This window comes from Enterococcus sp. AZ040 (assembly GCF_050499185.1).
Lineage (GTDB): Bacteria > Bacillota > Bacilli > Lactobacillales > Enterococcaceae > Enterococcus_D > Enterococcus_D entomosocium.
This window is the reverse complement of sequence record NZ_JBMHEW010000002.1, coordinates 1-57,671: the sequence shown is the minus strand read 5'-3', so window position 1 is coordinate 57,671 and position 57,671 is coordinate 1. Positions and strand designations below refer to the sequence as shown.

At 36.9% G+C, this 57,671-nt stretch carries 55 protein-coding genes and 1 pseudogene; 6 read left to right on the top strand and 50 right to left on the bottom strand.

What is annotated here, in order from left to right; all coding sequences use genetic code 11:
* Positions 1-156 precede the first annotated feature (156 nt).
* Positions 157-261: a type I toxin-antitoxin system Fst family toxin gene (locus IGK63_RS16475; protein WP_416336667.1), complete on the top strand. Its 105-nt coding sequence runs from the start codon at positions 157-159 to the stop codon at positions 259-261.
* A gap of 260 nt (positions 262-521) precedes the next feature.
* Here IGK63_RS16475 and IGK63_RS16470 read toward each other — a convergent pair whose 3' ends face one another.
* The 39 genes and pseudogenes from IGK63_RS16470 to IGK63_RS16280 all read right to left on the bottom strand — a co-directional run bounded on the left by IGK63_RS16470 (position 522) and on the right by IGK63_RS16280 (position 40,060).
* The gene (locus tag IGK63_RS16470; protein ID WP_429972579.1) at positions 522-737 is read right to left on the bottom strand and encodes a hypothetical protein; all 216 of its coding nucleotides are present in this window, start codon (positions 735-737) and stop codon (positions 522-524) included.
* Between the two features lie 144 nt (positions 738-881).
* Positions 882-2,339: a DNA (cytosine-5-)-methyltransferase gene (gene dcm, locus IGK63_RS16465; RefSeq protein ID WP_429972578.1), complete on the bottom strand. Its 1,458-nt coding sequence runs from the start codon at positions 2,337-2,339 to the stop codon at positions 882-884.
* Positions 2,340-2,691: 352 nt separating this feature from the next.
* Positions 2,692-2,895, bottom strand: coding sequence for a hypothetical protein (locus IGK63_RS16460; protein ID WP_002290540.1), 204 nt, complete (start codon positions 2,893-2,895; stop codon positions 2,692-2,694).
* Positions 2,896-3,128: 233 nt separating this feature from the next.
* On the bottom strand, positions 3,129-3,608 hold the full coding sequence (locus IGK63_RS16455; RefSeq protein ID WP_016612331.1) for a phage transcriptional regulator, ArpU family: 480 nt from the start codon (positions 3,606-3,608) through the stop codon (positions 3,129-3,131).
* Between the two features lie 105 nt (positions 3,609-3,713).
* Complete coding sequence (gene ssb / locus IGK63_RS16450) at positions 3,714-4,178, bottom strand: single-stranded DNA-binding protein (RefSeq protein ID WP_081117341.1); 465 nt, start codon at positions 4,176-4,178, stop codon at positions 3,714-3,716.
* Positions 4,175-6,355: a DNA topoisomerase 3 gene (locus tag IGK63_RS16445; protein ID WP_429972577.1), complete on the bottom strand. Its 2,181-nt coding sequence runs from the start codon at positions 6,353-6,355 to the stop codon at positions 4,175-4,177. Before IGK63_RS16445 ends, ssb begins: the two co-directional genes overlap by 4 nt.
* A 61-nt stretch (positions 6,356-6,416) precedes the next feature.
* Positions 6,417-6,830, bottom strand: a complete 414-nt coding sequence (locus IGK63_RS16440) for a CPBP family intramembrane glutamic endopeptidase (RefSeq protein WP_221678994.1) — start codon at positions 6,828-6,830, stop codon at positions 6,417-6,419.
* Positions 6,831-6,843: 13 nt separating this feature from the next.
* Positions 6,844-10,266: a DUF3991 domain-containing protein gene (locus IGK63_RS16435; protein ID WP_429972576.1), complete on the bottom strand. Its 3,423-nt coding sequence runs from the start codon at positions 10,264-10,266 to the stop codon at positions 6,844-6,846.
* A 518-nt stretch (positions 10,267-10,784) separates the two neighbouring features.
* Positions 10,785-10,976 (bottom strand): hypothetical protein, encoded by a 192-nt coding sequence (locus IGK63_RS16430; protein WP_016612336.1) that lies wholly within the window; start codon positions 10,974-10,976, stop codon positions 10,785-10,787.
* Positions 10,977-10,992: 16 nt separating this feature from the next.
* On the bottom strand, positions 10,993-12,504 hold the full coding sequence (mobP2, locus tag IGK63_RS16425) for a MobP2 family relaxase (RefSeq protein WP_429972575.1): 1,512 nt from the start codon (positions 12,502-12,504) through the stop codon (positions 10,993-10,995).
* A gap of 16 nt (positions 12,505-12,520) precedes the next feature.
* A complete protein-coding gene (locus IGK63_RS16420) occupies positions 12,521-12,793 on the bottom strand; it encodes a hypothetical protein (protein ID WP_311904561.1) in 273 nt (90 codons plus the stop codon).
* A 254-nt stretch (positions 12,794-13,047) separates the two neighbouring features.
* Positions 13,048-13,485, bottom strand: a complete 438-nt coding sequence (locus IGK63_RS16415) for a hypothetical protein (RefSeq protein WP_429972574.1) — start codon at positions 13,483-13,485, stop codon at positions 13,048-13,050.
* Positions 13,486-13,491: 6 nt separating this feature from the next.
* Positions 13,492-14,370, bottom strand: coding sequence for a hypothetical protein (locus IGK63_RS16410; protein WP_429972573.1), 879 nt, complete (start codon positions 14,368-14,370; stop codon positions 13,492-13,494).
* Complete coding sequence (locus tag IGK63_RS16405) at positions 14,370-14,606, bottom strand: hypothetical protein (protein WP_429972583.1); 237 nt, start codon at positions 14,604-14,606, stop codon at positions 14,370-14,372. Before IGK63_RS16405 ends, IGK63_RS16410 begins: the two co-directional genes overlap by 1 nt.
* Before the next feature lie 356 nt (positions 14,607-14,962).
* Positions 14,963-15,628: a hypothetical protein gene (locus IGK63_RS16400; RefSeq protein WP_429972572.1), complete on the bottom strand. Its 666-nt coding sequence runs from the start codon at positions 15,626-15,628 to the stop codon at positions 14,963-14,965.
* A 24-nt stretch (positions 15,629-15,652) separates the two neighbouring features.
* A complete protein-coding gene (locus IGK63_RS16395) occupies positions 15,653-16,768 on the bottom strand; it encodes a lysozyme family protein (protein ID WP_429972571.1) in 1,116 nt (371 codons plus the stop codon).
* Between the two features lie 4 nt (positions 16,769-16,772).
* Positions 16,773-18,698: a VirB4 family type IV secretion system protein gene (locus IGK63_RS16390; RefSeq protein WP_221679009.1), complete on the bottom strand. Its 1,926-nt coding sequence runs from the start codon at positions 18,696-18,698 to the stop codon at positions 16,773-16,775.
* 17 nt (positions 18,699-18,715) lie between these two features.
* Positions 18,716-19,285: a hypothetical protein gene (locus IGK63_RS16385; RefSeq protein ID WP_429972570.1), complete on the bottom strand. Its 570-nt coding sequence runs from the start codon at positions 19,283-19,285 to the stop codon at positions 18,716-18,718.
* Positions 19,286-19,288: 3 nt separating this feature from the next.
* Complete coding sequence (locus IGK63_RS16380) at positions 19,289-19,597, bottom strand: DUF5592 family protein (protein ID WP_005230821.1); 309 nt, start codon at positions 19,595-19,597, stop codon at positions 19,289-19,291.
* Between the two features lie 12 nt (positions 19,598-19,609).
* Positions 19,610-20,059: a single-stranded DNA-binding protein gene (locus IGK63_RS16375; protein ID WP_086373482.1), complete on the bottom strand. Its 450-nt coding sequence runs from the start codon at positions 20,057-20,059 to the stop codon at positions 19,610-19,612.
* A gap of 11 nt (positions 20,060-20,070) precedes the next feature.
* Positions 20,071-21,327 carry a hypothetical protein gene (locus IGK63_RS16370; RefSeq protein WP_429972584.1) on the bottom strand — a complete coding sequence of 419 codons (1,257 nt, stop codon included), beginning with the start codon at positions 21,325-21,327 and terminating at the stop codon, positions 20,071-20,073.
* 27 nt (positions 21,328-21,354) lie between these two features.
* Positions 21,355-22,449 (bottom strand): annotated as a pseudogene (locus IGK63_RS16365) (pLS20_p028 family conjugation system transmembrane protein); the annotation flags it as partial.
* Between the two features lie 50 nt (positions 22,450-22,499).
* The gene (locus IGK63_RS16360; protein ID WP_429972569.1) at positions 22,500-22,988 is read right to left on the bottom strand and encodes a hypothetical protein; all 489 of its coding nucleotides are present in this window, start codon (positions 22,986-22,988) and stop codon (positions 22,500-22,502) included.
* A gap of 44 nt (positions 22,989-23,032) precedes the next feature.
* Entirely contained in the window at positions 23,033-25,663 is a 2,631-nt protein-coding gene (locus tag IGK63_RS16355; RefSeq protein WP_429972568.1) for a VirD4-like conjugal transfer protein, CD1115 family, read from the bottom strand.
* Between the two features lie 11 nt (positions 25,664-25,674).
* On the bottom strand, positions 25,675-27,951 hold the full coding sequence (locus IGK63_RS16350) for a hypothetical protein (RefSeq protein WP_429972567.1): 2,277 nt from the start codon (positions 27,949-27,951) through the stop codon (positions 25,675-25,677).
* A gap of 63 nt (positions 27,952-28,014) precedes the next feature.
* Positions 28,015-28,293 (bottom strand): hypothetical protein, encoded by a 279-nt coding sequence (locus tag IGK63_RS16345; protein WP_230319195.1) that lies wholly within the window; start codon positions 28,291-28,293, stop codon positions 28,015-28,017.
* A complete protein-coding gene (locus tag IGK63_RS16340) occupies positions 28,247-28,540 on the bottom strand; it encodes a DUF5415 family protein (RefSeq protein WP_429972566.1) in 294 nt (97 codons plus the stop codon). Before IGK63_RS16340 ends, IGK63_RS16345 begins: the two co-directional genes overlap by 47 nt.
* 26 nt (positions 28,541-28,566) lie before the next feature.
* Positions 28,567-28,977 (bottom strand): hypothetical protein, encoded by a 411-nt coding sequence (locus tag IGK63_RS16335; protein ID WP_142960379.1) that lies wholly within the window; start codon positions 28,975-28,977, stop codon positions 28,567-28,569.
* A gap of 161 nt (positions 28,978-29,138) precedes the next feature.
* Complete coding sequence (locus tag IGK63_RS16330; protein ID WP_010749181.1) at positions 29,139-29,507, bottom strand: hypothetical protein; 369 nt, start codon at positions 29,505-29,507, stop codon at positions 29,139-29,141.
* 17 nt (positions 29,508-29,524) lie between these two features.
* Positions 29,525-30,289 (bottom strand): hypothetical protein, encoded by a 765-nt coding sequence (locus IGK63_RS16325; RefSeq protein WP_429972565.1) that lies wholly within the window; start codon positions 30,287-30,289, stop codon positions 29,525-29,527.
* Positions 30,286-31,143 carry a type II secretion system F family protein gene (locus IGK63_RS16320; protein WP_016612355.1) on the bottom strand — a complete coding sequence of 286 codons (858 nt, stop codon included), beginning with the start codon at positions 31,141-31,143 and terminating at the stop codon, positions 30,286-30,288. Before IGK63_RS16320 ends, IGK63_RS16325 begins: the two co-directional genes overlap by 4 nt.
* Positions 31,112-32,575, bottom strand: a complete 1,464-nt coding sequence (locus IGK63_RS16315; protein ID WP_429972564.1) for an ATPase, T2SS/T4P/T4SS family — start codon at positions 32,573-32,575, stop codon at positions 31,112-31,114. The genes IGK63_RS16320 and IGK63_RS16315 overlap by 32 nt, the downstream gene beginning before the upstream one ends.
* A 4-nt stretch (positions 32,576-32,579) precedes the next feature.
* Positions 32,580-32,966 carry a hypothetical protein gene (locus IGK63_RS16310; RefSeq protein ID WP_034696353.1) on the bottom strand — a complete coding sequence of 129 codons (387 nt, stop codon included), beginning with the start codon at positions 32,964-32,966 and terminating at the stop codon, positions 32,580-32,582.
* 67 nt (positions 32,967-33,033) lie between these two features.
* Positions 33,034-33,195 carry a hypothetical protein gene (locus tag IGK63_RS16305; protein ID WP_429972563.1) on the bottom strand — a complete coding sequence of 54 codons (162 nt, stop codon included), beginning with the start codon at positions 33,193-33,195 and terminating at the stop codon, positions 33,034-33,036.
* Positions 33,196-33,246: 51 nt separating this feature from the next.
* Entirely contained in the window at positions 33,247-33,567 is a 321-nt protein-coding gene (locus IGK63_RS16300; protein ID WP_010749175.1) for a hypothetical protein, read from the bottom strand.
* Positions 33,568-33,580: 13 nt separating this feature from the next.
* Positions 33,581-37,207 (bottom strand): MSCRAMM family protein, encoded by a 3,627-nt coding sequence (locus tag IGK63_RS16295; RefSeq protein WP_429972562.1) that lies wholly within the window; start codon positions 37,205-37,207, stop codon positions 33,581-33,583.
* A gap of 92 nt (positions 37,208-37,299) precedes the next feature.
* Positions 37,300-37,728: a hypothetical protein gene (locus IGK63_RS16290; RefSeq protein WP_010749173.1), complete on the bottom strand. Its 429-nt coding sequence runs from the start codon at positions 37,726-37,728 to the stop codon at positions 37,300-37,302.
* Between the two features lie 254 nt (positions 37,729-37,982).
* Positions 37,983-38,357: a hypothetical protein gene (locus IGK63_RS16285; RefSeq protein ID WP_429972561.1), complete on the bottom strand. Its 375-nt coding sequence runs from the start codon at positions 38,355-38,357 to the stop codon at positions 37,983-37,985.
* 1,301 nt (positions 38,358-39,658) lie between these two features.
* The gene (locus IGK63_RS16280; protein WP_142960386.1) at positions 39,659-40,060 is read right to left on the bottom strand and encodes a hypothetical protein; all 402 of its coding nucleotides are present in this window, start codon (positions 40,058-40,060) and stop codon (positions 39,659-39,661) included.
* A gap of 669 nt (positions 40,061-40,729) precedes the next feature.
* Between IGK63_RS16280 and IGK63_RS16275 the strand changes: the two genes are divergently transcribed.
* The gene (locus tag IGK63_RS16275) at positions 40,730-40,999 is read left to right on the top strand and encodes a helix-turn-helix domain-containing protein (RefSeq protein ID WP_311950844.1); all 270 of its coding nucleotides are present in this window, start codon (positions 40,730-40,732) and stop codon (positions 40,997-40,999) included.
* 355 nt (positions 41,000-41,354) lie between these two features.
* Positions 41,355-42,299 (top strand): helix-turn-helix domain-containing protein, encoded by a 945-nt coding sequence (locus IGK63_RS16270; protein WP_429972560.1) that lies wholly within the window; start codon positions 41,355-41,357, stop codon positions 42,297-42,299.
* 118 nt (positions 42,300-42,417) lie between these two features.
* On the opposite strand, the gene IGK63_RS16265 is transcribed toward IGK63_RS16270, so the two are convergent.
* The 6 genes from IGK63_RS16265 to IGK63_RS16240 all read right to left on the bottom strand — a co-directional run bounded on the left by IGK63_RS16265 (position 42,418) and on the right by IGK63_RS16240 (position 47,706).
* On the bottom strand, positions 42,418-43,170 hold the full coding sequence (locus IGK63_RS16265; protein ID WP_412273568.1) for a DUF6973 domain-containing protein: 753 nt from the start codon (positions 43,168-43,170) through the stop codon (positions 42,418-42,420).
* Between the two features lie 12 nt (positions 43,171-43,182).
* Positions 43,183-43,593, bottom strand: coding sequence for a hypothetical protein (locus tag IGK63_RS16260; RefSeq protein WP_094519151.1), 411 nt, complete (start codon positions 43,591-43,593; stop codon positions 43,183-43,185).
* 341 nt (positions 43,594-43,934) lie between these two features.
* Positions 43,935-44,222, bottom strand: a complete 288-nt coding sequence (locus IGK63_RS16255) for a type III secretion system protein PrgN (protein ID WP_086373500.1) — start codon at positions 44,220-44,222, stop codon at positions 43,935-43,937.
* 137 nt (positions 44,223-44,359) lie between these two features.
* Positions 44,360-45,859: a primase C-terminal domain-containing protein gene (locus tag IGK63_RS16250; RefSeq protein ID WP_429972559.1), complete on the bottom strand. Its 1,500-nt coding sequence runs from the start codon at positions 45,857-45,859 to the stop codon at positions 44,360-44,362.
* A gap of 592 nt (positions 45,860-46,451) precedes the next feature.
* Positions 46,452-46,877 carry a hypothetical protein gene (locus IGK63_RS16245; protein WP_002337540.1) on the bottom strand — a complete coding sequence of 142 codons (426 nt, stop codon included), beginning with the start codon at positions 46,875-46,877 and terminating at the stop codon, positions 46,452-46,454.
* 16 nt (positions 46,878-46,893) lie between these two features.
* Positions 46,894-47,706, bottom strand: coding sequence for a ParA family protein (locus tag IGK63_RS16240; RefSeq protein WP_029486053.1), 813 nt, complete (start codon positions 47,704-47,706; stop codon positions 46,894-46,896).
* Positions 47,707-48,295: 589 nt separating this feature from the next.
* On the opposite strand from IGK63_RS16240, the gene IGK63_RS16235 reads away from it, so the two are divergent.
* From IGK63_RS16235 to IGK63_RS16225, 3 genes are all read left to right on the top strand, one after another.
* A complete protein-coding gene (locus IGK63_RS16235; RefSeq protein ID WP_429972558.1) occupies positions 48,296-49,675 on the top strand; it encodes a Y-family DNA polymerase in 1,380 nt (459 codons plus the stop codon).
* On the top strand, positions 49,659-50,165 hold the full coding sequence (locus IGK63_RS16230; protein WP_429972557.1) for a hypothetical protein: 507 nt from the start codon (positions 49,659-49,661) through the stop codon (positions 50,163-50,165). Before IGK63_RS16235 ends, IGK63_RS16230 begins: the two co-directional genes overlap by 17 nt.
* Positions 50,166-50,259: 94 nt before the next feature.
* Positions 50,260-50,850 carry an SOS response-associated peptidase gene (locus tag IGK63_RS16225; RefSeq protein WP_429972556.1) on the top strand — a complete coding sequence of 197 codons (591 nt, stop codon included), beginning with the start codon at positions 50,260-50,262 and terminating at the stop codon, positions 50,848-50,850.
* Positions 50,851-51,156: 306 nt separating this feature from the next.
* Here IGK63_RS16225 and IGK63_RS16220 read toward each other — a convergent pair whose 3' ends face one another.
* From IGK63_RS16220 to IGK63_RS16200, 5 genes are all read right to left on the bottom strand, one after another.
* Entirely contained in the window at positions 51,157-52,470 is a 1,314-nt protein-coding gene (locus tag IGK63_RS16220) for an Abi family protein (RefSeq protein ID WP_429972555.1), read from the bottom strand.
* Positions 52,471-52,612: 142 nt separating this feature from the next.
* Positions 52,613-53,740 (bottom strand): putative phage abortive infection protein, encoded by a 1,128-nt coding sequence (locus tag IGK63_RS16215; RefSeq protein WP_429972554.1) that lies wholly within the window; start codon positions 53,738-53,740, stop codon positions 52,613-52,615.
* Positions 53,730-54,347 carry a recombinase family protein gene (locus tag IGK63_RS16210; protein WP_429972553.1) on the bottom strand — a complete coding sequence of 206 codons (618 nt, stop codon included), beginning with the start codon at positions 54,345-54,347 and terminating at the stop codon, positions 53,730-53,732. Before IGK63_RS16210 ends, IGK63_RS16215 begins: the two co-directional genes overlap by 11 nt.
* A 283-nt stretch (positions 54,348-54,630) precedes the next feature.
* The gene (locus tag IGK63_RS16205; RefSeq protein WP_429972552.1) at positions 54,631-56,478 is read right to left on the bottom strand and encodes an ATP-binding protein; all 1,848 of its coding nucleotides are present in this window, start codon (positions 56,476-56,478) and stop codon (positions 54,631-54,633) included.
* On the bottom strand, positions 56,471-57,671 hold a 1,201-nt coding region (locus tag IGK63_RS16200), incomplete at its 5' end, for an SIR2 family protein (protein ID WP_429972551.1). The genes IGK63_RS16200 and IGK63_RS16205, both read right to left, overlap by 8 nt.

Here is a 57,671-nt window from a genome sequence, read left to right as displayed (position 1 = left end):
ACTCAAAGAAAAATGAATATACACCATATATTGTGTATATAAATTTTTAAAACCCTTTGCTACCACTATATAGCTTTGACTTTCTCCAGAACTTAATTATACTTAAAGGTGTCACTAACTAATCTTACACGTAAGAAACGATTGGGGGTGTGGATCATGAAATACATCTTTCTCAAATTTTTTATTTCTTTTGCTTCTGGTATAGCTTTAGAGCTATTCAAGAGATGGCTAAACAAAAGAGATAAAAGTAATGTTGCGTGACATTTTTAGCCGTGAAGATCCAGTCTAGCAGCTGGATCTTTTTTATATCAAAAAACCCAACTTGCTAGCAGACAAGTTGGGCCTTTTGGGGTTGATCATGAAATATCTTTCTCAAAGTCATTATAACATTTTTCATATCATATTCAACATCATATGAAATATAAGAGGGACTAAAGTTCTTCTCAATTAAACTGAAGTCGAACATCGATCGTATTCTTGGCCAGCTGATAACCAGCTTCGTCAACACCAGAATATACTTCTTATTGCGAAACATTATACCTCTTACCATCTTCGAATTCATAAAAATCTTGGTTGGTAAACAAGTTATAGGCTAAAGCAACCAGTGGTTGCTCCCCACCGGATAACGTGCCATCAAACCATACTTCACTATTGATTTCTCTGGACAAAATTAACCATCGATCGGCGTTGGTTAAATAATCTTTCATCACCAGTAAAGATAAAAACCAACTAAACAATCTTCAAAATAAATCGTATCTTTTTGAATCATTTGGTTCATTCTAACGATTCAGGCATAAATCTTTTATTCAAGTCCTGATACGTTTATCCTACTGATTGATTTGTTGGGTCAATATCCGTGTATATTGTCAAAAAAGTTGATTTTAGCCAGTTTGAAAGTGTTTTGCTATGAAATAAATGACTGATACAGTAACCGAATTTCCAGCTTGTTTGTACAGCTGGCTGTCCGAAGTTTCTTGATCGTATCTGCAGTTATAGTGATCAAGCCCGTTACTGATTATTTCTTCAGCGATCTGCCTATTACCGAATTTCGCTGCCAAAAAGGCCCAATCAGGAAACGACTGCAGTCGCCAACATTCAAGTGGTGTTAGTTTCCGGATCTGAAAATCATCAGTTACTACGGCTTGCTGATCACCTGTAACGACGGTATTTGCGTGCTGATTTCCCACACGTCCCTGACGTTTTGTAGATTTAGGATAAGCGAAATTAATACTATCGGCTGGTAGTGCTGCAGTATAGCCTTTTTTCGTGGCTTCTTTCACCAGTATTTTGGGTTCGTGGCCGCCACCATTCATGGTGGTAAGTGTAGGGCATAACCCATCTACGGAATGGATCGCTGCAGCTGATCGATAGGAACCATCGATCGACCCTGCCACGATAATTCCGTGACGATCTTGTGTGGTTAAGGTAAACATCGGCGCTTCATTTTCCTTCATTCTACGGCCGTTTTGACGAATAGTAGCTTTATCTGGCGTTAGGATCGGGATCGCAATTTTATTTCCTTCTCCTTTGTTTGTGGTGATCGTAGGACTAAGTCCTGAAGCGTCATACACTTGGCCATTCATTCCTCCACCGCTTGGATTGACGTTGCCAACAACGATTTGTTTCGGTGTTTTGTAGTCCGTTGCGGTCAAAGTCCCCATCAGACCGTCCGTATAGTACGTTCTTTCTCGTGTAAATCGACTTAAATCATTCGCTGCATGTGTCGTTCCAGCTAAATGGATCCTTCCTGATTTTTGATCAGCTGATCCTTCTTCTCTTGTGAGAGGAAAAATCTTTTTGGTACCTGCTCCTCTAAGATGTCCGATAATAAATACACGCTCTCTGTTTTGGGCGACAAACTCTTTGCTGTTAAACAGTTGCCACTCCACGTCATACCCCAATTCATCCAGGGTTCGGAGGATCGTCTCAAACGTAGCCCCTCGTTCATGGTTGAGGAGTCCTTTGACGTTTTCAAGGTATAAAAGCTTAGGTCGCAAGATAGATGCGAAGCGTGCAATCTCAAAAAAGAGAGTTCCTCTAGTATCTGAAAAACCTTTTCTTTTTCCTGCAAGGCTGAAAGCTTGGCACGGAAATCCTCCCGTGATAATGTCCACACGTCCGATTCCTCGAATAAATTCATCTGAAAGTTTTGTGATATCATGCATTTCTACCTCCTGTTTTGTGTCAAAAATTGATTGATAACTTTTTCTGGCATGGCCATCGATCTCACAATACCCAACACATCGGTAGCCAGCTTGTTCCATCCCTAAACGAAATCCTCCGATTCCTGAAAAAAGATCTAAAAAGGTGCCTTTATTTTCTGTTGTACCATTTTCCATTGTTCACTCAGTTTCTTCATGCGCATGAAAGGTATTTCAAGTACCTGATGGATTAAGAATACCGAGGAAATGGTTTGTTAAATTTCGGAACAATGGTGGTACTTAGACCTTTTTTTAAGAAAGAAAAGCGATCTTTTTTGCCCTCCACGTTCCAGCCGCCTCCACCACTTAGGAGGGCAAAAAAAATAGACGTGCAAGGCACGTCTGTAGAGCAAAAGGTTGATATTTCGCTGAAATCTTGCTATACTTACTATGTAAAGAGGAGTTGCGCTAACAACTCCCCTACAGCACCGTTTAAGACGGTGGCAGTTTTATTAGTTAAGAAATAACCGCATCCTGCTAAAGTTGACGGTTATTTTTTTGCATTCTTTTTTCGTTTCTTCTTGCTTTTACGCTTAGAAGAACGAGTGTTTATAATCGTATCTGCTAGTTTCACACATGCTTCGATTAAACCAATGAAGGCTAACAAAACAGGCGCTATTGCTAACAAAATGCCGATTATATCCACATCTTGCAAAAGGCTACTCCTTTCTTCAGATTTCGATAGTACATTCATAATGCACCACCTCACTTTCCAAAAAAAGCGCCACCGTCACAAACTTTACTGTACTCATATTATACCATAACTCACGCTAAAAACCTATATTTATCAAGGCTTTTAGCGTTTTTTTTATGTCTAAATTCGAGTGAAATGCTTGTTCCTTCAGTCGCTCCAGCCACCACCACCGCTCCTTCAGAAACCGTGTTGCTGACACAACCCGAAGTGATCGGTAGAAAAAAATACCAGGATCAGGCAGAGATCTCTTGTTCTTTTAAAGCCAAAATAGACAAAGCATTTGCAAACTGCAGTAAGCCTGATTGAGAATCATCGACGATCACATTTTTCTGATAATGGATCCGATCGCTCACATGATTGATTGATAATCCGTAGACAAAACGCATCAAAAAAATCTTTCGTCTCCGATCGGTGATTTCTGGTTTATATGGATGGCTAATGGCCGTCAGACCCAAAGAAAACAAGTGGTGAAAATAAAGAAACTCTTGTTTGAACTGCTGATTTTCTTGAACAAAGCTAGAGTGTTTGATTTCTGGTATATCTTGGTCTAAGAGCGAATACGTTGAATGGATCGGCGGCATTCTCGTCAATCCCATCCTTTCTCTTGAAACAAGATAACTAGAGAGCATCGATCCGATCTCTCCTTTGGTTTTTTCCCAATCGATCACCTCTTTTTCAGGTAATTCAAATTGGTGAACATCAAATAATCGCACATTATTCCTCTTTTCATGATAGGTGATACAAACAGTTGTTGTTTGAACCTGAATTTTATATCAAAAAAGACCTGGGGTTTCCAGGTCTTTTTTCGTCTTTGTTTCTCAAAATGGCAAATCATCATCTGGTAAATCGATTGCCGAGCTGCTTTGTGCAAATGGATTTGTTTCTTGTTTAGGTAGCGGTGGCGGTGTCGGTTTGCTTTTTTCAGCTGTTTCGTTGGATTCATTCGCACGCTGCTCAGACACATCTTTTGATTCCATTAATTGAAACGTCTCTGCCACGACTTCTGTGACGTACACTCGCTGTCCTTGTGGGTTATCGTAAGATCTTGTCTGAATACGTCCAGTCACGCCAAGAAGCGTCCCTTTCTTGGCGTAATTGGCAAGGGTTTCGGCTGGTTTACGCCAAATGACACAATTGATGAAGTCAGCTTCTCTTTGACCGCTTTGATTGGTAAAATTTCGATTCACGGCCAAAGTGAACGTGGCCACTGCAGCACCGTTCGGTGTAAATTTTAATTCTGGATCTCTCGTTAATCTTCCTACTAATACGACGTTATTGATCATGCTTTATTCCCTACTTTCTTTGCTTTTTTTGGCGCATTGACAAATGATACAAAAGTGATCTGTCCCGTATCGCTCAACTTGATTTTTGCATTATAGGTCGTCTTGTCTGCCTTTTTAATTCCTGAAACCACGGTTTCTTTCCCGACTAACAAATCCTTCAGATTGGTTTTCGTCAATTTTTTCTTCCGGAACTGATCAGATAACGTAAACGTACAGTTGGGATAATTCGAACAACCGTAGAAAGACTTTTTCAACACTACATTTCCGCCACATTTCGGACATTTACCGATCGTCTGCTTATCTGCTTCTTTTTTGACTTCCGCTTGGTAGGTGTGGAAATTCAACTTCTGAACATCATCTGGCACGTGTTCGATCAAATGCACGATAAACTTCTTGATATTGGCAATAAAAGTCTCTTGATTCCCTTCTTTTTTACCGATTTTCTTTAAGTATGTTTCCCATTTTGCCGTCATTTCAGCACTGGTCAATAAGTGCTGGCTTTCGACTGCCTGGCACAATAATTTTCCTTTTTCGGTAACGATCAATTTATTTTTTTCTACTTTGATATATTCTTTTTGCTTCAGTGTTTCAATAATGCTCGCACGTGTCGCTTCTGTACCGATTCCTTCGACTTCCTGAAGGATCTTGATCGCTTGTTCATCATCTACGGTCTTATTAGCCGTTTTCATTGCTGTAAGTAACGTGCCTTCAGTAAATGGTTTCGGTGGCTGCGTCTCTTTCTCCACACTTTTTACATCCGCTTGAATCGCTTCACCGATCATCACAGTTGGTAATGTTTGGCTCTCTTCGTTCTCCTTGTTGGTATCGGCTTTGAATAAGATCTTCCATCCCTCGACTTTTGGCACTTTTCCCGTCGCTTTAAAACAGAGAGTTGACACTATGGTTTCTATTACGGTTTCTTCATAAGTATAATCTGGTAAAAACATGGCGATCGTTGTTTTCATGACGAGCAGATAGATTTTCTTTTGTAGATCATCTAATTTATTAAAGGCTGACTCACTTGCGACTTGCTTCGTTGGAATAATGGCGTAATGCTCTTGCACCTTACTTCCATCGACATATCGCTTTCTTGGCTGATCTTGTGCCATGGGTTCATCTATGGATAAAAAACGGGCATAACTGTCGTAATTCGCTTTTAAGTATTGAAATTCACTGTCTGTAATAAATGGTGTATCTGTTCTTGGATAGCTCAACAATTTTGCTTCATACAGTCCTTGCATGGCTTTCAACGTCTGACTGGCTGTTGCTTTGTACAGCTGATTGATTTTTGACTGCAGGCTGCTCAATGAGAACAAATTGGGACTATTCGTTTTCTTCATTTTTGTTTGAAGATCTTTGATCGTTCCTGGTTGTGTGCCGATTGCAGCGCCCTTAGAAGAAACAAAGGAAAGTAGTTCCTCTTTAGTAGAAAAACGTTGTGACGGGCTTAATAGGGCTTTGAACGAGCCGTTCGTTGCCTTAATCAATGATTCGATTTCATAAAATGGTTCTTTTTTAAAATGCTCGATCATTTGTTGGCGTTGATAGATCATGTAAAGCGTTGGTGTTTGTACCCGTCCAAGAGAAAACGTTCCATTTGCCCCTTTTGAACGAAGATTCAACGTGTAAAGCATACTCCCGTTCATGCCAATGAGCCAGTCGGCAATTTGCCGTGTCTGTGCTTCTTGATAAAAAGGATAATAGTCCATTCCTGGCTTTAAATTTTTAAACCCACTACGAATTACATCTTTTTCAAGACTATTGATCCATAAACGCTTGTATGTTTTTTTATTAGAAAAAGCGCCTGATTCATGAATGATCGACCAGGCGATATTTTCCCCCTCTCGATCACTATCTGTTGCAATAATGATCGTATCGGCTTTCTTTAACAGTCCGGAAACGATCTTAAATTGTTTTTTCTTATCAGCTGCGACCTGAAAATCGTATTGTTGCGGAAAGATAGGCAATGCATCCAATGCCCAATTCTTCCATTTTTCATCATAATGTCCTGGTTCTGCTAATTCGACCAAATGGCCGAAGCCAAAGGTGATAAAAGTCTCATCTGAAAAAATTGGATCTTGGATCTCAAAAAAGCCATCCTTTTTCACGCTATGCTTTAACGCACCAGCATAGGAAGCTGCTTGACTTGGTTTTTCTGCTAGTATTACGGTAGTCAATACGTACACACCTCTTTTTTTGTGATTGATAATCAGTATAACGAAAAATAGTTTAGATTTCTTATAAACCAGGAATCAGGGCGATAAAATTATAAGCACTATGAACGATCATCGATCCATAAGTATTTTTTGTTTTGAGTGAAACCCATGAATAGACCAGGCTGTTTAAAAAATAGGGCAGTAGAAAAACCTGCCCATGTAAAGCGGAAAAAATGAAACTAGAGAAAAGAACTGCAGCTGGTAAATTCGTACGTCGAATCAAAAAAGGCAATAGTTTGACCCGTATCAAGTATTCTTCAATGATCGGTGCCAATACAATAGAGAACGTTGCGGCGGAAATGGAAATTCCGTGTCTTGCTTCAGGAAGTCTAGGAAGATACGTTGAAAAAAATTGTTCGCCTATCCACATACTAAGAAGGGATAGCACAACGGCCATCCCTATTCCCTGAATGATTGTAAAAATCATTCGTTTCATCCGTTCACCTTCTTTATAAGCTCAATGCTGGTTCAGATTCGAGAGACTTTTTTCTTTGATTTTCGCCCTCGTTTACTTGATAGACCAGCTCATTGTTCCAATCCCATTTTTGTGTTTCTTGTCCAACCGGAGCTTGCGGAAACTCTGCTTGAAATTCAATCGGTTGTTTTTCTTTTTGATTGTAGGTGAATTTTTTAAATCTCTCCAAAAATTCTTTCCCAGAATTATCATTATCGACACAGAAAGATATTTCTTCAACTCCTGAAGGCGCTACACGCTGTGACTCTTCTAGATAATAGTAGACCGTTTCCGGCTTCAAACCCTCCATAGAAACAAACCAGGTATCCTGCAGATCAGATTTATTTAGTGTCATATAGCTCATAAGATCAACGCCAGATTCAAAGAATTTCAACCGTTTAGGTTCGCCATTTCTAACGTTAAATCCAACAAAATTATCGGAACCTGGTTCGATTTTTCTCCAGGTTGAGTCTTTGATCGTTCCCTTTTCACTGTTTCCACAGATTTCCCCTTGATTATTCCAAATCAATACTAGGTTATTACGTTTATCTTGTCGTAAAAAACCTTTGTTATGAAGAACATTGACAAGCTCTTCATCAATGCAGCGTTCCTCTATTAAATATTTTTTTGCTCGAACAAAAGGCCGTTCATTTTCTTTATCATATTTGTAGTCAATTTTTTCTTCTGGTTCAAATTCCGTTGCGTCATAGTCATTGTCTGTAATATGTCTAACGGCTTCTTTAAAGTCCTTTATTCCAACAATCTTTTGGACAAAGTCAATCGGCCCACCACCAAAATGTCCGTTATTTTCAATAAACAAATTTTTGGGGACTGTAATAACTACAGAATGATTGTCTGCAATACGATATTGTTTGGCAGAATCTTTTTTTAAGTCAATGCCATTTTTATGAGCGATATCTAGAATCGATACCGTCTTCGCAAAAGCAATCTGTTCCGAGAACGTTTTGTAAGTCTTTTGTGATTCGGTCAGCTTTTGTTTTTCTACCGTGGGCGCTTGCTCTTGTTCTTTTTGTTCCAATTCTTGATGGATCATCAGTTGCGTATCGATCTGTTCAATCATTTGGCGAGAGAACACTTTCACCTCTTCCATTTGAGCTAATTTATCCTCAACGGTCTGTCCGTTCTTTGTCCAAGCCGCAATATAAGGAATCGATTCTTCTTTTGTATCAATGCCATAGTGGTGGGCAACGATATACGCAGCCAGCTCCGCTTGAAATTCTTTGACTGAGCTAGAATAATTTGAGTTACTCGTTTTTGAGTGAAGTTTTGCATGTGCCAATTCGTGGATCATGGTTGGCACTTGTTCTGCTTGTGTAAACCGAGGATTCATGAAAAGCATTTCTGAGCCATCAATGCCCTGACCATATGCCCCTTTTGCGGTTCCTAACACTGGCGTAACAGTCGTTAGATCATCAATGATCGTTAGGCCTTCTGATAAGGCATAGGTTTCTAATGATTGGTATAACAGTTTCGTGTTTGTGGCCTTCGTCAAATCAAAGTTATAAGGACGATTAGGGAAAATTTTCGGCAGATCAGCAGCTGTGGCCGTCGTCTGACTAATATCAAAGACCGGCACGTTTTTGAATGCCCTTCTTTCTTCTGTTTTCAGTTCTCCTTTGAGTATCTTCTCTTTTTGTTGCTTGGTGGCTTTCGATAGTGACTGTGAACGTCCCTGTTCGTTGATAAAACATTTATACGTTGTTGGCGCCAAAACCCGTATGGCTTTTTCTCCCTTGCGAATAAAAAAACCAGCTTCTTTGAATTTTTTCGCACCGGCAACAGCGTGAGCATGAGGTAATTGCTTTTGGATCAATGCCGTATTTTTTAGTGAGTAATTGTAAAACTTACTCATAAACGCACCTAGTTCTAAGACGTCTTCCGGATCATCAAAATGATTCTTGATATTTTCCATGGCATCTTTGACGAGTTGGTCGGTTTCTTTTTTTAGTTCTTCAGCTGATTTTCTTTTTTTGACTGACTGCTCTTCTTCAGAAGGTTCAACTTTCTTTTGAGTATCTAGGTTAACGACTGTGAGTTTCCCTTGTGTCAAAGGTACTGACGTTCCTTTATAGTAATCACTCGGATCAAATTCGATCAGTCCATGATCAATAGGCACTCCCATGTAAATATTATTTTGTTTTTTATAGTCATTCCATTGGCTAATAAAAGAGGAAAGATATTTAGGATTCAATCGGTTATTTACCAAAAAATCATCATTTAATTTCTGTTCAGCTTCTTTATGATCTTGACTAAACCAAATATTTTCTTCAGTTAATTTCGCATGTAAATCAAACTCATAGGATGCTACTGTACTTTTAAAAATATTTTCCTCATCTGTATAGATTCTGAAAAAAGCCCCTTCTGCATGGTTTTCAATTCTTAAATAGTAAGCTGCTTTTGAACGATCGTTTGTTACGGCATTCGTCTTATCTTTTGCAGCTAACGATTCAAGCTTTTTATAATAGTCTTGGTTACTATTGACCCCGTCCCCGACGTCTAAACGAAACGCATCGACGATTTCTCCATCTTTAATTTCCTGAAAGTAAAATTTATAATACCCACTTTCCATTGGTCGATCTAAACGTTTGATTTCTTCGATCAAAGGTTGTGAAACGATCTCTCCTTCAAAATTACGAATGCTTTCCGATCCCTCGTTAAATTCAACTCGATAGAAATGGTTCAAGGCAGCTTCTTGATCTTTTGTAGCGTTGGGTACCTCTGTAGTGTCACCCGTTAGTTCGTTTAAAATATCAGAAATGACCGACTGTTCTGCTTCCGTTTTTGCGGCATACCGTTGAGAAGATTCGAATGTTCCCGACTCCGTTAATTCAACGGCCAGTTTTCTATAACCTTTTACAAAGTAGATCATTGGATTTTTTTTCCATTGTGTCAGACGTCCACTTTCAATCATTTTTTGTGCTTGTTCATTCATATGTTTATCCGCCCTTTCTGATCGACGCTTCAATTCTTCTAACTCAACCAGTTGCTTTTCGTATTTCCGAATCGTTGCGGCCGAATACATCGAGTTTCCTTGCTTGGCTTGTTCGATTTCTGCTTTGATCATTGGAATGTTATCAATCCTCATAATCAGACCGCCTTGCTTATTTAGGCCGAGTTCTTTGCGTTCCTTTTGGTATTCCAACGTCGAGATCCGTTCCTCTTGTGCTTCTATTTCACGAAGAAGAGTTCTAGCCCTACCTTCCAGCTGCTCTTGTCTATTAAAAAAAGACCGGCCATTTGCTTTGTCATTCATCGGCTGACCGTTTGTTTGTGCTTGATGGTCATAGACTCTTGAAATTTGCGCACTGTATTCTCTCTTCAGACGTTCCAACTTTCTTTTTGCTCTTGCTAATCGACTATTGTCTATTTCTTGTCGATCATTGTCCTGTTGTTCCATCAACTTTCCCTCCAAAAAAAGACCGGCTTTCGCCGATCTTCTTTTTTTATTCTGTTTACTATTTGAAAGTGGCTCTATCAATTTTGAAATTGATCTATCAGTTTCCTTGAAATAAGAAAGTTTAAACTTTACATATATTTTTCTTGCACAAGGATTAGCTCTTATTGCATATGATAAAATTTATTTAACAGTTTAAAAATAAAAACTATTCAAAGAAAGTTGGCGATAATAATGGGATTTTGGTATTTTTTAACGTTAGCTGTCGGCATAACTTTGTTGATCATAAGTGTTTCAAATAAAGAAGTATCTAGATCAACCAAATTCGTAATAGCCTGTTTTGTTTTAGGGATCTTGTTAGTCATAGGTAGTCTAATTTTATTTTTAACAGGCAGCTCTTCGGTTATTGAGCAACTACTTCAACTAAATTAGCTTCGCTTATTAAAAGCCGACTTCCCAAAAAGGAAATCGGCTTTCATTTGTGCTGGTCGAAAAAAATTTTTCTACGGCCGGTTTTGACCTTACTTTAGATCCAACTGAACGATCAACGGCTCCCCTTCTTGTGTGGCTTCCTCCAACATTAAAGAATAAACGTCGGCATCCTCTTTCGTGATACGTACCTGTTGCGCACTCATTTCTCCTGCACCCACTTCTTGAATATTCATCGTTTGATTTTTTGTATCCACGCTATTGATGAAATAATAATTTTCCATATCTTTCCTCTTTCTCCTAATTGAATAGGTCAGACTCTTGACTCATTTTTGCTTGTTCGATTTCACGCTGCAGCTTTTCAAAAGCTACTTTATTTTTGAATTGATCAAATTCATTGCTCGTCACCCGTTCCAGGTGTTTGACTTGATTTGTGACCGACCGACGATACTTGAATGATTCCTTAAATGGTTTGGTTCGCTCACTTGGATTTCTCTTTGGCGGTGATCGACTTTCATTCGTTTCTTTCCCCTTGAAGTACTCCTGTTTCATTCTATTGTATATTTCTTTGTTAGGTCTTTTTTGCCCTGATAGCGAAGACGGACGGAAAGGTTTTTCTTGTTGGGAAGAATCATTTTCCTTTTTCAGTTCTTGGAGGATACTGTTTCCTAATCGATAATAAATACCATCCGGCCCGTACATTCGGCCATCGTAAAATGATTTTTTCTCTTTGCTAGGATTTCCCTCACCATAAGTTGCTTTCTTGAAAATATCTTCCTCTTTTGCCAGCTGTTTGAATTCTTCAAAGTGGCCATTGTCTTTCATCAATGAATCAATCAGCTGGTTCATTGTTTCTCGACTTTCTGACGTTAGGTTTTTACTATTCCACTTGCTTTGATTCTCCGGCAGCTGCGCTTTTAATTCCTCAAGCAACAGAACACTTTCTTTTTTTGGTGCAGCCATTTCTGTTTTGATTTCACTACGAAGACCATTTCTCAAATCATTCAATCGTTCCAATTCGCTCGAACGATCAAAGATTAGATTCGCAAAAGTCGATTTCATTTTTTCTAATGTTTCATCGGAACGCTGGCCTTTTCTTTCATAGCGATTATGCTCTTTAACAAAAATCATTTCACGGGTAGGTTCAACTTCTGTCGTCGCAAAATGCACGTGAAAGTGACCTGTATTGTAATGGATCTCACCTACACTGATTGTTGATCCATTTAATTTTTCTTTCTCATAAAGGACGTTCATCATTTTTCTACCAGCCATGATCAACGGTTCCCTTTTTAATTCATTTGAATATGGATTGTAAATGCCTGCTTCAATCAATGCTTTTGTATCGAAAGACACCACATCTTGAAACAATACAGATTCATTTTTGTTCGCTCGATCGAATAATTCTTTGTATTGCTCAACTTCTTGTTGCGTCAAATCATCATTGTTGAAATCAAACATCCCTGTATTCAGCGACCATATTTTTTCTTGCGTTTCTTTTTGCATGATCTCAATTTGCGCTTTTGATAAAGTCGAATAATCAGCGAGACGTTTGTTGATCTCCCCTAGCGATACTCTTTCTTCATCTGTCAATTTTGATTGAGCGAGTAACGCATTTTTTCGATCCATATAATCCAAATAGCCTTCAAATGATTGACTCGGATCGTCATTCGTCATGGCCGTTTCAAAGTCAGAAAGGTCTTTTTCTTGATACACTTTCTTATCTTCTCGATCCATATATTTTACATACTCAGAATCAAACGAAATGACAAAACCGCTCATTAGGTTGATATAAGAGCCAGCACATTGTGTCATATGACCACCTCATTCATTAAATACCATCAGCTTCAAACGCACGGTACAACAATGCATTATTCGTGTCGACGTATTGTTGTAGAATGTGCTTAAAATCATCCAAACTATCTTTAATCGCATCAACTTCTCGATTATTCGTTAGGTCATTGATCATTTCATTTTGAAGAATCTGATTGATCACTTCGTTTCGAGTGACTTTCTTTCCTGTATTAAAGGTTTGTTTCTTAGCTCGCTGTTCGAGGTACGCAACCAACGGCTCATTTTCAACTATTAAAGTAAATCTTGGCATGAAAAAACCTCCAGCTATTTAATCATTTTTGAATCTTATGAGTGCCTAAAAGAGTTAGAACAATGAAAGAGCATAAGGTGAACGCACCACTCTCATGGAGAGAGTGGGAAAATAGGCTGTGCCTATTGCGTTTCAAGACCTTTAGAGAAGTCACCACAACCCTTTTTTTAATGGCACTCAGCTACCACTACCGATGGCACCTAGGTGGTACTTTTTGTAAAAAGTGCCACCTAGGTGCCATCATCACCCCTCAATTATTTTGGTAAATATTGGGAAACAATATCATTAAAATCACGTTCTTTTTTGACATCTTCTTGAACAGATTTGACCTTTTTCTTTTCTTCTTTCTTTGATTTGTCCTTCCTATTTTTAAAGCGATAGTTCTTATTTCGAACAACTTTCTTACTCATTGTGACTGCTTCTTGATAAACATCAGAAGAAAAAAGGTCTTGTATTTTGGTATGATCTTGCTCCAATTTTGCATTGGTCATAATCTCTAATAAAGACAAAGAATCCAATACTTTTTTTTCGAAATTTATTTCTTTTCTCACCCGATTAAGTAATTCAAGCAGCGCATATCGAATCATCGGACTGTCTTTAATATCCTCGTCAACGGGCAAATAGGTTTTTAATTCTTTCAAAGCATCTTCATGTTCCGTGTCTAAAAATACCGGAATTCGTTTCTTTGACATGTTATCTCACACACCTTTTTTGAGTTCGTCAATTTTCGATTCAATCAACTGAATCGTCTTTTCGATATCAGAAATTTTGGTTTGATTATCTGAAATGTTCCCTTTAAATGATTCAATCGTATTCTCCAAAGTGGTGATTGAATCTTCCGTTTTTGCTAACTGCTCTCCGACTTGGTATTCTTTTTCTTCAGTGAAAGAAGTAATTTTTTCTCGTGTATTTTTGATTTCTTCAACAAGAGATTTGTTCTCTTCCTCAATCATTTTTCTGTTTAGCTGCTGTAATCGGATATCATTTTCAAGTCCGCTGATTTTCAATTCAGCTTGACTTAAAGTTGAAAGATCACTTTTAACGATCGTCGATTTTTCTTGGGATCCATACAGACTAAGCGCTGATTCATCGGAATCTTTTGATCGTTTATACGTAACATCAAACCGCAAAGCGCCGAATTCATCGTCGATATTTTGTGCTAAAAGAACAAAATAATTTTCAGAAACGGGGATTACTTCTACTTTTAACGGTGTATTGATATCTTCTTTTGTGACGACAGTTGCCTTTGTAACTGGCTCTCCATCAGATACAAGATCGACTTCTGAATCGACATAAATATCCATGCGATAACTTTTACTAACTGGCGAATATTGTTTTTTTAGTACTGTGACCTCTCCTGCATCAAAAGGAATCGGCTTTTCAACTGACGATTCCGAATACGCATTTGCTGGTTTTGATAACACAGCTTGACCGATGATCGATAGAAATAAAAAACCAAAAGCCATTAATATTTTGGTGTATGTTTGTGTCTTCGTTCGAAAATGTTTTTGTTTTATTTTCGATTTCATTTCCTTTACTGAAGAAATAAAGTGAGAGATTTTTCCGAAAATAACCATCATTCATTCCCCTTTTTTAATTTGGTATTTGTTGCGATTAGCTCATAATGATCGATTTGATTAGAATCACTGACGTGAGCTGAAGCAACATAAACAAGGACTTGATTTGAATCCAATCCTTCATAATTGAGATCAAAAATGACGAAATAGGTTTGATCATCGTTCGTATAAACACGTAGATCTTCTACGCTCATTTTGGCATCTTCATTGTCCATATCCCCAATCGATTGCGTCATTTCTTGGTTATATTCGTCAGTAATCAATTTCTTTTCGTTCAACAGCGAGACACGATCTTTAAGAAATGGTTCATCTTTTGTGTTGAAATAAGTCGTCACAAAGTCTTGCACAACGGCACTTTTTTTATCCATTGATTGATTTGTTTGTTCACTCTCAACGGTTTCTGATGCCTGATTTTCAGTAGGATCAACAGTGCTGCTATTGTCCGGCTCCGAATGGTTTTCTTCAATAGATTGTTCAATTTTAGGTTCTGAAGCAGCTTCTGATTGTTTGCTTGAATGCCAGATAAAGAGTCCAAAAACTCCCCAGCTAGCTAATAATCCAAGTATTAAAATACCGCTCAATCGTTGATAACTCATGATCTCAACTCCTTGTTTTTGTTTTCTTCTTGGAAATAGTCCATTCGATAAATACGTGGCTCATCTCCCATTTCAAATAGTATGCCATGACGATTATAATGACCGATCAAATCTTCTTTCTCTGCTTCGTTATAAGATAGGAACACGGCTTCTCTTTGTAGATCCTTCCATATTCGAATGACTATTTTTACAATACCTAGTCCTAAAACGAACAATAAGTATGCTGGTTGAATGATACAGGCCAAACAAAGCAACAAATAATTTACACCGCCAAACAAGAAAAAAATAAGCATATTATTTAGCACCCGAACATCCTTCAGCTTGTCTTTAGATAGAACTACAGTAAAGAAAACAGAGAAAATCATCAGTAATAAAACTAAAATTGTATAAATAAATACAATATTTTGATAGGTTACTTTTGTAATATGGCTACCCAAAATAGCATTTAGTTTACTAACTGGCAACGTGTAAATAGATAGATAGCACCCGACTAAAATGATATAGTCGATCAAAATAGATCCATTCCTCAACCATTTGTACTTCTTAAGTTGTCGATAAAGGTCTGTTTTTTTTAGTTCTTCGAACCATTTGTTTTGGATTTTAATTTGTAAATGCTCTTCTTTCAGCGCATGTTTCCACTGTTTAAAAGCTTCTTTGATCATGTTGTTTCACTCCTTTGCTATGACTTATTTTGGCGTGCCATAGCCCATAATATATTGACTGGTCTTGCCATAATTACGCTCTTTCGTGCTGTCTCCTGAGTTTCCTTCCAGCGTATAGACTGTGCCGTTTGAGTAGCTTTTTACGATGCCCACATGATCACTGATGCCGTCTGCGTCCCAATCAAAGAAGATCACCCACCCATCTTTTGGTTCCACACCGACTGGCTGCCATTCATTTTTTTGTTTGAAATTTTGAATACCAGTTGGACAGTAGGCGAATTTTTCCATGTTCACATTTGCTTTTGCGGCCACATAGGAAACAAAGACTGCACACCATTCCACACGGCCACCATAGCCATACCATGACCAATATTTTTGTCCTCCGACATGCAAACCTTCATCGATTTCTGCTTGAGCGACTTTCGCCATATCACTGCTTCCACCAGGAAGACCGGAACTTTTCGGCGTTAGATATTGTTTAACGATCATGGCATAAAACATATTCCCATAGGCATATCGATAGGTATAACCGAGATTTACCGCCACCGGATTCGTGTAGGTCACTTGTACGCCGTGAGCGTACTTATTCGCAAAAGCGATCGCTCGATTTAAGTCGTAATTGTTTGTCGCAAAGGACAAGAATCCAGGGCCAAAATTATAGGACTGAATGATATTTAACACGTCCATATCCTTATGTGCTTTAACCAAACCAGCGAAATACTTTACACCGACTTCAATGCTCGTATAAGGATCTGAAATCGTATTAGGGGCATTTCCTTGTGACTCACTGGACTGCATGACATCAGGATAACGTACGGCATTTCCACCCGTCTCCGCTTCAATAATGCCAAGTAAGGGATCCACCATATCAGGGATCCCGTTCTTCTCTGCTTCTTTTGCGACCTTATCTTTCCATTGCATCGTCATTTCTGAGACACTAATTCCGCCCCCCTCAATACCTCCATCAGTCGATGTTGTCTGAGAAGCACCACCGATAAAGATCACGAGAAGCAAGCTGGCTACCACAATAACAAGAGCAGTTAAAACAGCGGTTGAACTACCTAAAAAAGCAAGTAAGAGTTGGATTTTCTCCTTCTTACTTGCTTTTCCGACCAACAATTTAATTATTTTCGATTTCATTTTATCAGTGACCTCCTGCAAATCGTTTCAACTGTTCTTGATCAGGATCCGTTTTGATCTTGTAGTTGTTATTTCCTCCTAAATTGACGATTACTTCTCCTTGTTCGAGTAATGCCAGGTCTTCATACTGTCCATCAGTCAACAGATTTCCCATTGCTTTTTTCATTGTTTCACTGACTGAAGCATCCAGCTGTAGAAAGAATTTCGCATTACATAATTCAAAGACTTGTTTGATTTTTGAAATGTAATCATCAGAAGACGTTTCAGGCAACAGCTCTTGTGGCGATTGTGTCGCAAAGAAAGCACCGGCCGAAAACTTCCGCATTTCTTTTAAGAATTTGACGACTTGTTTAACGACAAACACCGTATCAGGACTTAGGATCTCTTGACATTCATCTAAGAAAAAGGCAAAGAATCGAACTTCATCAGGAGTAATATCGCCATTCTCCAAAGCAATTTTTTGTTTCCGGCCATTTTTAAGTGCCTGGTTCCAAACGATATTCATAGCGGTGTAAAGCATACATTTATATACTTCATCGTCAAAGTGACCGATCGTTTCAATATCAAAGAAAAGGACATCTTCTTCATCAATATTTCGAAACGTGCTACGTCCATTGAAGATTGATCCATATTGTTCGCACATTGACGTGATCACCGTTTGAAAGTTTTCCATTTCCACCATTTTGACGTCCGTCACACGATCCTTATAGCCGCTTTCCACAAATTGATCAACGAAATGCTTGAATTCACCAACTGTGGGATATCTTGAAGGATCCAATCCAATGATATGGATATCTTTTTGATTCTGTGTATAGTTTTCAGGTAATAGACCGTAAGAGATATAAAAATCATCCATGATCTTACCAAAATCGAGAATATCTACTGAACGCATAGCGGGATTTAAGAAGCGCACTTTGTTAAAAAAAGTTGCTCTATGCTGCAAGTAACTGTTCAGTTCATCGATCACTTTTCCGCTAGCATCTGTGATTGTGGCAAGTGGTTCCATCGGATTTAACATGCCTTCTTTTCCAGATAGATCATATATTTTCCCGTTTTGCGACTGGATTAATTTATACCAATCTCGATTTTTCTCAAACCCTCGAATGATTGTCCGCTTGCCATATAACATTTCTTCCAAAAGCTTCAGTAACGTCGATTTCCCCATACCAGGTTTCCCAAGAGTCATGGAACTAAACGATTTCCTAAGTGCAGTGATCGCATACGGATTGTAGATAAATGACCCGCCTGTGTCTGTTTTCCCAATATAGCCACCACCCGTATCATTTAAAAATTGGTGATTAAAGGGATAACCGCCACCGATCGCAGAACTTGGCACGGTTATGCCTTCCTTACTGCCTGGTTCATTTTGTTGTTCAGAATAACTTTGAAAGAAAGCTAGCCATTCTTGGGCTTGTTTGCCAATATACGAAACAGATTTGTAGCCCATGGCTTTGAGCGAACGTCTAAGATCACCCACTTCTTTTTCAAGCTCTTCTTGTGTATCTGCAGTCACATAGATACGTATATCGACCATTTTACTGACTTCGTCGCCTTGATTGATTTCATTTGCGTAACGTTCCAGAGAACGAAACTCATTGACTGCTTCATTTCGTTGGGTACGGGTTCGGTTTTCTTCTGCTTGTGAGTCTAATTCACGCATAGCTTTGTCAATATCGCTTAAAATGACTTCTTTGTCGATCGGGGCAAGATCGAATTTTGTGATTGTTTTTGGGTTATTCATAATTGTGGTCAACCAAAATGGCGCTGGCCGTTTGGCTAATTGATAGATGTGAAGACAAGCATAGGTACCGTCCCCTGCGACCATTCGGTCTTCAGGAAACGTAATGCCGCCTTGAGGTTGGATTTTTTCGATGAAACTGAGGTCAAAGCCTTCTTTAACAAGTGTTTGAATTTCTTTTTCATTTAACATAATTTTTATCCTCCAGACTAAATCGGGGTATTCAGGTTATTTAATTTAATTAAGATCTGCTCAATTTGTTTCGGCGGAATATCCTTGATTCCTAGATTGGATCCGCCTGCTCGTTTTAGAATCGTTTTGGAAAGGTTCAGCTCCTTCTCTGTTTTTCCATAAACAATAAAGTAGAATTCTAAATTTGATAGTTCTTGTTCGACCCACACCAAACGGCTGATCTGTTCTCGAATGATTCTTGCTCGAACGGTGTTTCTTTCTTCCCTTGCCAGCTGCAGCTGTCGGTTCCAATAGACAAGATTGTCATCGATATTTGTAGGAAACATCATCGATAAAATACTCATTTCTTCTTCGTAGATCCGCAACATATTTTCAAAATGTCGCATAGCCTGATATTGCTCGCTGGCACTGAGACCGTTGATATTTCTTGTCGTGACTTTCAAAAAAGAGAGGTACCGACCATTTTTTTTGACCACGTTTCCTCGGATCATTTTTTTGATTGGTACCAATTCTTGAATAGATGGGTTCTCCCCTTTAGTGCGCTTTCGTCCTACGGAACGGAAACTTTGAACTTGTTTTGCGGCCATGCCTTACCCTCTCCTTTTTTTATAGCTTTGTACTTCATACACATTTCGATCCATTACGATCAAACAATAGATCGTATACAAATTTCTTCTGTTTCCGTTTGACGCAGGCTTTGCACATAGGAACAAGCCAAGGAAAAAGAAAACAATGCCTAATAGGATCGACGTCACAAGAGAAAAATGCAGATACCCTTGTAGATACAAAAGGAACATCGAGGGGCCAAAGACGATCAGAAGATCCAAGATATACAAAGATTTATACTTTAGTTCTTGTTTAATACTTCGTTGAATCACGATATTGTGGTATTTATCCATGTTTTTCCTCCTCTATTGGTACCAATCAGCTTCGTCATAACTGGTTGGAATATGTTCTACCGCCTGACGGTACTCGTTTAAAGCCATTTCTTCTGCTGGCTGACCTTCAGATAAATGCTTTCGCCGACGATCGGTCACTTCTTTGGTTTCTAACAAGTTGTAGCTTTGTACGATATCTTCAGACACGTAACACCGTTCTCCTGACTGATTTTCATACGGTCGGACTTGGACTCTGGCCACAAAGGAAACATGAGATCCTCGACACGTCATTTCAACAAAGGACTTTGCGATCGTGCCATACAGCACACATAAAAAGGAATCTGATTGATAGTCAGATTCCTTTTTTGTCTTGAAGTTTCGTTTTGATATTAACAAGACACGTGTATAACACGTGCCACGTTCCGTTTTCTTTAAGATGGGACTTTCAGCCAGTCGGCCTTCAATACAATGGACATTTAACACAAGATCTCCTCCTAAATATAATCATCGGCATTTACTTTATTCATGGATTGATAGATATCATAGTAATCATTTTCTGGTGTCACACTCGACTCTTTCAAGTATTTGGTGGCCAATTCTTTTGGTGTAGAAAGCTCCTTCGTTTTTGATTCAACCGTTGGAATATGATACGTTGGTGCCGTTGATTTTTCTGCAGGTTTCTGGCTAGTCACCGATCGATGGTTCGTTGGTTGTCCTGGTTGTTTGATCGAACCTGATTTTGGCTCACTACGTCTAGCAGGTATCACCGTTGATCGATCAATTCCTCTACTTGGTGATTGTTTCACCATTTGAGTGCCAGCAGTAGCAGACGTTTGATTGCTTCGTTGTACGATCGCAGCTGTAGAAGGACTCACACTTGTAGTCCGTTCAAATGCCACAGAAGCTCCTTCAGACGCTTGTTCACTCGATTGAACAGATTGACTAGGTGCTGCTGCAGAAGTGCCGTAAGACGCTTCTGGTGTTGCTCGTTTCACTTCCTGATCGTTAGCTCTCTGAGTGTTAGTCGGATTTCCTTCAGATACACTCGGATTGTTTGACTGTTGCATATTGTTGTTCTGATTGACTTTGTCTGTCGCTGCTTGGATGGCGGCTTTTCTACTTGGCGTATGGATTGGGGGAATCGTCGTTCGTTGGGTTTTCTGTGAAGCGGTCGTTTTCCCCGTTGCCAAACCATTCGCACGATTGCCGTTGATAGGATCGATCGGTGATTCGGTTCGATTGCCACTTTCACCCATCTGTTTCAACGCTTCAGCTGAAACATTGCCAATGCTTTTTCCATCTGTTTCTTTACCTTGAGAAACGGCGCTGGAAGAAGTAGAAGCACTCATAGGGTGAGAAGGTGTTTCTGGCGAAAGATTGGTTCCTGAAGGCAGCTCTCCATTAGCAGAAACCTGATCCTTGTCTTGAATCGATGGATTTATCTGATCATTTGGAACCGCTGATCGATTCGATCCTTGCGTTTGTGTCACCGGCTCTTGTTGGTCTTGCATGCCAAACGACTGTCGCATGTTCGCTGCAAATTCCTGCACACTGCTTCTAGAAGAGCCATTGTTTCCTGGAACCGTTGAGCGACTTTGAATCGATTTGTCATTGTTATTTTCGTGTACACCGTTATTGACTCTCATACGGCTGACTGCATTTCCGGCGTGCTCTTTAATACTACTACCAGCATTCACTCCACCTTTTACAGCGCTTGTCGCAGCTTTCGCAGCAACTGCTGTACCAACCATAGCTTGCCATCCTGAACGAAGCCCGATATCCAACCCCAGAAATTTCCCAAAGAAATTTGGGCCGTCGATCGTAATTCGGACACCAACAATACAAAGTACTAAATATGGAAGAAAATCGACATCAAGATTACCTATAAATGAAAAGTATAACTTAAAGATACTCAAGCTAAACCCTGTCAACATAATCGCTAATAAACTGTTCCCAATATCCAAAAGGATTTTTTTTGTACGTTGTCCGGTTTCAATATCAGAAACAGAAAGAACTGGAAACATCAACTTTGCAAATAGTAGCTCAATCAAAGACGTTGCAATTATAAATGCAGAGCAGATAAAAGCAAACGACACTGTCAGTAGTGACAAAGTGATTGTGCCCGTCCTGTATGAAAAACGAAATTTACCTTCTTTAAAAAAATCGAACATTCCGTTTTCTATTTTTTCTGATATGACTTTTCCATCTTCGTCAGTCTTTAGCCTATATTCTAGGTAAGAAGTATCATCTTGATTTTTAGCTTTATCCTTCATTTTTCTGATTTTTTCAGGAGTTAAAACTTCTGATAAATCAGTAGCTTTAAAAGCTTGTTCTGACAAATTGTTTTTTTGAGTTCCCGCATCACTATTCAGTCGAGAAAAACCGTTTTTCGAAGAATACTGCAAGTCTGATAAATTTTCTTTTACAATACTGTAGGAAAGTGTACTTTTCTCAGTCGTATCTAAATTTTTTGTTTCTCCATAAACTTTTTGAGAAAGCTCCACACTTGATGTAATCAAGCCTGGAAGCTGAACACCTAAACAAACAAAAAAGACAGCCCTGAAAAGGCCTGCCTTTAGATCCACTCGTTCGTTTAAAATATATTTGTAAGCAATAACAATAATCATAATAATCAAAATAGTGAATGAGACTAATCGCATGCTGGTATATATTTTACCGATTGTCCCATTATCAAGAAATCCAAAGACCTTGAACACTTGATCCAAGATATCTTCCACCCCAGAAGCTAGTTTGTATAGTCCTTTTACCCAGTTTGCACTTATCCATTTAAATAAATAGCTAAATAAAGTTGCATCTTGAATCCAATCACTAAATTTTTGAAGAAAATCCGTTGCTTTTTCCGTTTTACTCACCTTCCAATCATAAAAAAAGAAGCCTTATTCAGGCTCCTCGTAGTGACTATCTATTCTTTATATTCTGCAACATAATAGTGAGGGTCTGTAGAATAGATTTCTCTAGTTTCTTTCAAAGAAGAATCCATTTTCGAATAATTTTTTGAAATAGGTACAAAGGCATATCCTTCATTCTCTTCGTCATAGAATACATTAAAGTCCTTTGTATCTGATATAAAATTGTCCAAAACTTCAAATATTCCATAATTCTCACTATTTGCTATTTTGTAATGATATAAACCCTTTTCTTGCTCTTCAACCTCATAATTCATTGTTTCAGAAATTCCCTTATCAATATTGGAAATAGTAAGAGAACCATCCTTCATTTTATCTATTTTAAATTCTGGTTCATCTGAAGGCGAATTAGATAAATAGAAAGATTTTCCCTCTTCAAAAATATCTGACAGCTTTTTTTCTGGTGAATTTGAGCATCCACTTAGAAGAAAAACACCAATAAGTACCAATAATAAACCGAAACCACTCATTTTTAAACGTTTCACATTAACCCCTCTTTTTCTATCAATTTGAATTTAGTATAGCACGTCTACTCTGTATCTAATCGGACTAAGTTAGAAATATCTTTATAGTATGAGTCGTTTAAATAGAAATTAGCCAGCTGTAGAAATGCACACCGTTCTTCTTCTTTAAAAAGTGGTTTAAGATCTTCAGTAACCGCTTGTTTCAAAAAGTCGATTAAATCAATTTTTTGTGATTCTTCCGGATCCTCGACAATCGAAAGTTTGATAATTTCTCGATAGTTTTCCAAATCTTTTGTATCAAAACGTTTGAGGACTGATGCAAAGGCTTCTTCATCAATCTGTAACAGTTCCTCTTCTGACTGAAGGCCTTCTTCCAGAGACAAGAGCAGCGATCGGTTAATTGATTCTGAAATCAAATCATCGACATCGATTGCGTTTGCTGCTAAATCAAAGGTTTTATGTTCAGAGGGAATGTTAAAGTCTTCAATCGGTCGGTTCGGGTCAAAGTACTCACCCAAATATTCAAATCGGAAAGGCATCGACGTCTCTTTCGTAGAAAAAATAGAATACGACCGGATTTTTTGGCGCTTTTTGTTTTCCCTGTGCAACCTTAGTACAACCATTTCCCCCATCATAAGCGTAGATAATTTATACGGGGTAATTATTCGTTGAGAGCCAACATTAGTTTGTTTACTCGTATCAAGAGAAAGTGGATCCTGTTCACCAGTCGAATGTTTTTCCACCGTTTTCTCACCAACTCGTTTTGATATTTCTTCGTGTGTATCTTTGTCTTGGCTCATGATATACAAGTGGTTTTGGCAATTCTCTTTGATGATTTTCGCCGTATAGTCCCCGTATACAGAGCCTAATTGCGCATAGCTTTGTAAAAATAGATCGAACAGAATGTTTCGCCCTAAACAAACGGTCACAATGTTATCCATACTTTCAATGGCTGGCATGTTCCCAAATTCATCTAGGATAAAATGGACTCTTCGGAAACACTTCCCACCTCTCGTATTTCCAGCATTTTGTGCAAGTGTTGTATACAGTTGTTTAACAAACATGGAAGAAATCACATTTTTAGACGGATCATAATCCGGCGTGATCATGAATACAGCGATCGGCTTTTCTGTGTAGAAAAGTTCACATTGCTTCAACTCTTCTAAATCTCCACTGATTCGATTTAACTCACCATCTTTTTCAAGTAGAGTGATCGAATAGGTTGCTTTTTTATCTTGGAAAACCACTTCTAATTGATCGCCAGTGTGTAAGTTCAAATTGAAGTTCAAATCCACCACACCAGCCATATTCGGACGGATCGTTTCTACTCCTAATACTTGTCCATTGCGCAAGAAGCGAACTTTCAAAATTTGATCATACATCGATCGATCAAATTGGAAGAACAACGACTTAGGAAAACCCACCGACTTCAGCCGAAAACTATTTTTTGACGTCATCTTCGCAATCGCTTCAAACCCTTGGAAAATCGTTAACTTATCCAAGACGGCACTTTGAATTGGCCCTTTATTCTTCGAATCCATAGAAGAAAATGAAGAGTATTGTGCTTTGGCGATATGTCCTTGCGGCAAACGTTCAAAGTAGAGATCGAGTTGTGTGTACTCTTTTTTAGTGACCCGATCAATGACCTTTCGATTTGTCATTTCAATGATCCACTGTGCCACATTGTACATTGTGATCTTTCCTAAATCGTGTTTTTCTAAATAGTAGTCGATTAGGGCTAAGATCACGCCGTTCAACAGTTTCTGCGCACCGCTATAGACCCATTTATTCTGACCAGCGTTTGGATCATTGAACAATGCATACGTGAATTGATCCACCAACATCTGCGCAGAAGAAGAATCCCCTCTTACATAAGCATCAACAATCAGCTGCAGCGGATTATAACTCATAGATTGATCGGGTGTTTCTAAATTAAGTACTTGTACCTCATAGCCCCTTTCTTCTAATGTTTCTTTTGATCCTTTATAAAGTTCTCCTTTCGGGTCATTGAAAATAAGAGAACACTGTTCCTTCGCTCGACTCAAGATATCAGTCAGTGGAAAAACGATCGACTCACCCTTACCTGATCGACTCGTCCCTAGAATAAGTGAATTGACTGTATTGCGATCGATATAAAACTTGTTCATATAGTGCGTGATAGGAATACCGCCGATCCCTTCAAACCGTTCTTTTCGATCAGGTACTGCCGGATATTGCTCTTTGATCTCTTGGATCGTCGCCAAACGGGCGTCTCCTTCTTGGCCATAACTCAATGAATCAAATTTTCGAGTCAGCTTTTTAAAGACGAACCAGGCAAAAAAGAAAGCCAAAGGCAGCGTGATAAGCAGCTGCTTGTTCGTTCCTACATGAATAAACAAGGAACGGGCAAAATAAGGAAACGTCTGAAACAGCTTTCCAGCCGTTGAAAAGTCTTGCTTTATCGAAAGTGTAAAGGCTTTGCCAAGAATCGGCAGAAATGAAACGATAAAATTGATCAGATAGTTGCTCGTAAAATAAACCAAGAAGAAGGCACTGAAAAAGCCAAGAAACGCTATTGGTGCATGACGCTTATGTTCTTCGGCTAGTCCTTCTCCTTTTATCGAATAACCCCTTCCGATAAAAAGGGCGATTTTTTTCAGACCGAACACAGAAAATAATCGGTAGAAAAAGGAGCGTTTCTTACTTCGTACTCGCATAGATGCTCACCTTATTCCAATACCGATTTTGCTTCTTTCGGCTTGTCCTGTAACAAGTAAGCAGAAGCGATCTGTTGTTTTTGACCCATGGTTAAATCTTTTTTCAACGCATCTGACAGTTCTTGGTAGATCGACGTAATGGCCTTTTGATCCTGTTGTAGAATGGCCAGATCCAATAAACCATAATCTGATTCACCTAGCTTAGTTAACTGCTTTAAGGTGTCTGTGTCTTCTTTTTCAAAGACGACTTGAACCACATGGTCAATATTTTCAGGATATTCTTTAGCCGCTTCAATATACTTACCAGCACTGATTTGATCATCATAAGAAGGAACCGCTGGTTCAGCTGATTCGAAACTAGCATAAGAATTTTCTGTTTGAACAGCTGCAGATACAGTTGTTTGATTTGGATCTTGTTGGGCTTTTGCATGAACATAGCCGCCAAATCCTGCCACGGCAAGTAAAACCGCACCACTTAAAGTGATTTTTTTCCATAAAGACGGTTTCCCTGCTGCTTGTTGTACGGCACCTGGTTGTGTTGGCGCTGACTGTAAAGGCGTGCCTTGTTGTTGCTGTTGGATAAATGCCATCAGCTGTTGTTGCGTCGCCAAGTTTTCAGCCCCTCTTCGGGTCTGATCATCGATCAATTTTGCTAGAAATTGCGAGATTTCCATTTCTTTTTGTTGATTTTGTTGCTTCGTTGATTCAACATTCTGCACGGCTTTATCTTTTAGGGACAATTCTTTTTCTTTTATAGCCAATTCACGATCACGCTGCGCAAGTACGGCTTTTTCCCGTAACTCTTGTTCATGGATCCGACGTTGCTCTTCAAAGACAGGCTGTGATTCAATCAGTTTTGATTTCATTGATTGTAAGTACTGCAGTTCTTGATCCGTGACTTGTTGCACTGATTCGACCAGGATCGTGCTTAACTCTTCGAGTTGACTGTTCTTACGCTCAATCAATCGGCTGTACTGTGCCTTATGAGCTTTTTCTTCATAAGAAGCAGTGATTTTTTCTTCTTCTTGTTCGATTGCTTCTTGTCTCATTTGATCGAATTGTGCCGCTTTTTCCTGTTTGTCTGCCTGCAGTTTGACATCGATTTGATAAAGCTCGTCTTGATGGCGCTTATTCAATCGTTCCACTTCTTCTTGTTGCCGCTTTTGGATCCTCGCTTTATCAAGCGCTAATTGATTCTCTAAAGAAGTGAACGCTGCTTCGATCTTATCAGTAAATTCTTCACTTAGAATTGCTTTTTTAGCAGCTAATTCCGCAAGACATTCTTCAGAACCATCGTCTGAAGTAATTTCTTGATAAGCGATCGTCAACTTTTTGATCAATTTGTTCTCTACGTCATTTTTTAATTTATATAGGCTTGAGATCAACTGTTTGTAGAACGTTGGATTGTATTGTGTTCGGATAAATTCTTTCTTTCGCTCACTGATAAAATCATTTTTATCGGCTAAACCAAAATACATGATCAATTCTTGCGTCTGACGATCCAGCTTTGCTTCTAGTTTAGCGATCAGCGATTCGATAGGATTAAAGATTGGTTGTGTCGTTAAATCCAAATAGGTATCCAAAGGAGGTATCACGATGCCAGGAGCCGGCTCTTTCGCTGTAGAAACACGAGTCAATTCCTCTGAACTCTGAGAAATTGTGATTTCTTGCTTGCTCTCTTCTGGTTCTTCAAATGAAAGCTCGCCCTCTTCTACCGTTTCATAATCAGGAAGATAATCGTCTTCAGATAAATCTATTATTTCTTCCTCTTCTTTGACAGGCGCATTTAATTGGTCTTCGGCAATAACAGGAACTGCTTCTTGTTGCTTTTTCGGTAATACACGAGAAAGCAGATTTTCCGCAACCTCCGGCAATTTCACTTCTGGCAAGGACAAGCCGCTAAGAAATGATGGTTTTGGTTCGTTGACTTCTTGTTCAACAGGTTCAAATGACTGATCAAACTCGACTAAAAGATCATTTTCCAATTCCTCAAACTGTTCTTTTTGGCTTCCCTTTAAGTTTCTAAGCTCCTGAATAATATCCTCGTCGATCAGTAGGTCTAAAGGTACATCTTTTGTTAAGGGGAGAGTGAACTCCCAATAGTCTTTTGTTCCTTCTATACGATGGATCTCTAAAGTCATCTTATTATCCAGCGGCCCAACGTCTGCTTGAACCTGGTAAAAAAGTTCTCTCGCTTCAGGAAGAGAATACTTCTTTTTCAGGGTCAATCGCTTCGTAGCTTTGATTTCTTTTGGTAATTTTGTAAAACGCAAAATATAATTTCCCATGGTTCTCTCCTTTAAAAAAAGATGGAAAGTGCTAATGCTTCCCATCTTTTTGTACATTTAATTTTAGAATCCTTTACCAATCCCTTGAAAGTAGGTTGCTAATGAAACAGCTGACATAATTACGATCATTCCTAAAGCAATCCGAAACCACATACTTTTGGCCATGTCCGCTTTTCGATCGGAACTCATGAAAATAATTCCGGCAACGATCGTCATAATAACGGCCAGTGGTAGTGATAGTTTTTGTAGTGCTGTGTAGATTGTTTTTCCTGAATTATCTAAAGAAGTGACCCAATCATTCGTTGGTAGTGTTAGCAGTGCTAGTTGTAGTTTCATTAACATGTTTATTTCCTCCATTTTTCACTTGGTTTTTATCTGGTACAAGAGTATAGATTTTTGAAAGCACGTAAGACTCGCATTGCTTTTCAATCGTTGATTCTTCCCATTCCTTGTCTTTTCCTTCAAGAATGGCCATTTTTTTATCTCGTAAATGATCATTCGTCCATTCCTTAAAGGTAATACCTTCTTGAGAAAGTAATTCTTTTGCGGCTTCTACAAATGGTGACACCGCTGATTTTTTCCCTGCCATATACTTCTTCCTTCCTGGCTAATTGACTATCTAAAAAAAGAAAAACCCCTCGATTTTTTCGAGTAGGTTCGCTTTTGTCTTGGTTCCATTTCTGGCAATGCTTTTCGTTCTTCATTGAATTGCCGATTGATTTCTTGGTAAAGCTTTTCTCCTTCCAAGCGATTTGTCTCAAGAGTGGATATCTCTTCTTGCAACATATCTAACAGTTGTACCGTGTTCCGTGTAGGATCAACGACCACGTCTTCTAAGATTATTTCTTGTTCGCCATTGTCAATCACTACTGACAATTTCGTAGGCTCCGTGATTGAACGCTGTAGCTGTTCCATGATCTGTTGTGCTTGAAAGATACCGTGAACCATCTTTGTGTTCAATGCACGGTATTTTCGTGTCAATTTTTTGTTGACGTGCGAAAAATGTACCCGATATTGCCCGGACACACGATCACCCCTTTCACATTCTTATACTTTGCTGCGTCCACCACTGTTCCCATGCAGCTTTTATGACGTCTTGGTAATCAATGACAACTTTAAGAAGAAGCGCACCCACGACCAAACTGAAAATGAGCCGTAACAATTTGGAAAATACTTTTCCCATATCTTCACCTCACTTGAGAAGGCGCTTGTCCTTCAATTCCTATCTTCACAGAGATATTGTCTGGTAGAAATAAAACTGGATAGGTCGCTTTGATCGTATAAGCCACCGTATCTCCAAACGCAGCCTTTTTCCCTAGTGAAGGACTTTCGACCGTATACCAGCCGTGAAATTGTTTATTTGAGTAATCTTTGAGCTCTGAAACTGCTTCAGCTGTCAGACCACCTTTTCGCTCAATCTGATAATTGACTTGTTGCCGATAAGTAGTGATCGTTTGAAGCTGATAGCCGAAAACGACGACGCTCAAAAAGGCGAGTACAGTCAAACAGTAAAACAACATGCTGAAAACTTCTCCCTGACTATCTTCTACATCCATAATTTATGCTCCTTTCTTTAGAGATAAACATAGACTTTTCCAAGTTGGAAAGGAATGATCGCAATAGAAGCACCAAGAACAAAGACCAAAATCGCTCCTACTAGCTTCATGTATAGACCGGAAAACCGACTAATCTTAAAGTGGATGATTTGTTCAATACCAGCCATCATTTCTTCGCTGGTGATCCTAGAAAGCTGATCGATCACTTGCAAATTCGCTGATCCTTGTGCCAAACGTGCCAAAGTAACCATAAATAACCGGCTGCTGTCTGTTCCAGACATTTGTTTGGCGAACATCTTAAACGGATCGAAACTGCTTGGATTTCGACTCATATCTAACATGAGCCGTTGTAAGATCTTCTTATCGATCTCATGTGGCATCCTTGGAACGATTCGCTCAAAAACAGAGCGAAGATTGATTCCCCCTCTTGTTTGTTTCAATACAGGAACAAGTAGCCGTGAAAATTTCGAAAATTGAATTTGGCGTTCAAATCGAAATTGCTGATAAACGATTTTTACTGATTTGATCGTGTTAAGGTAGACCAACACACTGATCACGAAACCGATTGGAATTAGATACAAACTCAATAACAACCCAAGTGCAATAAAAAAAGAAAAGCAGATACCAAAGTTTCGAGCATTCTTTTTTGACCACTTTTCAATATTTTCTTTGGTATTATTCATTTCTAAGAGATCTTCATAAACAAGATCCGGAAGCAAGCGAGAAAAGAATGGACGATTCTCACTATGTTCTGTAGTTTTGTTTCGAATAACGAGATTCATTTTTTGGTTCGCACCCCCAATTCCGTGACAGAATCATCAAAATACTGTTTGAAAAAGCTATTTAAGATCATACTAAGCGAAGTAAGACAAATGGCTGAACTGACATAACCGATTGGATGGTGGGCATAGCCGTCCATGTATTGCGCAAAATCACCGTTCATGAAGAAAGAAACCCCATGAAATAGCAAAATAATAGCGCCCATTAAAATAAGGAGTGTCTGCACACCGCTTAACATTTCATTCTTCTTCTTTAGAAACAAATTGACTTTTTCTAACATTTTACTATGGTGTTCTGTTAGATATTGCAACGAATCCGTATTGTTTTTACCTTCTTGAATAATCGTGTCAAGCTGTTCCAAATACTGACCAAAAATCGCATCATCATGGTACTTTTCAGATAGGTTATTCAATAAATAAGAGACCCTTTCGGGATCAGACCCTACACCAAGAGCGGCATACAAGCTTCGAAGATCTTCAGAAAGTTCTCCTTCTGTTTCATCGATCACATAGGCCAAAGACTGAAGAACAGTTAAATCATTGTCCATCGTCACTTGTGTGAGATTCAAAAGAAATTTGTTTCTGGCCACCAATGACTGCATCTGATACCTCCGATTCACGACCTTTGGCAAAATAAACCGATAGCCGTAAATAGCACCAATCACTGTACATCCGACAACGATCCACCAAATATACGTCAGAATTAATGAAAAAACGCCTAAGACTACAGCTGGGAGTCCGACAAGCTGAATGATCTCTTTTTGCTTTAATCGCTGCCCGTAAGCACTGTTTAAAGCATGTAATTCTTCAAGATTCACACGGTTCTTAGCTTCCGTCTGAAGTTGATTGATTCGCAAACTCAGCCACCGCCTTTTGAAGAATCTGTTCAAGCTCTTCCGATTTATTAATCTTTTCATTGGTCATTTCAGGAAAATCAAAGGATAAGAAGCGTTCTGCTAGCTTTTCCTTGTACTGATCAGACAACTGACCCGTAGTAACGTAGAACTGACCATTGTTTAATACTTGTTTAAACAAAGTAGTGGCCGTATCTTTTACTGAATACTCTACGATTTCTGACAAATATCGAATTTTTTTGAAAATAAGATTTTCCGAATCGATCTCGATATAAGCAGTTTTGATCTGAAATCCAAAGTCGAAGAAAGTAAGGATATCTTCAGTGACCGCTTCTTCATTAATTTTATACCCCATACTAGACATGGTGACTAACCTTCGAGGATGCGCTCGACAATTCGTTGAGTGAATCGACGTCAATCCTGAATGGTTTGTCCGTGCAGCTTGGATCATTTCATAAGCTTCAGAACCACGTGTCTCTGAGGGAACGATCCATTTAGGGTAATTCCGTAAAGCAGCTTGAACCAGATCTGAAATCGTCACGATATTTCCTGTAACGAGAGAAAAAATATCATGATCTGGCAAAAGTTCCTTGATTCTTGTTTCAGGAACATCCTCAATCATAAAGATACGGTCTTTTTTAGGCACAAATGATAACATCATTTTGATCAATTCCGTTTTCCCAGAACCAGTCTCCCCACCGATCACGCTCATTGATCCAGCCTTCATGATTATTTTTAGAAATTCCAAAACAAAAGATGGCGCAAAATCGACAAACGTTTCTTCGGTCAATGCTAGACCTGGTCGACTGACCCGTAAGGACATCGTTGTTCCAGTTGGACTGATCACTTGATGCATAGCATTTAATCGTAAATTTCCTGATACACTATCCAAGATAGGATCATTTCGAGTAAATGGCTTTCCTACAGCATCCGCGAACTTCTTTACGATTCGAAATACCGTCTTTTCAGGATCGGGCAACTGTAATTGTTCTGCCGTATAAATTCGTAGTTGATCCGCACTTTCGACGGTTAGAAACGTACTGTTCCATCCGATATCCGTGATTGACTCGTCATGCAAAAGTAAACGATCGATAAATTCAAAACCGACGATCTCATTGACGACATAGGCCGCTTTTTTTTGTCCTTCATCATCTTTTCCAAATCGCTGCTCTTCTTGGACTAATTTAGTGAGCTTTTCACGAGAAGCTTTAGACGTGAAGGCACGCATCACTTCATCCGGATAGTGCTCAACTAAATCGTCTCGAATCACTTCGACTCGACTATCTTCAACTAATTTTTCCAAATAATCGTCTCGCTCTTCTTCAGTAACTGACGGTATATGTCGGAATTGATTGGTAGTCACGATATTCCTTACATTTCTTAACACGTCTTTTTCATCTTTAAAAATGGACTTTTTTTCTCTAATTACAACCATTTATTTACCCTCCTTCCGGCGTACTTAAAATGCATGTGGCTTCGTCAATGGATCCATCGGACTCTACATAGGCACGAATGCCTTTGATTCCTTTGTTATCTGCTTCTTTTAAGTAGTTGAACGTCACTTTTACTGTTTTCTTTGCATAGAATGGCTGCTTCTTGATCGTCTGTTCGAACTCTTTTTCAAAGTTGGCTTGATCCAAATAAAAAGCGCCAGGCTGAATGCGTGCAGAATCATCTTTGTTACTGATTGCAGCTGTTCTTAACGCTTCGGTAATGTTAAATGCTTCGGTATCTTTCTTGGCATTTCCTATAAAAAACCACGCAATTAGAATCATAAAAAGTGCCCCCACGATCATAACCGTGATCTGTCGCCAATAATGTGTCATTCCTCCCTCTCCTAACCAAGAAAAAGGAGAAGACAAAGATTGTCTTCCCCGATTATCTTTTTAACCATTATTTTGTTGGCAATGTTGAAACGTAATAAGTGATTTTAGCTAGCATTTGTGTTGTGAAATCAGGGAAAAACTTGAAAACAACACCACCGACGATTGCAACTAAACCTACTGCAATCGCAACGTTCATCAATGTGTGAGAATGATTTTGAACTGTATCCATGAATGTCACCTCCCTTCAGTAGAAATATAAACCGGCTATTAAAGCCGATCGTTATTTGAAAAACATTTGTTTGATTTCATCAAAAAATTTGGTGCAGACTGCCAAGATCCCAGTAACGAATACCATAACGGCCTGAACAAATTGATTTTGTTGAATCGCTGAGGTCAGCGAACCGGAAACATTGCTGCTTCCAGAACCAAAGTTTAAAAACGAAGAACTGATCTGATTCAAGTAATTGAACGGGATCCCGATCAACTGCTTAAAGAGAAAGAAAAAGACCAGGATCCCTAAACTGCTAAAAACTACTTTCCGCAATAGGTGCCTGGACTGTTTTAATTCCGATCGTACATCAAAAACGGCTGAACCATACATATTGCCCAACTCCTTACTTTCCTCTTAACCACGTGATCTCTGCTTTTGACCATCCTTTTGGCACAGTCGTATCAGGATAAACCGGCGTGAGTAACAATTCATCTTCTTTCTTTGTTTTACTATCAATCGTCGCATACATGTTTGCGTAGACCGAAAGTGTTTGGTTCATCGATACTTGAATAAAGTTACGGCCAATCACATTCGATTGCAGCGTCAGATTGTAGTCCCCTTTTTCTGCCCAAATCGGCAAATAAAACTTTCTTCCCCCATCAAGTAATTTATTCGCAATTTTTTTGGTTGGATTTTTTACTTGTTCTTGCGTATACAATGCACCCGTCTTCTCCTCTACGCTTATTTGAGGAAACTCAAATTTTGTAGAAGTAATAGCGGCAGTCGTTTGTTTCGCTACTTGATTGATCGTACGATCTAGCGGGATTTGAACGTTCCCTTTTGATTCGACATACTGAAGATCTAAATAGGTATCGACTAGCTTCGTTGGAGAAGAAAGTGTAAACGAGAGTAATGGCGTATCTTGGATCTCACTGCTGTAGATCGGTTCCAATGTGATTGGTAGTCCATAGCCCGTTTTTGACGAACGCTGCTCTTCAAAATCAAACTGCAGGCTCTCTTTCTTTTCTACATACGCTTTGGTTTTTCTCGTTGCTTCTGTTTGGCTCACTGCGCTATAAGAAAGCTTACCGCTTTTCAGATCCGCATTGGTGAGGATTTTTTCAGAAGCGGTATAGCCGAATGTTGAAAAGTCGGTCGTATCTGTTTCTGCCTTTACTTGGTCAGGATTTTTCAGTACCTGAAGGGAAAGAGAATACGGAACCTTCTCACCCTTAGTAAAGCCTGCAGTAGGCAAATCAACAGCTAGGCTAGAAGCATAAGAAGCAAGTGAAATATCCTTTGTCAGTACCGTCTTCTTCTGTTTTTGATCCGTTACAGTCAATCGATATACGACATTTTTCAGTTCATCTTCGTAACTCGCTGACTTAGAAAAAGTGATCGTCGCCTTCAAGCTGTCCGTCAATGACGCTTTGCCAGTCAATATTGAAACTTTCTCGGCATTGATCTCTAAAGACGGTAGATAATACGGGATCTCAAGTACAAGATCTTTGCCAGCAACGACCCCACTTCTAGTCACTTTCGAGCGGTAGCGATTGCCTTTCACGTCGAATAGATCATCCAGCGGCTTATACTCGTACGACTCCCCATCGTACTTCGTCTCAACGACTTGTTTAAGCAGCGCTTTTTCTGTTTCTGTCACATGATTCACTGTCAGCTTGAATGCTGGTAAAGTAGTTGTAACAGCGTTTGAAGAAGCAGTTTTCGTTCCTGTTTTCACACTACCTTGCTTACTGAAGGACAGTGTTGCTTTGTTTTTAGCGGTCAGAATTTCTTGCTTTAGCATCATTTTCGTACGTAGATCATATGATTTTCCATAAAATCCAGAAGTTGTAAGTGCGGTGCTTTTCGCAGTAGCAATCACTTTCCCGTTCGTCAGATCTTTGGTAATTGTAAATTGATCTGTTACATCACTACCTTGCGCCAAAACTTGTACCGTAGAAATAGCAACCGTTTCAGCTGGAAACTGGTCTTCTATAACAAAATCAGCTAAGTAACGAGATCCTAGTTTTTCTACCGTACTTGTCGTTAAATCATATTGTAGAAAATCATCGGAAGCAGCTGACCAAGTATTGCTGGTTTTGCCTGTCTCATTCTTGTCTGATACCGTCTTTGAAGCACTCAATTTGTACTGATTGGTGATTGTTAATTTCACCGGCTTTGCTTCAGTCACATCTGCAGTAATGGTAAACGAGTAGTTTTTACTATCTGTTTCAAAACCAACCAATGACGCTTTTTCCTTGAAATAATAGGATCCAAGCGTTAGATCCTTTACTTTCAGTTGGCCATTTGTGTCGGTTTTTAGGTTATCTTGTAAAATGGATCCGTCCGATTTGTATAGTGTAAATACCACACCATCTAACGACTTTTGATCGACGTCTGCGATTTTGGTAAGCTCTACAGCTCCTGCGAGTCGCTCGTTTGTCCAGGTCTTCGAAACATTCGTATTTTCCCCTACCGTGATTGAAAACTCCGTTCCGTTTAACTTGTAGCCTGAAGGAGCGGTTATTTCTTTCACTTTGACTACTGACCCAGCCTTTAATCGTTCTCCTAGCTTTGCCTTCCCATCCGTTCCTGATTTTACGTCTGTTGTCTTTCCATCATACGTAAAGCGGAAGGTGGCATTTGCTAACGGCTTTTTCGTATCTGCATCTACTTTTAAAACATCCACTGTCCCTTTTCGCTTCACATTCACGGTTACGGAAGTTGAAACATAAAAAGAACCAGTGACCAGTTTTTGATACGAACCGTTCGCCCAGACAGTAGTGGGATATTTTTCGTTTGTTTTCGACCCTTTCACCATATTTACAGTGATTTTTGTTGCAGTGGATCCATTCGTATCAACGGTTAATTTATTGCCACTGATCGTCGCTTTTGCCCCACCGCTGACGGATTCTACGTAAAGGTTATGATCACCCCAACTATTTTTCACAGTAAAGGTCGCTTTTTCTCCTTCATAGACCGTCTTAGACGTTGCGTCCCATTGCGGACGTGTACGGATCTGACCAGCACGAGTGTTGATTTTACTTTTCCAATCAGTCACACCAGCTTTGTGATTTGGGGTAATGGTGATACTTTTTGGTTTTTCGTTTGAGTTTTCCCAAACAAGACTTGATGCGGCCATCCAACGCTGTTTGCCAGCGTCATTATTTGCCCAACCGCCTAATTCACGGTAAGCACTAATAATGGACGTGATCGTTTCTTTTTGAGAAGTACTCAAGTAACTGCTACCGGCATCCGTGTACGTCTTAGCTGCCGTGACCCCTGCTTGTAAACAAAACGCATCTTTCCCATCGATCGTCCGTCGGATTCCACGGTCTTCTGTGTAAGAATAGCCGTTGCTGCGAACGATATACATCAGCCAAGGATAACCAGCTGGTGGATTGATCGTTGTTTCAGAGACTGTTTTTGAAACAGAAGCCAGCAAAGCAACTTTGCTTTCTTTTAACATAGAAGGAACATCATTCAAGTTATTCGTTTGGTTCAGGATCTCTTCAGCATAAAAGAAACGTGTCTGCATCAAGATCTGTTCGGATTCTTCTAAATCTTTGGCTTTTGACAATTCTTCAGCGACTTGATCTTCTTCAATAAATGGAAGATCTTCACTATTGACTGCCGACTGCAGAGATTCAACATCATTTAGATCAATTTCATCAAAGTCTTTGATTTCTTGATCTGCCTGATCCGCTTTTTCCTGACGCTTTTCATCGATCCCTACTTCAACAGCTGTAAAATCTCCTTCAGTTTTTTCAGCGATCTGCGGCGTATCTGAAGAAAGCAGCTGTTCTTTGTCTGATTTGTCTGCTACCACGTACAGTAAGCCATCAGCACCTTGAACAACGGTTGATTCCTGTTCTTTGTTTAAGGTCTCTTCCGATACTGCAGCCACTTCCTGATCCGTTTTAGCGGTATCTGTTTGTTCTTGTGCCAAAACATAAGGAAAGTTGGCCATAGCAAGAAGAGAAATGATCATCACTGAAAACGAAACGACGAGTTTGTGCTTCTTTTTCATTGGTACCTGTTCACATCCTCTCCTTCAAAATGGATTTTCGAAAAGGACGGTGGCGCTCGATTACGCATTCTTTGTTCCTTGGCCATATAAGATCATAGGCGGTCTCCTTCGTTTAAATAACTTTTTGAGTTCTTTATATTTAGCGTATGCAGCTCTTGTTTCGATATGTGTTGTTCTTGATCAACGATAAATAAAAAGTCGCCATTAGTGAAAATATCTTTTCCAGCTGCTTTTTGTTTTGTTTTATCTTTATCGATAACCACGTCTACATGATCCGTATTACCGTGTAATACTTGTTTCCCAGCGACCACTTGCACAACGGTCTTATAATTACTTTTCGTGATCAGTGAAACTTCGTCAATTTCAAAAATACTTTGGCGATCGACCAAGCCATTATTAATAATTTCTGCCAGCTTATTCACGCTCAAGCGAATATACTGTAATGCTTCACCGTTTCCTGTAAAACTTAGGGAAACCTCCTTTCCTACGGTTAAATACAAGGTTTTCTTTTCAGCATCCATCTGTTTCTGCCCTCCCTTCACTTGTTGATATTTTCTTTAGTTATGGACTACGACAGACATTCTTCATCTTTTTTCTCCTTTTGGGTAACAAAAAAACTTGAGAAATTTTCCTCAAGCTCCCGCATTCAAATATTCAAAAAATAAAGTCAATATATTTGTAATAATTCTTCTTTTTATTATAATTACTTAGGACATAATAATTTGGTCTTTCTAGCGGAAACTAGGAGGACTTTTTTTATCCCTTCAAACAAGGATTAAAAACGATCCCAATCATCTAATGCACGTTGATCTGGCGATAGTTCGGCTAATTTTTCATTGTAACTGTCAACAAGAATTTTGTGTTTCAAGGCCTTCAAACTATCTATTTTGCTTGATAGTTCTGCCTTAATTATTAGCCTATCCTCGTTCAGATCCATCAACTGTGCATTGATTCGATGAATCATTCGTTCAATTTCCTGTAAAGTGTTTTTCTTGAAAGAATGATCATAATAACAATTTTTTAGTAAGTACTCTTGATTTTCTTTTGATAGGTATTGGTCAATATCTTCCAAATTGGACATTTTCCCATATAGATATAGCCCATACAGACATATAGTAAAGGTTGCTATCATATAGACAGTACTACTCATATTGACCTCCTTTAATTGATTTAACAATATTGGTGGATAGTGGAATTACTCAACGTCTTCATCTTCAAAAACCCTCTTATGGCAATCATCACAATGCCACCATTTTCCATACGTGGTTTTTAAACCGTCATACATAGAACCATTTTCTACATCTATCGTATTACTTGCGTAATACCATGAAGAACCGCTCATATAGTCTTTACGATAGAATATAGCGCAACCGCAATGTGGACACTCGTTAATTGGTAGAGTCACTTTATTCAACTCTCTTTCTAGTTTTGTATTTCTGTCAATTAATGACTTCCCCTTCTTTCCAAGAAAAGGATCCTCTTCGAACAGTAGCATTGTCTAGCTTTTGCTGCTCTTCTTGTTTTAATCTAATCTGCTTGTCACGCCATGTCTCTTTAAATACACTTGGATTAGTATTTCTCATTCTTTTCAGTTGATTCGTCTTCAGAATATTTCCCTCCTGCTTCAGTTTTACATTTGATATAGACAAGAAATAATTTCAAATTTTCCGCTTTTCTAGGAGAATCTTTATCTGCAAAACACTAATTAAAAGCCAAATGATTGCAGTTATTGCAATAAGCCACTTGATTAAAACAAACGAGATAACCAACCTTTGAGTGCCGAATAAAAATAATGTACCCAAGATTCCAATACCAAATAAAGTTGTTATTACAATCAGCGTCGACAATAATCGGCTTTTCAACTTATCCATTTTTCTTATTTTATTCGTGATCTTGATTAATTCAGAGACTTTCACTTTTTATCACCTTTCAGAAAATGATGTTGAAGTAGCGTTGATCGCAGCGAACGTGAAAGTGAAAATGAAGATAAATACAGCAACCTTCAGCAATCCCATACTAACTTTAAACATCATCTTCAAGAAAAACTTTCCAACTGCCAATAACTTATTTGTCTTCGTCATAACTTCCACTCCCTTTTTAAAATTTAATATTAACCAATTAAACATCTTTTGTTTACCAGATTCGAAAATAGAACAAAATAAAAGTCGCAGATTTTTACAACCGGAGAAATCTAACTCCTATGAAGGCCGGATATTCGCTCGCACTCGTGCGGTCTTGGCAAATCCTTCAATGTTTTTGGCTCACCAGTTCATTGTATTCCTGGTTACTCTAAACCCCTTAGTAGCCATGCTGTTTAGTTTAGAGGGGCGTTCTAATACCCAATTCATTTATTCAATTAGTTCTCAATACTCGTTCGTTATCAACTCATATCAAGAGATTTTGCTAGAAACTAGCAAACAAAAGATGTTTAATTTTAGATTCAAAAAGCAGTTACGCTCGTTTTCGTTCCTGGTACCAATAATTTTGAATCATTTCCTCGTATTCTTTTTCTTCTATCGCAGTGATCAAGGCATATACTTCTAACGCTCGTTCTGATCGATGGTTCCGGACTTTGAAATATTTGTTTTCCCTTGTCGTTATCAGACGACCATTTGAATTTAATCGTTGCGCAATGACTCTTTCCTTTTGATCAAAAAGAAGTTTGATTTGTGGAAAGATCGTTTCCGTTTTGGCAGCCCCGAAAAATATTTTTTTTGGCTTTCCTTTTTCAAAAAGAGTCGTATAGCGATAGGCGTTTTCCCCTTCGATCATCCAATGCTGCGTGTTAAATAGTTGTACCGTTGTTTTGATTCTTGCTAGATCTTTAACGTATACTGCTAACCCTTTTGTCATTGTCATTCCTCATTTCCTAGATCATACTTCCATAAAAGCAAACAAAAAGGAGGTAAATTCACGAGAACATGAATTTACCTCCTAAGAATCGCAGTCTCTTCAACGAAAATAACAGATGGCGTCAAAAATGATGATTTGGCCTATCATACACCTAGATCAACTGTAGAAGAAACTAAAGATCAAACATACATTTTTCAATAATACATTGAATCAGAAGTTTCTTTCTACAATCATTATCTGTTATAATTACATCGTTGTAGAGAAGCTACGACGCAAAGGAGCTCAATCCGTTCAGGTGTTGCATCACTTGATTGGAAACCGAGGTTTATCAATGACTCCTGCATGAGTTGGCGCTCTTGCAGTGACGAGATTTACTTCGGGGGCTCCTTTTTGTTTGGCTTCGTACAAGTATGTCAAACAAAAATATTGTTTTATTTTTATGTGTAAAACATAGCATAAGAAATTTATTTTGACAACAATTTATTTTTTTAATCTAAAATAACATCCTTGTCTCTTCTTCTACTATCGGTCATTTTAACTAAGTATTTAAGTTACTACATCAACAACACTATATTTCACTTTCACATTAATATTATACCATTTTGTTTGTATATAAACAAACATTTTTTTGCTTTATATGGTATTTTCAAAAATAAAAAGGCTAAATTAATGACTAATGAAGAGTACACAAATATTAGATATCATCTAGCTAAAGCGATTAAAGAAGCTAGACTCAAACACCAATATACAATAAGGGATTTAGCGGAAATTGCGGATATTAATTACTCGTATCTTTCAACAATCGAAAATAATCGCATTGAAAAACCTTCGATGTATGTCTATCTGACATTGTTTGAAATACTCGAGATTCCAATTACAGAGCTATTCAGTGAAATTGAAAATATGCCGCCTTTTAATCGCTATCCACCTGAAAGCTAGTTTCTAACTAGCTTTTTTTTGTTTGGATTGAAAAAGAGCGAAATTGTGATCGTTTAAAATGTATTATAACCGCCGGCGTATTTTTTTATGATCATGTTTACAAAATCACTCTAAAATTGACTTTAAAACTTTATTTCACAAATACTTTTAGCGTGTACCAATTTGCACATCACGTGTTTGAACACTACCTGAACCAGCAAATAAAAATAAGATCCAATCTAAACTCATAGGTATTTTCCTCCGATACTTTAATAGTGTAAATTTACAAGTCAAATAGTACCACTTGATAAAATTTTTACAACAAAAAATTGAAAAATTGCGGAATTCGCAATTTCTTATGGAGGTTTAATGAGCTGTGAATGAGGATTCTATCATTTTAGTGCAAATAATCGAGGATTTGAGAAAAAGTCGTGGATTATCTCAGAAGGAATTAGTTGATACCATTCTTAGTGAAAGTTCGTATGTAAGAATAAAAAAAGGTAAAAGTGAATTTCCGATATATATACTTGTGCCACTAGCAAAAAAATTGAATGCTAGGATTGAAGATATCTTGGATCTCTATTATCGAAGTGAAAATCATGAATACAAAAATCTTTTCAAGCGATACAATATCGTCACTGATACACATGATATAGCCGAAGCAATTATCCTATACGAAGACCTGATAAAAAATCAAAAAAACAGTCTAATTCTAAGCAGAATGCGATTGTTGCTAGAAAAGTATTTTGCAAAAGATACAAGACAAATACCTAAAATAGATATTCTTGAAGTCCAGGCATTGATGAATCAAATCTTAGTTACAAATCATCTGACTTCTTACGATCTGCAATTCTTTGCAGATTTTATGACCCTGCTATCAATGGATCAGCTTCAGATTGTCAGTCAAAAATTGATAGACGTCGACTTCAATGTTATGGACTCATTTAATCATTTCTACAAAAAGTATTATCCAATCTGCTTAGGAAACCTATCCGATTGCTTAATGGATTTAGGTTATTTTGAAGAAGCCAAGCAGCCTTTAAATAAATTAATAGCTACAGCAGACCATGTTGACTCCATTGAACTGAAAATGTGGGCACAATACTTAGAGAATGTTCTAGCCATCTACACCGAAAATCAAAACAATGAAAAACAAAATAAGCTAAACAAATTGAATCAAATTGTTACTAATTGGCACAACTTATTACCCTCAAGTCGTTTGGTAGAAGGGCTACATGGCGGTTTCCAACGTCTATCTGACAGAAACGGTGATCGTCCAAACAATATTCATATTCCACCTGTATACATTTTAAAACCATAAGAAAAAGCCTAGTATTCTATGCTGGGCTTTTTTTTATATATTTAAAACTGAAGTTTCCTATTTTCCCAAATCATCAATACAAAAAAAGAAGAGATAATATTCATCTCTTCTCGAAAAACTATCTTGCTTTAGTTGTAGCAACTACTTTGTTATTTACAATTCTTCTACAACTTCCTGCATCAACTTTTGCTAATGCCTTCTTCTCTAAATCCTTTGATGAATATTTCTTATTTACAATCGATCTACCAACGTTATTATTGAAAAGATCCATTTGCTTTTCATTAGCTGGTTGATTTTTATTCTCCTCGTGAGCATCTGCCCATCTTTTCGCATTTGTTTTACCGTTAGAAGGGTTGAAACTTGATCCATATCCGGCTAACATCGTTGCCATCTCAGCATTCCAATAAGTATGTCTAAAAGCATCTCCGTTCCCATTATGCAACCCGTTTTTATATAGTGCATTTGTCCTTTTTGTAGCCAAACTAGAAGCAGTATACACTTGTGCTGCTTGCGCAGGATATGATTTAACAAGTTTTTTCTCCGCACTATTCAAATTCTCGTAGGCAGATGGCAGGTATCTTGCTGTTACCCTATAGCTTTTTGACTCATATATCTCATTGTATAGCTTAATCATATATAAGTTTTGATCATCTTCAGATAGATCTTTAAATGCTTCATCTGAGCTCGAAATTTCATAAGCTCTAACAAAGTCATCAATTGTTAAACTATCTATTACTTCATCGCTTAGACTCTCATTCGATATTGTTTCTGATACTGATTCATCTGTTGCAATCTCATCTGCATATGCATTGATACTACTTGATACTGAAATACCAAAGAATAAAACTAACGTTAAAAATATTTTTTTCATTTTTAGTTCTCCTTATTTTTGGAAAATCAATTTTTTTTCTATTTTGTTCATACCATCATCATAGTTGCAATCTAATACTATTTTACCCGTTGATTCGTCATAACTAGCTACTTTTACCAATAAAGAAAAGTTTTTAGTATTGCTATCAACATATCCAGTAACTGTTTGCTCTTCTCCATAAATGGTAACTGAAATAGAACTCTCACCACTTATACTAGCTTCCTCTATTGGTTTATTCGTAGACTTTATCGAATTACTTTCATAAAGAACTTCTGAATCATTCTGATAATTTCTTGCTATTGTAATAGGAACTTCTATTGCACCTTTATTATTTTCAATAAAAATGCCTGTTTTACCATTATTTTTCAGGAAAAATAGTGTACCAAGTACTACCAAAACTGTGCAAGATAAAACAATCGTCAATACTTTCCTTTTGGATTTATTCATATCTTTCAGTAAATTCGAAAAATGAATCTACTGTTCCCCCTTTCTAACTCAAGTATATTTTAGTAATAGGATATTGTAAATATTTATTTTATCGATATTTTAAACATAGACAAGATATAATCTTATTTAAATTATACACTATTGCTGTTTTAAATAACCCTTACAAAAATGTAATAATATTACCTTTCACAAATAAATACAGATACTTGAACCTTCCCAAAAAAGTAAACTGACAAAATCATTTATTAAGTTACATTGCCTATATCACTTAACGAACACGTAAAAAACTAAAACACAACGAAGAATGATCGACATAACTAATTAATTTGTTCTTTTTCTTTTTTTGGATTGATACTCTTTAAGAACTTCTCCTCCAATACCAATAAATGACGATAAACATCATCCATCGACCAGCCTGAAGAAAGACTAAGACAATATAAAAAATCACAAGGTAACGTTTTTACTGCACGGTTTCTTGTTACCCAGCTTGCTACTGTACTCTGCTTATATCCATGCAACTCACAAAATTGCTCTACTGTCATACCTAACCGCGAAATAATAAATACATTGATCGGGTAGGGATACACAAAGGTATTGATACTCATAGTCAGAAAGACCTCCCACCATATTATTACGTTTGCGATAATAGTACTACTCTTTCTTAAGACCAGCAAGCAAGACGGAGAAAAAAGAAGGGGCGTATCATAGATATAATGTAATAGGCAATTTGCACCTTTTAATTTCAACCTGTATCAATCATGAACAGATCTGTTTGTACGCCGATCTTATTGGGTTCTATCAAGCGTTTCAGTGCTGACTGGATAAACGTGTATTCTCTTCCAAAAGCTTCTGAGATCGCAGCGAAATAAGCCCCCTGGCTTTCTTTTTTTAGCCGGATAACGGAGCGCATCAATCCATGTATCGAAGCTAGCATAATACCTCCATTACGACCAGCACGAACACGAAAATGAATTTTGTTCTCTTCTCTTAACTGCTTCAGTACTTTGTCCAGGGAGCGTTTTGGGATCTTTAAACTTTCAGTTAACTCTTTTTTTGTAGAAATAATGTATGGTTGTTCTTCATAGGATTGCTCATTCAAATAGGACAGTAGATCTTCTGCCCATTCATGACTATGTGAATACTTGCGCACAGCTCTTTCTTTCTTGAATTTCCACCATCCCCGTTTTTTGTTGAATAGCTGCTCTTCAGAAAGATTGACATCGACCCACTCTTGGCATAATAGGACAATTTTTTCTCTGTGCGCTGCTTGATATTTTCCGGAGTAAGCGGAACGAATGATTCTGGTTAATTCTCGATCAGATAAAGGGTTAGCCAAGCGGTCATTGAATTCTAACATCGTCAATTCACATGCTTCTACTTCGTATCCTGACGAAAAGTATGCCAAAGACAAGGTGAATATGACATTATTTCGACCATATACGCCCTTTTCACCTTGTATTTTTTGACTTTTTAGCAACAGCTGGAACCAGGGTTCATCTACTTGACGAAATTCTTGAGTAGATGGTAATACAAAAACGTTCTTGATCTCCGCTTTTTTGTCCGCATCTTCTCTCATTGACCAGTCGATCCATTCTTCGAAACTATAACGATACTGTGGTTCAAAGAATAAAACATTCTCTTCAGAAGGCATTCGTGTGATCCCAAAATGATTGGCATTTACATCGACAGGAAACCGATAATCATTTGAAAATTTCTTCCTTAGATTTTTTGAGATCATTTTGGCCACATTGATCACTTTAAAATTTGATTTCTTCGTCACGTATGCAGGCTTGTCTAGTACATAGAAAGCTTGAAATCCATGCGGTGTACGTAGAATCATTGTCGGCATAAAGCCGATCTCGTGACTGGCCAAGATAATTTCTCCATAGTCAAAGTTTGGATCCAATGTGTCAAAATCAACAAAGAATGTATTGATTTGACGTAAATTGTCCTCCGAATGACCTTTCGTAAACATTCTGGCTTCATCAGCATACGTTCCATAGCGAAATACATTTGGTGTCCAATGAGTGAATCGATTATTGTTTTCGATCACCCCTTCTTCTGAAGTGATCACTAGTCCAATCCCCTCGATCATGTGTTCCTTTGAACGGTACGCAAAAATAGCCCCCTTTCCCGACTGATCACTAAAAGAGACCGGTTTTAAGTGGCTGTTTTTATATTTAAATTTACGGATACCATTTTGTAATACCGTCGAATATACGACATCCAAAGAAACTGCCATGACTGTTATTCCTTCCTAAACAAAAAGAGAACACAAATAATCTTAAAGATTTGTGTTCTCTCAATGGCTTAGAAGTCTCAAAGGAATGACAAAATAAGCGTATATATATTGAGTTGCTCGTCAAAAAATGGTAAAATAAACCTATAGGTTCGGATTGGTAGTCCGAATAGATTTATTCAAATCACATAAGTGGTTTCCAGCCACTTACATAATTTCCATGAGACGAGCGAGAACACATAGTTGTTGTATGTGATTCAGATGAAGAAGTGAGGCCAAATTCACTTTTTTATCCGTCTCTTTTTTATATGTATTATTTATTTGAATATAACAAAACAGTTAAATTTGTACAAGAAGAATTTTTTATAAAGTATAAGTTATACTTAAATAAACCTCATATAAGTTATACCTAATTAGACATTATTGTATATCTTATACTTTAAATTACTAAAGCAGGTAATAAAACGATACCCTTAAAATAAGCTTTCTCTGGTGACAAATATTTTTTAATACCAAAATATAAAGTATAAGTTATACTTTATATTTTGGTAATCAATAATAACTTATACTTTTATTGTTGAATGACTTGAAAAAATTAAAGCTTATCAAATGCATCTTTTATTTCTTCTCTCAAGTGTTCCTCTTTCGCCACACCTAATTTTTGCGTAATATACGCTTCCGATAAAGTGTCAATAAGTTTTTCAAAGGTAATCCTACCCTGCACTGATTGAAGTTCCTCAACGTAGTCTTGTAGTACGTTTAGTTTTGACTCCAAAGCAGGAGATATTTTTTTTGGTTTTGTAACTTTAAATCTTTCATCTGTAATTTCTATAGGACGTCCTCGTTTTTTACTTGCTGCTGAAGTAGTCGCTTTTGGTTTCTTATTCATCAAAGAAGAGTGTCCAAATTCGTTTTCTCCTCTAATTGATACAGATTTTTTCTTTTTTATTCCTGGTTGTAAGAGACCAGCATATTCTGTATCAACTTTGGTATCAACATTAAATTCTTTCCTTTCACTCATATTCTTTCCCTCCTAGCTATTCTTCAAAAATCTTTCTGCGTGATTCAAGTTCGGCAAGTATTTTTATAAACGGTTCATGTGCCCTATAGTCCCATTGATCATAATTTCCGTTTCGATACTTTTTCAAAGATATTCCTTCTCTTGAATAACGTTTTAGTCGTTTTTGGAAATTAACAATATTCTTCGATACAGCGGATCCATATAAATCTATAGCCTCGCTCAATACACTTTTATCTAAATCATCGTCTGGTTCAAGCATGCATGCAATTATTGAAATCACTTCAAGGTCAATATCGTAGTTGTTAATCATAAATTTTTGGTACCCAACATATTTTCCAATTCCATCTAACGATTCCTCTTGTGTTTGAAAAGCTATTATACTGTAATCAGAGGCCGCCATAGCATTATCTGAATATGCACTAATAGTTGGAGGCACATCAATAAAAATGGTCTCATAATTTTCTTTAATAGGTTCCAATAATTTTTCTAAAACCATGATTTGTTCTTTCTCATCTTCGAAGTTAGCAATAACATAGTTAGAAAACGATCTAAAACTTGTATCACATGCAATTAAATCTAGATTTTCCATAATCGGCGTTATACAAATTGAAAGGTCTTCTTCGTTGATCCCATCTACTATTGTTTTATCAATATGATCTAAGTCAACAGTTCTTGCTAATATTTGTGAAGCGTTGGCTTGCGGATCAATATCTATTACCAGTGTTTTTTTCTTATTTACTACAGCATTATCAAAAGCTAGCATTGTAACTATCTTGGTTTTTCCTACTCCACCTTTAAAGTTCCCGACTGTATAAGTAGTTGCTGTCATATTTTTACCTACTTTCTTTTATCTTTATTTAAAGTATAACTTATATATTTGTTTTAATCAATATTTATTTTATACTTTATATATCGATAAAAAGTATAAGTTATACTAAAAATATTTAATATATCTGCTATATTTCATTTAATAGCATATCCATACTACAAATACCTTGAATTACTGTTCTGACTGACGTAAAAAATCACTCTAATAAAATTTCAAAATAACATTTATGGTATAAGTTATACTAAAATAAACGTATATCTTATACTTTATTATTTAATGTATAAGATATACTAAATATATTTGCTATATTTCATTTAATAGCAGATATATACTACAAATACCTTGAATTACTGTTCTGGCTGACGAAAAAAATCATTCTGATAAAATTCCAGAATAACGTTTATGGTATAAGTTATACTAAAACAAATGTATATCTTATACTTTATTATTTAATGTATAAGATATACTATAATTGATTAGCAAATAATTTATGATTCTGTTTTTAATCATTTAATTTCCTTGACTAAGAAAACGAACATGTGTTCTAATGTGTATATAAAACGTATCTTTTTTGAAAAGGGGATTTAGCATGGTTATGCAGTTTGGCGTAAATCCAAAGTTTGATTACACGAAAGAACCTTCAAGGGATATTTTTTGTATCGACTGTAAATCATTTTATGCATCCGTAGAATGTGTAGAAAGAGGGCTAAGTCCTTTAAAGACAAAGTTAGTTGTCATGTCCTATCCTTCAGACGATCCTTCTCAGCGAGGAAGTGGGTTGATCCTGGCATCGAGTCCGGCCGCAAAAAAAGCCTATGGAATATCAAACGTCAGTAGATCTCGTGATCTTCCTTTTCCGTATCCGGAAGAGCTCGTGATCGCACCTCCGAGAATGGCACTGTATATGAGAAAGAATATGGAGATTAACAATATTTACAAGAAGTACGCTGACGAACAAAATCATGCAGTATACAGCATAGATGAGAGCTTTGTAGACGTCACAGACTCATTAAAGCTGTTCGGTGCAAAGGACGCAAAAGAGCTGGCGAGAATGATTCAAACAGACGTTTATCGGCAAACTGGAATCTTCACAACGATCGGGATTGGTGACAATCCGCTCTTGGCCAAGTTCGCACTAGACCTCGAAAGTAAAAAAAATTCAGATATGAAAGCAGAATGGCGTTATGAAGACGTACAGCAAAAACTTTGGTCTGTAGAAAACATTACAGATGTTTGGGGGATAGGGCGTCGGACGGCTATCAGACTGAACCGAATGGGCATATTTACTATGCATGATCTGGCACACGCAAATTACTATCAGCTGAAGCAAAATTTTGGTGTCTTAGGTACTCAACTATATGCACACAGCTGGGGCATCGATCGATCATTCTTAGGTCAGAAATACAAAGTAAAATCTAAGTCGATAGGGAACAGTCAAGTCTTAAACCGAGACTATACACGTCGAAAAGAAATAGAAATTGTAATCAAAGAAATGGCTGATCAAGTAGCAACAAGATTACGGAGATCTGGTGCGAAAGCTGAAGTAATTTCTCTATGGATCGGATTTTCAATGGGTTATGTCGATCGATCCGGCAGTCGAGGGTTTCATCAGCAAATGAAGGTGCCAGCAACCAATAGTAGCAAACAAATAGCAAACTACTTATTGCAGATATTTGATCGTCATTACAAATACCAGGACATTCGAAATGTGGGAGTAAACTGTTCAAAGCTCGTTTATTCTAATGCTTTGCAGCTTGACCTCTTTGAAGATCCGGACGAGCAAGTAAAAGACTTAAAAATCGATTATGTGGTAGATACTATACGCAAAAAATTCGGATTTAAATCGATCGTTCATGCAAACAGCATAATGGAAGGTGGACGTGCGATCGCTCGCAGCAGCCTTGTTGGAGGGCATGCAGGTGGTATGTCTGGACTTGAAGGTGCTGAAGGTCATGGTAAAACGTACTAAGAAAACTTTTACGGATTATAATCAATACAGAGATCGACCATTCGGATTGAAGTGGGCAACGGCTTACGCCATGGATGATCTTATGAAAGGTGTCTTAGAAAACGAAACTTGGGCTACAAAAGAAATTGTCGGTTTGGAATTAATGAACCGTGAGGAAATCGACGCAATACTATCAGAATCGTTCCTTTATCACAAGCCTATATCGCTGCAATTAAACACTAAAGACGAATTTGGGAGATTTCTGGATCCTGTTGAAGGACAATTTCTAGGTGAAGCATATGAAGACTATTTTGTACTGAATGAACAACTGATCTATTGGACAGACGTCCGACACGTATCTATAAAAAAAGAGGAAAAATGGTTCAAAGTTGATTATTTTAAGGACGGAGAATCTTCTCTCAACAAGCAAAATAAAAAAGAGAGTAATATAGAGGAAGAGATCAAGTTAATCAAAAATGAATATTATCAGGATTTTGCAGACGAAGATTGAAGATCATCGTCCATCGTTTGGTTTTGAAATCGCCTTAGAATAGCTCTGTGGCACACGATTTTTCTAAAATAATTAGTAATGGAGGAAAAAAACTATGTGCGGTCGATATTTCTTTGATTTATCATCATCAGAATTGAAAGACTATTATGATCAAGTAATTCCCAATGCCGCCAGTAAGCAAGTCCGAGTTGGATATAACGAAATTTTCCCTTCAAATCATGTGGTTACACTTGGCCTTAATAAAGATTCACAAATTGTTCCTGGCGTTACCAAGTGGGGCTTCCAAGGATTCAAAAAAGGCCAGCTTATGATCAATGCACGTGCGGAAACAGTAGAAGAAAAGAAAACTTTCTCAAAAGCCTTTAGAGAGACACGTTGCGTTTTCCCTCTTTCCGGATTCTACGAATGGGATTCCGAAAAACAAAAACTATTGTTTACTTCAGCTGAGAGTGACGTTTTTTATCTAGGCGGCTTTTATCGTATTCATAAAACTGGTGCAGGATTTGAAACAGAATCGATCATAATGACGACCAAGCCTAATGAATCGGTTTCACCTATCCACGATCGTATGCCGCTGATCATTCAAAAAGATCACATTGAGGAATGGATCACTGATTTAGATTTTGCACGCAACTATCTTACAGCTGACATGCCAGAATTAAGTTGCACTGAAGTAACAAAATAAAAAGAGCGGATCTTTGATAGATTCGCTCTTTTTTCATTGCTACATTTAATTTTATCGAGGATCACTTGAAGCTAGCTGCCAACGTTTTTCAAAAATTTTCTCTTCTTCCATTAACTATCTCCCAAAAAGAGTGCTGCCTGAAAATTCAATAACGGGCAGCGCAAGACTAATTATGCAGACCTAAGCATATCACAATAAACAATTATAAAATCCCTTAGAAGATAGTCAAGGTTTCACCATCTTCTGTTCTATTTTATTTCTTAGTTTACTTAGTTATAGATACTCTACCCGACTGAACTTTAATTTTTATTGAGAACGGCCAATATCAAAAGTTATCTCTAAATTCATTCTAAAATAATCTCTTCCTTGCATCTTGTAAGTAACTAATGGGATTATTATATGAGATAATTGACTTTTTATTGAATACTCTTTAGATGGAAAGCTATCCAGGACATTCTTCACCTGTTGCGTTTCTGGTAAACTATTTATTATTATCATCGAATCATTCCAGAATTGTGTTTCATTATCATGATTCCCCTCCGTATAGGCATTGATGACCATCATAACGTAAAAAAACATGAAAAAAGAGCGCTTTGCTGGATTTATCAACAGTGATTTAGTGAAATACAATGCTGAAAGCATTGGGCTTCCTGACTTAGTTAAGTTGATTCCCTGTTTGGTAAGCGACCTAACAGTATACCTAATAAAGTTAAATAGTGACCAGTTTTCTACATTGTTATTGATTTTCCAGTCAGGAAATGCTGAAGCCATTTCATACATATAGCTAGGATTAAAATTATTGTCTAGTATATGCGGTATTAGAGGATTACCATGCGCTGATTTATTTCTTATAAAAGATAATTCTACAAATGAATCCTTGAGATAATAAAGACATTTATACTCGGAGTTATCTTTGTATAATATTTTTCCTTCAATCAATACGTTTAATACATCTCCTAATTCTGTTAAAGATAGTGCTTCTAAAAACAGAAAAAACGGGCAATCTATAACCATATTATTATTTGGGTCTGATCCATGTTGCTTTAATTCTAATAAATTAAACTCTGGTTTAAACATATACTCATTTCTAATACTCTTAAACCGATTGCTTACAATTTTCTTAGTATCTGAATGTTCTTCTAACTTATCATAAATATCTCTAGAATTTATGTCTTTAGCAAGCGAAGTTAACTTATCCTTAATTGTCGATTCTATAAATAAAATCCACTTAAGAAAGAATTCCTTAGCATTTTTATCTACGTATATTAATTTCTCTAGACTTGAAGAATCCAGACCTTCTTTATTAATCATTTTTTGAAATAAATACTCATAGTAACTGTTAGCTGTTATTACACTATTATCTTCTACTACATTGATTTTATTAGACTTATCGTCGCCTGTTATATTATTCAAATTATATGCAATTAAAACATCAGACTTTCTTACTTCAATTTTTCTGGTTTTAAATGTTACCTGCTTGTTTAGTTTAAATCTTCCATCTTTGAACATTTCAGGCAAAATTAGAAAATAGAGCTCAACTTCTTTACCATTTACATTGCTAGTAAGTATTCCATAATTCTTGTGAATTTCTTTTATTTCTCCTTCCAAAATACTACTCATTTAATATCGACCGCCTTTTTCTCTGTTCTTGCAACTTTATATTTCGTTCCATATCTAATACTTGTTTTTAGATCTATACATTTATTGATCGGTAATTCCTTTGCAAATATTTTAAATGTTACCTAAAGAGATAATTATCATCTTATCTCTTTAGCATCAGATTCACATCATCCAATTCCCAAAAAAGAGCTGACTTGTCAAAAAACCGATTTCTACTAATATCCTCTTCATTGCCAAAGAAAGAAATTTTATTTAATTCATACAATAATTCTTGCCCCCGTGTTGTATAAGCTGCATTATAAAATATTGTCAATATTTCTCTCTGATTCATGTTAGCTCTCAAAAAACTGATATAATTATTCTTAATATCTTCCTCGATTACGTTATCATTAATATATTTTGTAATACTGTGAACCAATCGAAAATATGAACCAACTAGACTGTAATGTAAATTTATAGAGTTGTCTATTGCTAATATCCTGTTCTCGGAAGATAAGCATAGATAGTCATTTGATCGATAATATCTATCCAAGGAGTCAATTAATTTTTTAAAATCGTTTGGTAGATCAATTTTCAAATAAAATATAGCTTGTTGCTCAATATTTTTAAAAAAATAGTCAATATTACCAAGTTCTTCTCTCTCTTGAGCTTTTACAATTTCTTCGAATTTCAATATTTTTTTTGTGACATCTGCCATTAAATCAAATGTACTTACTTCTTGAGTTTCTATAGGTTCATAAAAGGATATTGCTTTGCGCTCTTCTTTCCATCTTTTTTCATAAATTTGTCTATGCTCTTCATATATATTTCCTTCCTGTCTTGTTAAAAATTCTTCATACGGGTTTATCATTGATTTAGCTGCTTTTTTAACGAGAGCTAAATTTTTTTTCAAAAATTCATTGCCTTCTAAGGTCATTTTTTCTTTCAATTCTTTTTCAAAATTACTTTCTATTTCCACAAAAATATTTTTCTCCTTCAAATTGGTGATTTGCTCATTATGAATGGAAAGCAGATTAAAAAAAGTATTGTCTATTTGTTGTCTTTTATTTTGTGCTCGATCGTTTTCTAATTGCACTTCAAGTGAATTTTTATCATTCTTTATTTGCTCTTTTAATATAAAAAAAGCCCCAAATACACCAAGAGCGGAACCAATGATACCTCCCCAATAATCTAGCCAAGCTTCTTTAAGTTCAAAAATTGATAGTACCCAAGCAATAAAGATCGGTAATATCAAAAACAAAAAACCTGTTTTTATATAGCTATTTTTCATTTTTTTTCTCCTTCGATCTGAGTTCATCAGTGATGCCAAATTTCATTCTATATCTTCTAAAAGTTCTCCTGTTAATACCAATCTGTTCTTCTACCTCTTTATCTGTAGCTCCTTCCAAAAATAATTTAAATGCTAACTGTAATCGTGGATCATTCTCTCTATATTTAGGTTTACCACCTTTATATTTACCTTTGGCTTTGGCAAGTGCAATTCCCTGTTGTTGCGTTTCACGAATATACCGACGTTCTTCTTCAGCCTGGTACTTATAAAGTTCTATAATTAAGTTATTAAGTAATCGACGCAAATTATCATCAGTGATACCTGTTAGCGCTGGCAAATTCAAAACTTCCAGTGTAGCTTTTTTCAGCTGGATTAAATTCATCGTTTCTGTTAGCTCTTTATTATTTCGTCCAAGGCGTTTTAATTCTGTCACAACGACTATATCACCTTCACGTATGAATTTCATCATTTCTTGAAATCCTTCACGATTGGTATCTTTCCCACTCGCTTTATCACTAAAAATTTTATCACACTCTGATAACAACTCTAACTGTCGATCTAAATTTTGATCCATGCTGCTTACTCGAGCATACCCAATTTTCGTCATAATAAAACTCCTTTAAAATTCTCAAATCCGGTTTATTTTATATATTCTGTTGCCCAACTCTGTTGACCTCTTAGAAATCCAAGTATATCACGAATATCCGAAATGACCAATAGGGTATACTCTGTTGACCTCTTAAATAATTCGAAATAAGCATATTAAAAGAGACACAACTAGCTTGTGTCTCTTTCGTCGAAAAATTTTATTCAAATACTCTGTCATATTAAAATCAGATGTTGGAATCAAAAATGCGAGGAAGAAAATGAGTCTATTTAATAGAATCAACTTATTTTTCTAAATACCATTTTTCTGATATTTTAGCACTATTTCCATCTGTGTTAGGTATTGCTTCTGCAAACGAAGTCAACATAGGAATTTTAATTGCAGAGCCAAAAACGAGAGCATGCCCTGTTTGTAGATAGGTTAAGCGATCAATGATATCTCTGTCGATATAAGGCACCATTCGAGAGATATAATTTAAATCATCCGGATTTTGAATTCTATGAACAATAAAATTACTACATTGAGAAACTACTGTTTTTGATAAATCACTAGGCCTTTGTGTAGAAACACATATTAGAAAACCATACTTTCTACCTTCTTTTGAAATCCTTTGAAATATATCAAAATCATATGTTCCATGTGAAAGACCATTATCTTTTATATACCTATGTGCTTCTTCAATAAATAAGTTTATGGGTTTATCTGCTTTTTTTTGATGGCCTTTTTGATAATCTAAAATTATTTTGGCCAATACTCTTATAAGTACTTCCGACATCGAATCATCCATAGCGCTTATATCTATGTTTAAAATATTATTGTTATCCAAGAGTTCCTCAAAAAAGGATTCTTTATTTTTAAATCTAGTTTTATTAAAGATTTTACTGAATGGCGACTCTACTAAGCTTTGCATCCTAGAAACCAATGGTGCGGTGTACTCCTGTACTCTTTGACTGTTCAAGCTACCTTCATATAGAATCGCAAATTTCATAGCTGTTAAAAAATCATTAGGAGAAAAATGCACTAATTGATTATATTTTATCTCTTCCATTAGAGAGAAATTTATATATTTTTGTAGAAAGGATATTATATTTTCAATATCATCTATTTTTCCATAATTAACATTCAAACTGTCTCTTAAATTTTTTTTACTATTAATTTTTGTTTCTAGTTTTATGCTTTTAGTTGGGAAGTTGGTCAATAATGAACTTACTTTATCCGATTTAGATGGAGATGACTCGGAACTATTTAATATACCTGTGATAGTAGAAGCTAATATATGATTCTTAGCTTCTTCAGAACTATCATTTTCAGAATAAAAAATTTTAACTACTTCCATGGTTTTTCTCAAAACCGGTATTTGTGTTTTTTCTGATGCATTTAACAAGATAGCCCAATCATCTACTGATAAAAGCCAAATTGGAACTTCAAAATTATCCTGATCGGAGAGAGGTTTTATGAATTGACACTTAATATCATTATTTATTTTTTCTATTTCAGAAAAAGATTTTTTATACTCTCCATTTGAATCAATAAGTATCAATCTAGATCCAAGAGCTGAATAATTTGACTTTAAAAATATGTTTTGAATTATTCTTGCAATAGAGTTAGACTTTCCCGCCCCAGTATTTCCAAAAATAGCTGAGTGGTAGCCAAAAAATTTATCTAAATCTACTTTCACATCATATTCTGAGAATAACACTGACTTTCCTAAAGAAAATTTTGAGACTCTTGTATTACTATCCGAAACGGTAATTTCAGAATTGGATACATCTAACATCACATTTAATTCTTCATTTGTAACAATGTGGACTTCAGAATACAATAATGGCATCTTAGATACCCCAAAAAAGAACTCATTATTGGTAATTTCGCCTATCAATCTTAATGAAATAATTCTGCTTGCATTGGGCTTAGCTAATGGAGCATTGGAAGCATGCTGAGAACTTTCAGCAGATAATACTTCCGCTATGAGTGTTCGACCTAATTCATAAATTGACACATATGTTCCAATCTCTCCAACAAACCTGGTTCCATCAAATGTATTTATATAGTTATCTATATTGTTGAATACTTCTGCTAAAACAATGGAGTTTTTTATAAGAATTAGTCTTCCAATAGAACGATTACCCATTATTGTTTCCTCCGCTTTCGCTCAAATCTGAGAAAACTTTGCTTATTTGATCAGAAATTTTTTGTTTTTCTTGTTCCTCACTTGGAATAGCTGGCATCAACTTTTCAACAAAATTTTTAAAATAATGAATTTTGTTACTAGAATTAATGATTGTAATTCTACTATCATCCATATTTCTAATTTTTCCTATATTGGTCTCTATTTCTTCACTATCACCATTTATATAATCAGTTTCTCCCAAAATGATTAGTCTAAATGAAGGAATTGATAAATTATTTAGTATTATTCGGTTTATATGATCATCTCCAAAGCTATACCCTAATGTAATTAATACACTATTTTTTTGAGTTAAATTATCTTGAAATGATCGCATCAAGTCTGTGTAAGGTACCATTAAGGTGCTTCTATCTTTTAAAGGGGTTGGGTATATCATCACATTTTCGAGAGAACTTTTATCTATTTCATTCATAGACACTTCATATATATCATTTCCACTTTTCTTCCATGAAATCGATCCATGAATTTTATATAAATTATAAAAATGATCTACTCTATTCCATATATCCTTATTTAAATTCATGTTGTCTACATACATATATTTATATATATTTGGATTAAATGTTCTCCTATATGAACCAGTAAACCCGTTGTTATAGATAAAATTCAATTCATCCAATGCGCGTTCATTATACATATCATAATTTGTAGTTACTATATTAATCGGACTTTTTCTACTTGATGAAATTGTTTTTAAATAAAACTTTTTATAAATTTCAGATAATTCACTACAATTCATGCCCTGAGTAATTTTATCTGTGATGAATTCTTTAACAATATTAATCTTATTATCGATCTCTTCATCAATTTCCTTAATATGGTTTACTTGTCTAAGCGCATTCATAAAGTCCATTAGTTCTTCAAGGTTTTGGTTAACTTTATCTTCTATACTGACGTCCAATATCTTGAAGTCTTGGTGTTGCTCTATAAAAGCTTTAAAAAGACCAGCCATTGTTGATATGGCTGCTTCTTCTTTTACGGCTGCTCCTTCTTTATTGATAAGAAAACTAGAACAACCGGCGCCCATCAATATAGAAAGATTTTCCATTTGCATGGCTTGTGCAATAGTTTTTTGCACTTCACTTAGAGGTTTTTCTGCTTTATTTGCTCCTTGATAGTAATTGATTTTTTCTTCT

What these genes read in the sequence shown, in the direction of transcription:
- IGK63_RS16240 (WP_029486053.1), bottom strand. Translation starts at nt 47,706, where the DNA reads ATGACAGCAACTACTTATACAGTCGGGAACTTTAAAGGTGGAGTAGGA.
- IGK63_RS16305 (WP_429972563.1), bottom strand. Translation starts at nt 33,195, where the DNA reads ATGGATACAGTTCAAAATCATTCTCACACATTGATGAACGTTGCGATT.
- IGK63_RS16250 (WP_429972559.1), bottom strand. Translation starts at nt 45,859, where the DNA reads ATGGCAGTTTCTTTGGATGTCGTATATTCGACGGTATTACAAAATGGT.
- IGK63_RS16475 (WP_416336667.1), top strand. Translation starts at nt 157, where the DNA reads ATGAAATACATCTTTCTCAAATTTTTTATTTCTTTTGCTTCTGGTATA.
- IGK63_RS16235 (WP_429972558.1), top strand. Translation starts at nt 48,296, where the DNA reads ATGGTTATGCAGTTTGGCGTAAATCCAAAGTTTGATTACACGAAAGAA.
- IGK63_RS16220 (WP_429972555.1), bottom strand. Translation starts at nt 52,470, where the DNA reads ATGAGTAGTATTTTGGAAGGAGAAATAAAAGAAATTCACAAGAATTAT.
- IGK63_RS16390 (WP_221679009.1), bottom strand. Translation starts at nt 18,698, where the DNA reads ATGTTAAATGAAAAAGAAATTCAAACACTTGTTAAAGAAGGCTTTGAC.
- IGK63_RS16385 (WP_429972570.1), bottom strand. Translation starts at nt 19,285, where the DNA reads ATGGCCGCAAAACAAGTTCAAAGTTTCCGTTCCGTAGGACGAAAGCGC.
- IGK63_RS16230 (WP_429972557.1), top strand. Translation starts at nt 49,659, where the DNA reads ATGGTAAAACGTACTAAGAAAACTTTTACGGATTATAATCAATACAGA.
- IGK63_RS16225 (WP_429972556.1), top strand. Translation starts at nt 50,260, where the DNA reads ATGTGCGGTCGATATTTCTTTGATTTATCATCATCAGAATTGAAAGAC.
- mobP2 (WP_429972575.1), bottom strand. Translation starts at nt 12,504, where the DNA reads ATGACACAATGTGCTGGCTCTTATATCAACCTAATGAGCGGTTTTGTC.
- IGK63_RS16350 (WP_429972567.1), bottom strand. Translation starts at nt 27,951, where the DNA reads ATGGGAAATTATATTTTGCGTTTTACAAAATTACCAAAAGAAATCAAA.
- IGK63_RS16310 (WP_034696353.1), bottom strand. Translation starts at nt 32,966, where the DNA reads ATGACACATTATTGGCGACAGATCACGGTTATGATCGTGGGGGCACTT.
- IGK63_RS16370 (WP_429972584.1), bottom strand. Translation starts at nt 21,327, where the DNA reads ATGGTTGGTACAGCAGTTGCTGCGAAAGCTGCGACAAGCGCTGTAAAA.
- IGK63_RS16295 (WP_429972562.1), bottom strand. Translation starts at nt 37,207, where the DNA reads ATGAAAAAGAAGCACAAACTCGTCGTTTCGTTTTCAGTGATGATCATT.
- IGK63_RS16210 (WP_429972553.1), bottom strand. Translation starts at nt 54,347, where the DNA reads ATGACGAAAATTGGGTATGCTCGAGTAAGCAGCATGGATCAAAATTTA.
- IGK63_RS16440 (WP_221678994.1), bottom strand. Translation starts at nt 6,830, where the DNA reads ATGAAACGAATGATTTTTACAATCATTCAGGGAATAGGGATGGCCGTT.
- IGK63_RS16265 (WP_412273568.1), bottom strand. Translation starts at nt 43,170, where the DNA reads ATGAAAAAAATATTTTTAACGTTAGTTTTATTCTTTGGTATTTCAGTA.
- IGK63_RS16280 (WP_142960386.1), bottom strand. Translation starts at nt 40,060, where the DNA reads ATGACAAAAGGGTTAGCAGTATACGTTAAAGATCTAGCAAGAATCAAA.
- IGK63_RS16245 (WP_002337540.1), bottom strand. Translation starts at nt 46,877, where the DNA reads ATGAGTGAAAGGAAAGAATTTAATGTTGATACCAAAGTTGATACAGAA.
- ssb (WP_081117341.1), bottom strand. Translation starts at nt 4,178, where the DNA reads ATGATCAATAACGTCGTATTAGTAGGAAGATTAACGAGAGATCCAGAA.
- IGK63_RS16285 (WP_429972561.1), bottom strand. Translation starts at nt 38,357, where the DNA reads ATGAGTAGTACTGTCTATATGATAGCAACCTTTACTATATGTCTGTAT.
- IGK63_RS16410 (WP_429972573.1), bottom strand. Translation starts at nt 14,370, where the DNA reads ATGGTTATTTTCGGAAAAATCTCTCACTTTATTTCTTCAGTAAAGGAA.
- IGK63_RS16290 (WP_010749173.1), bottom strand. Translation starts at nt 37,728, where the DNA reads ATGGATGCTGAAAAGAAAACCTTGTATTTAACCGTAGGAAAGGAGGTT.
- IGK63_RS16300 (WP_010749175.1), bottom strand. Translation starts at nt 33,567, where the DNA reads ATGTATGGTTCAGCCGTTTTTGATGTACGATCGGAATTAAAACAGTCC.
- IGK63_RS16275 (WP_311950844.1), top strand. Translation starts at nt 40,730, where the DNA reads ATGACTAATGAAGAGTACACAAATATTAGATATCATCTAGCTAAAGCG.
- IGK63_RS16400 (WP_429972572.1), bottom strand. Translation starts at nt 15,628, where the DNA reads ATGATCAAAGAAGCTTTTAAACAGTGGAAACATGCGCTGAAAGAAGAG.
- IGK63_RS16405 (WP_429972583.1), bottom strand. Translation starts at nt 14,606, where the DNA reads ATGACGCAATCGATTGGGGATATGGACAATGAAGATGCCAAAATGAGC.
- IGK63_RS16340 (WP_429972566.1), bottom strand. Translation starts at nt 28,540, where the DNA reads ATGGCAGGGAAAAAATCAGCGGTGTCACCATTTGTAGAAGCCGCAAAA.
- IGK63_RS16435 (WP_429972576.1), bottom strand. Translation starts at nt 10,266, where the DNA reads ATGGAACAACAGGACAATGATCGACAAGAAATAGACAATAGTCGATTA.
- IGK63_RS16325 (WP_429972565.1), bottom strand. Translation starts at nt 30,289, where the DNA reads ATGAATCTCGTTATTCGAAACAAAACTACAGAACATAGTGAGAATCGT.
- dcm (WP_429972578.1), bottom strand. Translation starts at nt 2,339, where the DNA reads ATGGAAAATGGTACAACAGAAAATAAAGGCACCTTTTTAGATCTTTTT.
- IGK63_RS16460 (WP_002290540.1), bottom strand. Translation starts at nt 2,895, where the DNA reads ATGAATGTACTATCGAAATCTGAAGAAAGGAGTAGCCTTTTGCAAGAT.
- IGK63_RS16330 (WP_010749181.1), bottom strand. Translation starts at nt 29,507, where the DNA reads ATGGATGTAGAAGATAGTCAGGGAGAAGTTTTCAGCATGTTGTTTTAC.
- IGK63_RS16255 (WP_086373500.1), bottom strand. Translation starts at nt 44,222, where the DNA reads ATGAGTATCAATACCTTTGTGTATCCCTACCCGATCAATGTATTTATT.
- IGK63_RS16345 (WP_230319195.1), bottom strand. Translation starts at nt 28,293, where the DNA reads ATGTTAATGAAACTACAACTAGCACTGCTAACACTACCAACGAATGAT.
- IGK63_RS16415 (WP_429972574.1), bottom strand. Translation starts at nt 13,485, where the DNA reads ATGTCAAAGAAACGAATTCCGGTATTTTTAGACACGGAACATGAAGAT.
- IGK63_RS16315 (WP_429972564.1), bottom strand. Translation starts at nt 32,575, where the DNA reads ATGGTTGTAATTAGAGAAAAAAAGTCCATTTTTAAAGATGAAAAAGAC.
- IGK63_RS16420 (WP_311904561.1), bottom strand. Translation starts at nt 12,793, where the DNA reads ATGCCAAGATTTACTTTAATAGTTGAAAATGAGCCGTTGGTTGCGTAC.
- IGK63_RS16430 (WP_016612336.1), bottom strand. Translation starts at nt 10,976, where the DNA reads ATGGAAAATTATTATTTCATCAATAGCGTGGATACAAAAAATCAAACG.
- IGK63_RS16205 (WP_429972552.1), bottom strand. Translation starts at nt 56,478, where the DNA reads ATGGGTAATCGTTCTATTGGAAGACTAATTCTTATAAAAAACTCCATT.
- IGK63_RS16355 (WP_429972568.1), bottom strand. Translation starts at nt 25,663, where the DNA reads ATGCGAGTACGAAGTAAGAAACGCTCCTTTTTCTACCGATTATTTTCT.
- IGK63_RS16380 (WP_005230821.1), bottom strand. Translation starts at nt 19,597, where the DNA reads ATGGATAAATACCACAATATCGTGATTCAACGAAGTATTAAACAAGAA.
- IGK63_RS16215 (WP_429972554.1), bottom strand. Translation starts at nt 53,740, where the DNA reads ATGAAAAATAGCTATATAAAAACAGGTTTTTTGTTTTTGATATTACCG.
- IGK63_RS16395 (WP_429972571.1), bottom strand. Translation starts at nt 16,768, where the DNA reads ATGAAATCGAAAATAATTAAATTGTTGGTCGGAAAAGCAAGTAAGAAG.